The sequence below is a fragment of the Ensifer sp. EB106-03-01-XG145 genome, from assembly GCF_058792075.1.
The window spans coordinates 225957-282612 of sequence record NZ_JBYTEC010000008.1; the positions used below are offsets into that span (position 1 = coordinate 225957).

Here is a 56656-nt window from a genome sequence, read left to right on the forward strand (position 1 = left end):
CTTCTACCAGGAGAACTTCGCCGCCAGCCCGGTGGAGATGACCGTTATTTTCGCGGTCTATGCCTTCGCACTTCTCGTGGCATTGCTGATCGCCGGTTCGATCTCAGATCATCTCGGGCGCAAGCCGGTGATTTTCGCAGCGCTGCTCGTCGAGATGGCAGCGATGGCCCTGTTCGTCCTTGCCGACGGAACCGGCTGGCTGATCGCCGCACGCATCGTGCAGGGTCTTGCGACTGGCGTTGCCGGCGCTTCGCTCGGCGCGGCGCTCGTCGATGTCGATCACGTCAGGGGACAGCTGGTCAACTCGCTCGCACCTTTGATCGGCCTGGCGGTCGGGGCGCTCGGCACCAGCGCGCTGATACAGTACGGCCCCCTTCCGCTGCATCTCATCTATGTGCTGCTGTTCGTCGGCTTCATAGTCCAGGCAGCGGCGATCTGGCTGATCCCTGAAACCGGCGCGCGTCGTCCCGGAGCGCTGTCTTCGCTGATGCCGCGGATCGCCATTCCGCAGCGCGCCAAGCGGCCGCTGGCGCTCGTCACCCCCGTAAATATCGCGAACTGGGCGCTTGGGGGTTTTTACCTCTCGCTCGTCCCCTCGCTTGTCGCCGCCACCACGGGAAGCAAGAACCCGCTCACCGGAGGCGCCGTGGTCGCGGCGCTGATGGCCGCCGGTGCGTTGGGCGTCTTCCTTCGCCGTGCGCGCAACCCTCAGGCAAACCTGACCTTCGGCGTCTTGAGCACGACCTTCGGCATGCTGACCGTGGTCGCCGGAACGCATCTCGCCTATGTGCCCGTCCTGATCGTCGGCACGCTTCTCACCGGCATGGGTTTCGGCACGAGCTTCCTCGCCACGCTCGGCTCGGTCATGCCGCTGGCAAAAGCCGAAGAGCGCGCCGGGCTGCTGTCCGCCATCTACATCCAGAGCTATCTGGCGTTCAGTCTGCCGGCGATTCTGGCCGGCTTTCTGGCGAAGGCGGTGGGCTACCAGCTCACGACCGACATCTATGCGGCAGCGATCATCGGTGTCGGGCTCATGGGGCTGATGGCCAGCCGGGCATCGCCGGAGAGGGAACCAAGCATGGCTTGAAGGGCGGCGAACAGGGTGGCGCGCAAAGGTTCCCGAATGGGCCGCGGCTAAGCCCGCGCCTGCGCTAGCCACTCATCGGTCGTCGCGATCTCCAGCTGAACCGAAAAGCGATTGCCGAGAAGGTCGAGCGCAGCATTGTGCGTCTGATCGACCGAGCTGCAGACCGCATCCTTCAACAGGATCACCCTGTAGCCAAGATCGATCGCTCCGAGCGCGGTCGCAAGAACGCAGACATCCGTTTCGCCGCCGGTCACAACGACCGTTCCGATATCCTGATGAGCGAGCAGGCTTTCCAGCTTGCCGCTTAACCAGGGCGAATAGGTGCGCTTGTCGAGAACACGGGCGGGCGGCACCAGACGCTGCAAGGGAGGAAGGAGATTGATCAGGCCCGGATCGAGCCGCGTCGCGGTCATCATCGGCCATTTTTCGTAGTAGGGCCGCCACATGCCCGGCATTTCCGCCGGCGAATGTGGCGGGACGAACCGAGTGAAGATGGTGCGATCCGGAAAGCGGCTAGCGACCTCCACCACCTGGTCGGAGATCGTCGCCATCCAATCCACCTGCCACGGCGTCTCCTCGTTGAACATTCGCTGCATGTCGACGCAAATATGAATCCAGCGTTCCGCGTTCATGATCACAATCCACCCGACACATGGGCCACTCGATGCATTTGGGTCAAACGAACAAACTCTGCGAGATGAAATGCGGTTCCTTATCCCGGCTGTACGCAATCGGTGCAGGTGTCACCAACCGGGCACGACCCGGGCCGGTCACGCGCGGTTGCCTTCGAAAAGCGTCTTGAGCGTCTCCACCAGCACCGCACTCGCGAAGGGCTTGGAAAGGATCGGGGCCGCATGGTGCGTGCCGTTCAGGGCCGTGTCGCCATAGCCGCTCAATATGAGAAACGGGATCGATCTTTCATCGCATGCGTCCGCGACCGGGAGCCCGCTGTGCCCCTGCAGGTTCATGTCCAGCACGACGGCGTCGATTTTCGTCTCCTCCTGCAGCAACCCCAATGCCCGCCCGACGGTTGGCGCAGGACCAATTACTTCGCCGCCGGCATCGACCAAGGTGTCCTCGATCGACATGGCCACCAGCATCTCGTCTTCGACGATAAGGATCCGGCGTCCCGTCAATATCCCAGACATGGTCATTCCCCCTTGTCGTCCATGCCGGCACGCTCACCGTCGACGAAGTCCATCCCGATCGTGCAGGTGACACCTTCCGGCTCGAACCGGAGATCGACGGGGTGTCCCAGTTCGTTGGCGAGGCCGCGGTTGAGAACGCGCAGCCCGAAACCCTGCCGCTGAGGGGGCTTTGCCAGTGGTCCTCCGCGCTCTTCCCACCGGACCGTGCACACGTCTCTACATTGCCATGACAGCGTAACACGGCCACCGGGGCTCGATAGAGAACCGTATTTGATCGCATTGGTCAGCAATTCGTTGAACGCCATCGAAAGCGGCAGGGCCTGTTTCGGGCTGATGCGGATCGCAGGCCCGTGGAGAGCCACGCGCCCGTCTTCGATCCAGGTTGCGAGAACCGCTTGGGCGATGTCGTTCAGGTACACCGCCTGCCATGCCTCGCGGGTCAAGAGGTCGTGCGCCCCGGCAAGAGCAAGCAGTCGGCCGTTGAACGCTTCGGCAAAGGCTTCCGGCTTTTCGGCACTCTTCAACGTCTGTTCGGCAAGGGACTGCACGGTCGCCAGCGTGTTCTTCACACGATGGTTGAGCTCACCGATCAGCAGCTTCTGGCGCTTTTGTGCTCTGCGCTCCTCGGTTCGATCCCTGAAGATCTTGAGATAGCGGTCCGGTCCGCTCTCCTCGACGGGAAGCATGACGCCGGAGCCCCAGAAGCGCGATCCATCCTTGCGATAGTGCCAGCGTTCGTTGGTCGCGCGACCCTCCTCGCGCGCCGTTCGCATCTCCTGCTCGGGGACAGCCGATGCACGGTCCTGCGGGCTGAAGAAAATGCCGCCCGGCTGACCGAGGATCTCGGTGTCGCGATAGCCGAGCAGCCGTTCGGCGCCGCTGTTCCAGCTTGCGATCCGTCCGGCACCGTCGAGCGTGATGATCGCATACTCGCTGGCGCTGTCGAGGATGATCCGCAGCCGCTCGTTGCTGCGGCGAAGTCCCTCCTCGGCACGCTGGTGCGCCTCCTCGGTCCGTCTGCGCTCGATGCTGAAGCCCAGTTGCCGAGCGATCGTCAGGGAAAGGACGGCCTCCTCCTCCGTGAAGACGTGCACCACTTCGCGATAGGTCATGAACTTTCCAATGACCACGCCGTTGGCGGTCAAGGGAATGAAGGCGAGCGCGCGGATCCCCTCGCCCCTTATGGTGTCCTTGAGCGCCTGGGACTCTTCGGCAAGCTCTATATCGCTGACGAAGATCGGGGTGGCTTCGCGGTCACCGGGCCTCCACGGCGAGTGACCGTCGACGGCCCGGCGATAGCTTTCCGAGAGCCCGCGTGACGCGACGAAACGCATCACCCCTGCGGGGTCGAAAAGCAGGATGGAGGCGCGACTGCAGCGCAACGCCCGCTCAATCGCATCGAATGTGGCATCGAAAATGTCGGCGAGCGAATTGGCACGATAGAGCGCATCCGTGAACTGAAACAGAGCCGCCAGTTCATCCGCCTTCTTGATCCAGGAGCTATCGACGCCGGACGAACTCTGCCTCATGTCTGCACTCCGGGTCCCGGCCAGCGATCTACCGGGACCACCGCTAAAGACTGCGATCATGAATCCGCTTGTAAAATTGGTCCCACGCCCGGTGACCAAAAGGAAACAACTGTAGCGGGGCGTTTCGATTTCAAGCCTGCTGGAGCGGTCGATTGGACCGATCACGGCAACTGCGAAGAGCGACCCGAGTGGGGCTCTCGACCTTGATAGGCGCGATATAGGCTTCGCGCACCGAGGCAAGGCGCTCGCCGCGCGTGTCGGCAGGCGGTCCGTCCGCGAAAAAGTATCCACGGCTAAGGCCGTCGGCAACCATCGAACCGCAGGCGCAGTGCTGTTTCTTCTCAGCGACGCGTCCGATTGGATCACCGGCCAGGTCATCCAGGTTGCCGGCGGGCACGCACTTTGATCCGAGCGGCTCAGCGCGGTTGGGTGTCTCGCGTCACGGCGCCTCGACAAGCGACTTGAGCCGGCCAAGCGCCTTGTCCCAGCCCTCTGCGATCGCCGTCAGGAACGCGCGCGCCTCCTCGAGGCGGCGCGGATCGACCGCGTAGAGGACCTCCTTGCCGTGGCGCTCATGCACCACCAGCCTTGCCGATACCAACACCTGCAGGTGCTTCACGATCGCCTGCCGGGTGATTGCCTGCCCCTCGGATAGCGCGGTTGCCGTCAGGGCACCGGCCGCCAAAAGCCGCGTGATCAGCGCAAGACGGGTCGTATCGCCCAGGGCGGCGAAGACGCCCGCCAGTTCCCGCTCAGGCGTGTTCGACATGGCGCTTGATGTTTTCAATCTGGGCGCTCCAGCCACCGTCATTCATGAGAAATGCACGCTTGCGCCGATGCGCCGGCACGCCTTCGAAACCGGATTCCGTGACGGTCAGCCGTGTGTCCCCGGCAACCGCTTCCAGCCGGAATTCCACGAGCGTCGTCGGTTCCCGCGCGGGATCGCATTCGGCATCGAGGCCATAGGGTATCCAGCGAAAGCTGAAAAGCCGCGGCGCATCCATTTCCTCGACGGTGCAAAAAACGGCATTCGGCTCGGGTTGGCGGATCGGTGCCGGCTCGATCCCGATCGAAGCCTGATATTTCGCAATGTCCTCCGCGTTGAACTCTCCCTTAAAAGAGCCGGTTATCGCCCGCCCCGGAGCAAAAGGCTCGTTCAGCTTTACGCCGAACCACTGCCCGAATTCCGAGACATCGGTTATCGCCCGCCAGACGCGCTCAATGGGCGCGCGCAGCAGGATTGCCTTCTCGATACGATCGAATGAGCTCATGACGCTTTCCTTTCGTGCAACGACTTGGTTGCAAGTATAGGGATCGCAGACAGATGCGCAACCAAATAGTTGCACATTATGCCCACTGGCCCAGCGCCGCTAGATCGCTCACGGTGCGGGCACGACCCGCCACACCTTGTTGCCGACATCGTCGGCAACAAGCAGCGCGCCGTCACGAGCGATGGCGACGCCGACCGGACGGCCGAGCGCCTTGCCGTCGTCGGTCAGGAAACCCGTCAGGATATCCCGCGGCGGGCCGGACGGCTTGCCGTTGCTGAAAGGCACGAAGATGACCTTGTAGCCACTGCGCGGGATCCGGTTCCACGAGCCATGCTGGCCTACGAATGCGCCATTCTTCATCTCCGGGCCGAACAGGTCGCCGGTGTTGAAGGTCAGGCCCAGCGAGGCGGTGTGGGCGCCGAGCGCATAGTCCGGCTTGATCGCGCGCGCCACCAGTTCGGGTTTCTGCGGCCTCACCCGCTCGTCGACATGCTGCCCGTACCAGCTATAGGGCCAGCCGTAGAAAGCGCCGTCCCTGACCGAGGTCATGTAATCGGGAACGAGATCGGGCCCGAGTTCGTCGCGCTCGTTGACGGCAACCCATAGCTCACCGCTATCCGGCTGCCATGAGAGGCCGTTGGGATTGCGAAGTCCGGATGCGAACGGCCGCATCTGCCGGGTGGAAAGGTCGATCTCGTGCACGGCGGCGCGTCCCCTCTCCTCCTCCAGGCCGTTTTCGCCGACGTTGGAATTGGAGCCGACCGTGACGTAAAGCTTGGCCCCGTCCGGGCTGGCGATGACGTCCTTCGTCCAGTGGTGGTTGCGGCCTGCCGGCAGGTCGACGATCTTGTCCGCGGGCGCCGTAATCTCGGTCGCGCCCTGCTGATAGGGAAAGGCCACGATCGCATCGGCATTGGCAACGTAGAGCTTGCCGTCGAGCAATGTCATGCCGAACGGCGAATTGAGCCCGGTGATGAAGGGCGTTTTCGTTTCCGCCACGCCGTCACCGTCCGCGTCGCGCAACAACGATATGCGATTGGCGCTCTCACTTCGGGCGCCGGCCCTGCCCTGGATGAGTTGAGCAGCAAAGGCCCGCACCGAAAAGCCGGGGTCGGGTTGGGGTGGCGCATTGCTTTCTGCGACCAGCACATCGCCATTCGGCAGCACGTGAAGCCAGCGGGGATGATCGAAGCCGCCCGCAAATTCCTTAGCGGCAAGGCCTGGCGCGGCCGATGGCATCATGCCTGCAGGCCAGGGCGTGGCTTCCGCGACACTGACGGATGGCACGAGCTCCACCTTTGGTTCGACCAGAAGAGGATCGGGACCGTAGGTCTTTTCAATCGGCACCGTTGCCTCCCGTCGCGACAGATAGCCGAGGCTCAGGCCGCCCGCGGCCGCGAGCGCGCCGAAGACCAGAAGGGCAATCAGGAGCTTTTTCATGGCGGATTCCTTTAATGTCCAACCTAACGGCAGCCGCCTTCAGGCGTTCCAATCGCCTGGCGAAAAGTGCTGGACGAATGCCGCTCGCTCAAGCTTTAACGAAGGCCGAGGAGAGCTCCTTCGGGGCCGCAGTCTACCGATCGGAATATCATGCCAATTCATGAACTCGCTGCGCTGGGGGCCGCGACCTGCTGGGCCCTGACGGGGTTGATCTCGGCCGGACCGGCCGGCCATCTCGGCGCACCCGCCTTCAACCGCCTTCGGCAGATCTTCGTCACGGGACTTCTGGCAATCTATGTGCTCGCCACCGGGGCGTGGCGGGAGCTGGATGCGACAAGCGTCACGCCGCTGCTTTTGTCCGGCTTGATCGGCATTTTCATCGGCGACACGCTGCTCTTTGCCGCGCTCAACCGGCTCGGTCCGCGCCGCTCCGGCATCCTCTTCGCCCTCAACGCGCCGATCGCCGCCTTGCTCGGCTGGCTGGTGCTTGGCGAAGCGCTGTCACCAACCGCGGTCGGAGGCATCGCGCTGACGGCCACCGGCGTGTTCCTCGCCATTCTCTTCGGCAAGCGCCGAGCGCAGATGCACGAATGGGAAAAGGTCAAGGGGCCGCTTTGGATCGGCGTCCTGCTCGGTCTTGGCGCCGCCACCGGCCAGGCGATCGGCTCGATCATCGTGCGCCCGGTCATGGCCGCCGGCATCGATCCTTTTGTCGCCTCCATGCTGCGCGTCGGCATTGCGGCCTTCTGCCTGAGCATCCTGATCCAGCTGCCCATTCCATCGGTCAAGCCGAGGGCGCCGCTGACCCTGAAGGTTGCCGCGATGACCGCGTTGACCGGGGTCCTCGCTCTTGGCATGGGGATGACGCTGCTGCTCTACGCGCTCTCGGGCGGCAAGGTGGGCATCGTATCGACATTGTCCGCGACCTCGCCGGTCATGATCCTGCCGATGCTGTGGCTGAGGACGGGCGAACGGCCTGCCGCCGGCGCCTGGGCCGGTGCTGCCCTCGTCGTCCTCGGCATGGCGCTGATCTTCATTCGCTGACACCAAGTCATGGTGTGGCTCACTAGCCGGTCAGTGCGAGGTCACCGCCCCTCGCGCGATCGGCGGACTCTTCGATACCGAGCTTCGCATTCGTGGAGTACGCCGGCGTAACAACAATCAAACGATTGATTTTATTTGACTATTTCCAGTTCGGCGCCCGATGAGACATTGCCGAAAAGCAAGCCGTGGAAGTCGTTTCGGTGCTGAAGAAGCTCCTGCTGCTTTGAGGGGCGGAGCTTGCCGATCGTAGGCGCCGCCCGCGTTACCAGCGCCACCGCTTCGCCCGGCCGACCGCAAAACCCGAAGCCTGCAACACGCTCTCGATGGCGCCGCCAAGTGACAGCACCTCTTCATCGGCATAACGGCGGCCGACGATCTGCAGGCCGACTGGCAAGCCATCATTGGCGAGACCGACAGGCACCGACAGGGCTGGACACTGCGGCAGCAGGTTGAACGGGCAGGTCATGTCCAGCCCGCGAAAGCGCCCGTCCGGCGTATCGGCAATGTAGTCGTTGTCGTCCGCGTCAGCCGAGGGGGCCGTGACCGCGCAAGTCGGGCAGAGCAGCGCATCGTAGCGGGCGAGGATCGTGGCGAGATCACGCCACATCGCAGTCCGGAGCACTTCCACCCGTTTGTAGACTGTAGCATTCATACCAAGCCCGCGTTCGATGAGCTCGACCACGATCGGGTCCATGCGCTCGCGATAGCTATCGATCGCGTTGCCGAAAAATGCCGCCATGAACACGCACCAGAGATCGTACCATTGGTCGTTGACGGCGCGGGACCAGCCGATGTCCACGGGTTCCACCGTGGCGCCAGCCGCACGAAGCTGCTCGACTGCCGCAAGGATCGCGGCTTGCACGGAGGCATCGACGCTGTAGTAGCCAAGATCCAGCGAAAGGGCGAAGCGTCGGCCCACAAGTGAGCCTGCTCTTGCCCGGTCGGCCGCGAAGGAGAGCGGCAACGAGGCGATATCCGCATCATCCGGGCCGGCAGTTGCGGCCATGAAGGCGATGGCGTCGCCAACGGTCCGCGCCAGCGGGCCGAAATGGGATATGTTGTCGAAGACGCTCGGCAGGATGGTCATGGGAATTCGCCCAAGGCTGGGTTTGAGGCCGACGACGCCCGAAAGTGCTGCGGGAATGCGCACCGACCCGCCCATGTCCGTGCCTTCGGCGAAGGGAACCACGCCGGTCGCGACGGCGACCGCCGATCCGCCGGAGGAGCCGCCGGAAGTTCGCTCCGGGTTCCAGGGGTTGCGGGTCACCCCCCAGCGTGGGCTCGACGTGAAACTGGAATGGGCGAATTCCGGCGTCGTCGTCTTGCCGATCAGGATCGCGCCGGCAGCCTCCAGCCGCTCGATGCACAGCGCCGTCTCCGTTGGAATCCAATTTCCACGCGTCCACGAGCCGAGCGTGGTGAGATCGCCCTTGGTAGGTGTCAGGTCCTTGGCGGCGAAGGGGACGCCGAGAAGAGCGGGCGTGTCGCCACCGGTTGCGATGCGTTCGTCAGCCGCCCGCGCCGATGAGATTGCGGCCTCCTCCCGCAGCAGCGTGAATGCGTTCAGCGTCTGATTGACGACTTTCGCGCGGCGGAGCGATTCGGCAACGACCGCTTCAGCCAAAAAATGGCGGGCGCGGATCCCGGCAGCGATCTCCGTTGCGGGCAGGTCGAGCGGATGCGTGGGCGCAAAGGCGCGAGAAATCGTCTGCATGACTGCGGACTCCATGCTAGGTCTTTTCTTCGACAGGTGGGGAATGGACGTGGCAGCAAGATCCGGTGGGGCGAGCGCCTATATCGATGCTTGGAACGCCGGGCTCGCAGAGGCCGTGGAAAACCTCGGCGAGCCCGGTTTCCCGGAAACCCTGGAGCGCGCGCTTCGGCAACTCGTCGCCTTCGAGATGATGAACGGCTTTGCCTATTCGCCAGGCGGCAAGGCCTTCGATCTCCATAACGAGCGCATCATCGGCGACCGCGTCACCATCGTCGATCACTACCTTGACGGCGCCTATATCCTCGACCCGTTCTACGATGCCGTCCGCAACGCAAAACTCGACGGCGGCGTCCTGGTGATGCGACGGTTGGCGCCGGACCGTTTCACCGAGACGGAATACTTCCGCCGCCACTACCAGGCGACCGGCATCGTCGACGAGATCGGCTTCATTCTGAAGCTTCCGCATGTCGATGCGGTGCTGTCGCTCTCGCGCATCGGCGACGTGCCCGGCTTCTCCCGCCGTGACATCGTCCGGCTGGAAAGTGCTGCGCCGATCGTGCGGGCGCTGGCCGAACGGCACTGGCGCGCGCGGTTCGACCCGCCCCGCGAGGAGGATGATGCCGCAGCGACGATCAGCCACCCGTTGCTCTCGAAACGGGAGCTGGAGATCGTGACCCTGATCCTCAAGGGTCACTCGACCTACTCCATCGCCGCGACGCTCGGCCTCTCGCCGAATACGGTCAAGGTCCATCGTCGCCAGGCCTATGCAAAGCTCTCCATTTCCAGCCAGGCGGAGCTCTTCCATCTCTTCCTCAGCCGCCGCTGATCATTCGACGAACTCCACTTCCGGCGGCGCTGACTGGAAGAACCGGGTGAGGTAGGCGAGATAGCACACCCCGATGGCCAGCCAGATGATACCCAGAAGCTTGGCGTGGCCATCGAGATTCCATAGCAGGAACAGGTCACAGACCGCACCGACGGCCGGCACGACAAGCCCGAGCAGCGCGCCGAGCGGCCGCACGATTGCATTGCCCTGCAGATAGAGCGCGATCACCGAGACATTGACGGCGGTGAAGGCGAGGAATGCGCCGAAATTGATGAAGGACGTCGAGGTCGTCACGTCGAGTGTGAGCGCAAGCAGGCCGACGATGCCGACGAGCACGAGGTTGAACACCGGCGTGCGCCATTTCTCATGCAGCTTGCCGAAGATCCCCATCGGCAACACGCCGTCGCGGCCCATGGCGAAAAGCAGCCGACCGACGCTCGCCTGTGCCGCAAGCCCCGAGGTGAACTGGGCAACCACGAGCGTTGCGAGGAACAGGGTCACGAAGATATCGCCGCCGATCATCAGAGCGATTTCCGTAGCGGCGGAATCGACGGAGGTGAACGCGCCGCCGGGATGGGCGAGCTGCGTCACATAGGCCGAACCCGTGAAGATGATCCCGCCGATCACCGCGATGATCATGATCGCCTTCGGCATCGTGCGGGTTGGGTCACGCGTCTCCTCCGTCAGTGTCGAGACGGCATCGAAGCCCAGGAAAGAATAGGCCGCGATTGCCGCACCGGCGACCGAAGCACTGAACGGTACATTCGCTTCAAAGAATGGCCGTACCGACGCAAGCCCACCGACGCCATTGATGGCAACGACATAGCGCCCTGCCAGTACGACGAACGCGATCAGCACGGTGAGCTGCACCAGCATCAGCACGACGTTCACCCGGTTGGCGAAAGCGATGCCGATGACGTTTACGGCCGTCGTCAGCACAATGAAGCCGACAATCCACAGCCAGGCCGGAACGGCCGGGAAGGCGGAGCCCAGATAGGCGGCACCGATCAGCCAGATAACCATCGGCAGGAAGAAATAGTCGAGCAGGACGGCCCAGCCGACGAGGAAGCCCGCACCGGAATTCAGCGACTTGCGGGCGTAGGTGTAGGCGGATCCGGCGACCGGATAGACCTTCGCCATGATCCCGTAGCTCGCGGCCGTCAGGAAAATCGCAAGCGCCGCGATGAAATAGGCCATCGCCGTTGTGCCCTGGCTTGCCGAGGCCAGCGCCCCGAACGTGCCGAACACGATCATCGGCGTCATATAGGCAAGCCCGAACAGCACCACGGACCACAGACCAAGGGTTCGATCGAGTTTAATGTTTTGTGTCATGTTCCCCTCCTCCAACAAACAGACTGGAAGCGTCGGGGAAACCGAGGGCTATGCCAATAACCCTAGGGTGTTATGGCGCTCCCCGGTGACATGGCGAGGGAGAGCGAGCAGGGTGACCCGGATTTCGCAACCACCCGCCCTTGGTCTGGCACAGCGCTTCACATCGAAAGCAGGGTTCGCGTCAACGGATGCCCGGCGTCGGCAAGGCCGTCGATGACATTGAAGTGGTGCCTGTCCGGTTCGACGATGGCGGTCGTGGTTGCACCCAGTCCCGTCCAGATATTGGCAAGCAGGGCATTCTGGCGCAGGAATTCGGCGCGCTCGCCGCCACCGACCCAGCAGGTGATGCGGGCATCCCGCATCGGCCGCAGCAGCGCCGGGCTTTGCGAAAGAGCCTCCGCCTCATCGATCGCAAGCTTCTCGTTCATCCCGGTCGACATAATCGGTCGCAGATCGTGCACGCCCGAGATCGAGACGACGTTGCGGACGCGTTCCTGGACATCCGGCGAGAGCGGCGCGGTCGCCGTGATCATCCGGCTGACGAGATGGCCGCCAGCCGAATGGCCCGTCAGCATCAGCGGCCCTTCGACCAGCTTTGCCGCCTCACCGATTGCCGCGGCGACTTCCTCGACGATCCCGGTGATGCGGATCTCCGGGCAGAGCGTGTAGGACGGCATGGCGACGGCATAACCGCTGGCGACAGCGCCTGCGGCGAGATGCGACCAGAAGCTCTTGTCGAGCTGCAGCCAGAATCCACCGTGCACGAAGACGACCAGGCCTTTCGCCGCGCCATCGGGGAAGAAAAGGTCCATGCGATTTCTGGATCGCTCGCCATAGGCAAGGTCGAGTTTCGCCAGCCCTGATGCCGAAAGCGCATTGCGGAATGCCTCCGCCGGCCCAACCCATGCCTGCGGCCACCGGTCGCCCCGCGCAATGTTCACGCCATTGGCATAGGCGTCGTTCCAATCGCAAACACGGTGTTCCAGCATCGATGCATTCCTCCCTTCGATGTCTCCCCACGCATAGAAATCGCCTGCCCCATCAAGAAACGCAATGCGTCATTCAAAAAAACTTTAGGCTTGAAATAATTTTGGACTGGTGCGATGCTGCCGCATGTTCAGCCGAGAAGTGGAGGTCTCGCTGTGCCCATCACGAACACTGGAGCCGCCCTAGCGACGGCATGCCCCCATCGACGACGATGCGGCGAGGCTTGGCGTCTGTTCGCACGGCAGGGCTCCGCGCGACGACCAGAACTTTAGCCGGCTTTGAAAATGCCTGGGCAACGGGCAGAAACTGAACAAGGGAACAGCCGCCATATGCTTGGACCGACTTCGCACGTCGATACGTTCACACGCGACCATCTGCCGCCACCGGAAGAATGGCCGGAATTCCGTCTCGAAGGCTTCGACTACCCGGACCATCTCAACGCCGCCGTCGAATTGACGGATGCCATGGTCGCAAAGGGTTTTGGCGACCATACCGCGCTGATCGGCAACGGGCGCCGGCGAACCTACAAGGAGCTGTCCGACTGGACGAACAGGCTCGCCCATGCCCTCGTCGAAAACTACGGCGTGAAGCCTGGCAGCCGTGTGCTCATCCGCTCGGCCAACAATCCGGCCATGGTCGCCTGTTGGCTGGCGGCCACCAAGGCCGGCGCCGTGGTCGTCAACACCATGCCGATGCTCAGAGCCGGCGAACTGACCAAGATCGTCGACAAGGCAGAGGTCAGCCTGACGCTTTGCGATACCCGCCTGATGGACGAGATGATCGCCTGCGCCAAGGACAGTCGCTACCTGAAGCAGGTCGTCGGCTTCGACGGGACAGCAAACCACGACGCCGAACTCGACCGCATTGCGCTCGACAAGTCTGTGGTCTTCGAAGCGGTACACACCGGTCGTGACGACGTCGCCCTTCTCGGTTTCACCTCGGGCACGACAGGGGTCCCGAAGGCAACCATGCACTTCCATCGCGATCTCCTTGTTATTGCCGACGGCTATGCCAGGGAGGTGCTCGGGGTGACACCCGACGATGTCTTCGTCGGCTCACCGCCGCTCGCCTTCACCTTCGGTCTCGGCGGCCTTGCCATCTTCCCCTTGCGTTTCGGCGCGGCGGCAACGCTGCTCGAGCACGCGACGCCCGCCAACATGGTGGAGATCATCGAGAAGTACAAAGCAACGATCTCGTTTACCGCTCCGACCGCCTATCGGGCGATGATGAAGGCGATGGACAACGGTGCCGACCTTTCGTCGCTCCGGGTAGCGATCTCGGCGGGCGAAACGCTGCCGGGGCCCGTCTTCGAGGAGTGGACGGAAAAAACCGGCAAGCCGATCCTCGACGGGATCGGCGCGACAGAGATGCTGCATATCTTCATTTCCAACCGCTTCGAAGACCGCAAGGCCGCCTCGACCGGCAAGCCGGTCGGTGGCTACGAAGCCCGGATCGTCGATGACGAGATGCGGGAGGTCCCTCGCGGTACTGTCGGCAAGCTCGCGGTGCGCGGCCCGACCGGCTGCCGCTATATGGCGGACGCCCGCCAGCGCGATTATGTCCGCGACGGCTGGAACCTGACCGGCGACGCTTTCTATCAGGACGAAGACGGCTTCTTCCATTTCGCCGCCCGCTCGGACGACATGATCGTTACGGCCGGCTACAACATCGCCGGCCCCGAGGTCGAGGCGGCGTTGATCTCGCACCCGGAAGTCGCGGAATGCGCCGTCGTCGGAGCGCCCGATGCGGAGCGCGGCCAGATCGTCGAAGCCTATGTCGTGCTGATTTCAGGCGTCTCGGCCGACGACGCGACGATCAAGCGCCTGCAGGATCATGTGAAGGCAACGATCGCGCCTTACAAATATCCGCGCTCGGTCAAATTCCTGGAGAGCCTGCCGAAGACAGCCACGGGCAAGATCCAGCGGTTCCGATTGCGGTCGGAGAATTAAGAACATGAGCAAATCATACGATCCTTCGAAAGAAGGCGCCCAGATGTCGTTCAAGGGACGCATGTCCTACAGCGACTATCTCATGCTGGAGAAGGTACTCGACGCGCAGAAGCCGCTCTCGAAGGCCCATGACGAGATGTTGTTCATCATCCAGCATCAGACGTCGGAGCTCTGGATGAAGCTCGCGCTGCACGAGATCAACGCCGCAGTCCGCTCGATCCGCGACGACCGGCTGGAGCCCGCCTTCAAGATGCTGACGCGCGTGGCGCGCATCTTCGAGCAGCTGAACAGCGCCTGGGACGTGCTGCGCACGATGACGCCCAGCGAATACACCACGTTCCGCGAATCGCTTGGCCAATCCTCCGGTTTCCAGTCGTGGCAATACCGGGCGATCGAATTTCTCGCCGGCAACCGCAACGTCGCGATGCTCGGCCCGCATGCGCACCGTCCCGACATCATGGAGAAGCTCGAGGCGATCCTGGCCGCGCCGTCGCTCTACGACGAAGCAATCCGGCTGCTTTCGCGCAACGGCTTCGATGTCGGGGACGAAGCGAGCAAGACCGAATGGCACGAAACGCGCGTGGAAAGCGACAAGGTCTTTGCGGCGTGGCAGACCGTCTACCGCGACCCGGAGCGCTACTGGATGCTCTATGAACTCGCCGAGAAGCTGGTCGATTTCGAGGACTATTTCCGCCGATGGCGCTTTAATCACGTCACGACGGTCGAGCGCATCATCGGCCTGAAGCGCGGAACCGGGGGCACATCCGGCGCGTCCTATCTGAAGAAGATGCTCGAAGTGGAACTCTTCCCAGAGCTCTGGCACGTGCGCACGGGTCTCTGATAGAACACAACTCATAAGGGAACCTATTAGGAGGAGAACAGCATGAACCGCATTCTGGCAGCGAGCCTTCTTGGCCTCTCGCTTGCGACGTCGAGCCTTGCCCATGCCGAGCCGGTGAAGATCGGCGTCATCACCACGCTTTCGGGCGGCGGCGCCGGCCTCGGCATCGACATGCGCGACGCCTTCACGCTGGCAATCAAACAGTCGGGCAACAAGGACGTGGAGCTGGTGATCGAGGACGATGCCCAGAAGCCGGAACTTGCGGTGCAGATCGCCGAAAAGATGATCCAGGGCGACAAGGTCGACCTGATGACGGGCATCATCTGGTCGAACCTCGCCATGGCGGTCGTGCCGAACGCGGTCGCGCAGGAGGTGATCTATCTCTCACCGAATGCCGGTCCTTCGGCGCTGGCCGGTGCGAACTGCAACCCGAACTATTTCAACGTCGCCTACCAGAACGACAATTTCCATGAGGCGATGGGGCAATACGCCAACAAGGACTACAAGAACGCCTTCATCCTGGCGCCGAACTATCCGGCCGGCAAGGACGCACTGACCGGCTTCAAGCGCTACTACAAGGGCGCTCTTGCCGGCGAGATCTACACGCAGGTCGGCCAGACGGACTATGCCGCCGAAATCGCCCAGATCCGCGCCTCCGGCGCCGACACAGTCTATTTCTTCCTGCCCGGTGGCATGGGCATCGCTTTCATGAAGCAATATGCGCAGTCGGGCGTGAACATCCCGGTCATGGGCCCGGGCTTCTCCTTCAGCCAGGACGTCCTGCCGGCGATCGGCGACGCTGCCCTTGGCGTCAAGAACTCCGCGACCTGGTCCAAGGACCTGGACAACGGAGCCAACAAGAAGTTCGTCGAAGCCTTCAAGGCCGAGTACAAGCGCCTGCCCTCGATCTACGCCGCACAAAGCTGGGATACGGCAAACCTGATCCTCGCCGCGCTGTCGAAGGCGAGCGTCAAGGACAAGGACGCCTTCCGCGCCGCGCTCAAGGCGGCCGATTTCAAGTCGGTGCGCGGCAAGTTCACCTTCAACAACAACAACCACCCGATCCAGAACATCTACGTTCGTGAGGTGGTGAAGGAAGACGATGGCGTCCTGACCAACAAGATCATCGCCACCGCCTTCGAAGACCACAAGGACGCCTACGCCGATAAGTGCGGCATGTAGTGCCTCGCACCTGTTATCGCCCGGGTGCCCGGCCCTGATGCCGGCATCCGGTCGATGATCCATGTCCTCCTGATATGAAGCTTGGACCGGTCTCTTGTTCACCGCACTCCTGATCGAACAACTCCTCAACGGGCTCCAGCTCGGTGTGATGCTGTTTCTGATGGCCGCCGGCCTGACCCTGATTTTCGGGGTCATGGGCCTGATCAACCTTGCCCACGGCTCGCTCTACATGATCGGCGCCTTCGCCTGCGCGACCGTCGCTGCCGCGACCGGCTCCTTCTGGATCGGATTGATCGCCAGTCTTGCGGCTGCGGCGGGCGTCGGTGCAATCATCGAGGTTGCCGTCATCCGCAGGCTCTATGATCGTGACCATCTCGACCAGGTGCTCGCCACCTTCGCGCTGATCCTGATCCTGTCGGAAGGCGCACGCTGGCTCTTTGGCTCCTTTCCGCTTTACCTCGACATACCGCCCTTGCTGCAGGGCGCGGTGCCCCTCCCCGGCGGCGGCCAATACCAGCTCTATCGCCTGGCGATCATCGGCGTCGGCATCGCCGTGGCCATTGGTCTCTATCTGCTGATCGCCAGGACGCGGCTCGGCATGCGCATCCGCGCCGGCGAATCCGACCGCGAGATGATCGGCGCGCTCGGTGTCGACATCGGCACGCTCTACACGGTCGTCTTCGCGCTCGGCGCAGCACTCGCCGGGCTTGCCGGCGCCCTCGTCGGTGCGCTGCAGTCGGTGCAGGTCGGCATGGGCGAACCGGTCCTCATCCTCGCTTTCGTCGTCATCGTCATCGGCGGCATCGGCTCCATCAAGGGCGCGCTCGTCGGCGCGGTGATTGTCGGCGTTGTCGACACGATGGGCCGCTTCCTGCTCCCCTCGGTTCTGGCGCTCACCATGCCCGCATCGCAGGCGACTACGATTGGCGCGGCGCTCGCCTCGATGCTGATCTATGTGGTCATGGCCCTCATCCTCGCCTTCAGGCCGAGCGGCCTGTTTGCGGCACAGTCGTGAGGTCAAGATGAGCCGCGAAACCACCGTCAACCTGCTGCTTGCCCTTCTGCTTCTCGGCGCACCGGTTCTGGCCGCCGGCATGGGCGAACCCTTCTATGTGACGCTCGCGACCCGCGTCGTCGTCCTGGCGCTTGCCGCCGTCGGCCTCAATCTGGCGCTCGGGCTCGGCGGGTTGCTGTCCTTCGGCCACGCAGCCTTCTTCGGGCTCGGCGGCTATGTCGCCGGCATCCTTGCCACCCACGCCCTCAATGGCGAGCCGCTGTTTGCCGGAATTCCGGCAACGACGTCGATGCCGCTCGTCTGGATAGCGGCCGTGGCGGTTGCCGGCCTCATCGCGCTGCCGATCGGCGCGATCAGCCTGCGCACATCAGGCGTCTATTTCATCATGATCACGCTCGCCTTCGCGCAGATGATCTACTATTTCGCAGTCTCCTGGCCAGCCTATGGTGGCGAAGACGGCCTGTCGATGTCGATGCGCAACGCCTTTCCCGGCGTGAATACCGCCAAGCCCCTGCCCTATTTCCTCATCTGCTATGCGGCACTCATGGCCGCACTTCTCCTGTTCCGCGTGATCGAGGGTTCGCGCTTCGGCAGCGCCCTGCAGGCGGCAAGACAGAATGGAATCCGCCTTGCCGCCGTCGGCATCGCACCCTTCAATATCCGGCTCGTCGCCTTTGCCGCCTCGGCGATGATCACCGGATTTGCCGGCGCGCTCTATGCCGATCTCAATCGCTTCGTCGGGCCCTCCATGCTGTCGTGGCACATGTCGGGCGAACTGATCGTGCTGATCATCCTCGGCGGCAAGGGTCGGCTGTTCGGCCCCGTCGCCGGCGCGATGATCTTCGTCTTCTTCGAATATGTGCTCGGCGGTATCACCGAGCGCTGGCAGTTCTTCCTCGGCCTCATCCTGCTCGGCATCGTGCTCTTTGCCCGCGGCGGATTGCTGGGCCTGCTCTCCGGAAAGCCGCGCCATGTCTGAGCCTGTTCTCGAAATCCGCGATCTCCGCAAATCCTTCGGCGCGCTCAAGGCGACCGACGGGGTCAGCCTTGAGCTTCGCCCAGGGCAAATCCATGCGCTGATCGGCCCGAACGGTGCCGGAAAAAGCACGCTGATCCACCAGATCGCCGGTTCGCTCAAGGCCGACAGCGGCAGCATCCGCTTTCTCGGCGAGGATATCGGCGGGCTCGACATGGCAGCCCGCGCGAGGCTCGGCCTTGCGCGCAGCTTCCAGATTTCGTCGCTGGCGCAGGAGTTTTCAGCGCTTCGCAACGTCATGCTGGCGGTGCAGGCGCGACAGGGCAGCAGCTTCCGCTTCTTCCGCCAGGTTACGAGCGATAGGGACCTGACCGAGCCGGCAATGGCGATGCTCGAGCGTGTGGACCTCGCCGCGCGCGCCCATGTGCCGGCGGCGGAACTTTCGCATGGCGAACGCCGGCAGCTCGAAATCGCCATCGCGCTGGCGCTGTCGCCGAGGGCGTTTCTCTTCGATGAACCGATGGCCGGCATGGGGCCGGAAGGCTCGAAGCGGCTGACGACGTTCCTCGACGGCTTGCGCCATGAAGCGCCGATGCTGCTGGTGGAACACGACATGGACGCGGTCTTTGCGCTTGCGGATCGCATTTCCGTGCTCGTTTATGGCCGCATCATCGCAACAGGCACGGTCGATGAAATCCGCAGCGATCCGGACGTTCGCCGCGCCTATTTGGGAGAAGCCGCGTGAGCCTGCTCGAACTGAAAGGTCTCGAAACCTTCTACGGCGCATCGCAGGCGCTCTTCGGCGTCACTCTCGATGTGCGGGAGGGCGAGGTCGTCGCGCTCATGGGTCGCAACGGCATGGGCAAGACGACGACGATCAACTCGATCCTCGGCCTCGTGCGCCCGCGCTCCGGCGCGATCAGCTTCGCCGGCAAGGCGATCTTCGGCATGCGACCGCACCGGATAGCGAGACTCGGCCTCGGCCTCGTGCCCGAAGGGCGACGCTGCTTCCCCAATCTCACCGTCATGGAGAACCTCGTCGCCACGGCCCGCGGCAGCGAGTGGACCTTCGAGAAGGTGGTCTCCCTCTTTCCCCGCCTCGGTGAACGGCGCGACCAATATGCCAACACGCTCTCGGGCGGCGAGCAGCAGATGCTTGCCATCGGCCGGGCGCTGATGACCAATCCCAGCCTGATCATTCTCGACGAGGCAACCGAGGGCCTTGCGCCGGTCATTCGGCAGGACATCTGGTCGGCGATCCGCACGCTGAAGGCCGCCGGCCAATCGATCCTCGTCGTCGACAAGACGCTTTCGGAATTGCTGCCCGTGGCCGATCGCTGCTTCGTCCTGGAAAAGGGTGCGACGGTGTTCGAAGGGTCGCCGGCAGCGCTGACACCGGCGCTTCAGGACCGCTATCTCGGCGTCTGAGCTTGCCAATCAGGTCGAGGGGATACCGCCACCGAGCACAACGGAATAGGCGGATGCGTCGATGTTGCCGCCCGAGATGACGCAGACGACGTTTCCTTTGAGATCCGGCCGCGAGATCGCGGCGGCGAGCGAGGCGGCCCCTGCCCCCTCGGCGACGACCTTGCCCTTTTTGAAGAGGAGCCGCATGGCTTCGGTCACCTGGGCCGAGCTGACGGTAATCGCCCCGTCGATGAGTTCCCGTGCCACTGGCCAAAGCTGCGGCACAAGCGATGGCGCGCCGATGCTCTTGATGAACGACGGGCGGGTCTCGATCGTCACGATCTGTCCCGCCGCAAGTGCCGCCGAAACCGGAGCGGCGCTGTCATCCTCGACCGCGAAGACACGGCAACGGTCGGAAGTGGCCTTGACAGCGCTGGCGACCCCGGTCGTCATGCTGCCGCCGCCATAGGGGGTGAGCACCACGTCGACATCGGGCAGATCCTCGCTGATCTCCATGCCGATCGAGCCGTTGCCCGCGAGCACCGCCTGGTCGGTCACCGGATTGATCAGCAGTTCCGGCGCATCCGGACGGGCCGCATCGGTAATGTAGTCCCACCAGGTCTCAACGCTGACGAAGCGCACTTCGCCACCGAGCGCGCGTACGCCGTCGATCTTCGTCTGCGCCGCGCCGCGATACATATAGGCAACCATCGGCACGCCGATGAGGCGCGCGGCCCAGGCCATGCCGTAAGCCATGTTACCGGAACTGGTGACGGCCACGCCGTTCTGCAGATCGGCCGGATCGCGTGACAATAGGGCGTTCAAGGCGGGACGGAGCTTGAAGGCGCCGATCGGTGAAAGGGTCTCCAGCTTCAGGAAGATCTGCCGGTCGGGAAAGCCGTGGTCGAGCCGCACCAACGGGGTTCGCGCGAAGTGGGGAGCGATGCGGCCGCGAGCCTCGGCGATTTCATCCCGTGTCGGACGGCGTGGTGCGGTCATTGCTTAAGTCCCCCGTTAGCCGTCTTCCCACCTTCGGGCACAGTGGTTCGGAACGAATCCGTTGCGGGCGGCGACTTCAGTCTGCGTCTGAACAAGACGCTGCGGGCGAAATGCCGCCCGCAGTTCTTCGCTGCCATCAATCAGGTCACGGCCGCACGGACGGCGAAGCGCGCATCCTGCCACGCACCTGTGCCGAGGATTTCTTCCAGAATCTCGACCGCCCGCCACACATCGGCATAGCTCACGTAGAGCGGCGTGAAGCCGAAGCGCATCGTGGTGGGCGCGCGGAAGTCGCCGATGACGCCGCGGGCAATGAGGGCCTGCATGATCTCGTAGCTGTTTGGATGGCTGAACGAAACCTGGCTGCCGCGTTTTGTCCCGTCGCGCGGGCTCTCGAGTTCCAGGCCGTAGGCAGCGCATTTCGCCTCGACGAGCGTGATGAAGAGATCGGTGAGCCGGATGCTCTTCTCGCGCAATTGCGCCATGTCGACATCGTCCCAGATGTCGAGCGCACCCTTCAGCGCCCGCAGCGACAGGATCGGTTGCGTGCCGCAGAGGAAACGACGGATGCCCTCGCCGGCCGCATAGCTCTTCTCGAAGGCGAAGGGGCGTGCATGGCCCCACCAGCCGGTGAGCGGTTGGCGGATATCGCCGTGATGACGGGTCGCGGCATAGATGAAGGCAGGCGCGCCAGGACCGCCGTTCAGGTACTTGTAGGTGCAGCCGACGGCAAAATCGACATTGGCGCCATCGAGATCGACAGGCAGGGCGCCGGCGGTATGGCAGAGGTCCCAGATGACCAGCGCGCCATGCTCATGCGCCTTGCGTGTCAGCGCCGCCATGTCGCGCAGTTCACCGGACTTGTAGTTCACGTGGTTCACGAGAACCACGGCAACGTCACCGTTGATCAGGTCCTCGATATCGGGCGCATCGACCCCTTCGAGCCGCAACGAAGCGCCCGAGCGCGTCGAAACCACGCCCTCGGCCATGTAGAGGTCCGTCGGGAAACTGCCGCCTTCGCTGACGATGACAGAACGATCGGGCCGGAGCGCCATGGCGGCATGCAGGGCCTTGTAGATGTTGATCGACGTCGTATCGCAAACGACAGTCTGGCCGGCGGCCGCCCCGATCAGCCGCCCGACCCGGTCGCCGAGCGCAAGCGGCATCTCGAACCACCCGGCCGTGTTCCAGCTGCGGATGAGATCCTGCCCCCATTCCTCGGTCGCGGCCTTGCGAAGTTCGTCGAAAGCGGCGGTCGAGGCGACGCCAAGCGAGTTGCCGTCCAGGTAGATCAGGTTCGGCGGCAAGATGAAACGCTCGCGCATCGGACGCAGCACATCGGCCGCATCCATCGCCTCGATCGCAGCAAAATCAGGAACTGCATTCATGAAGGTGGTCCTCATTTATTCGCGAACGGTTTCGCGGGCAGGTGCCGGTCCGCGGCTTCGCTTGAGGCTCGGAAGAGCCAGCATGGCGAGAACGAACAGGCCGGTCGCAAGTTTCAGGTCCGGCGGGGGCATACCGGCCGCCAGGCAGAAGGAAACGAGTTGGTAGTAGACGATCGCACCGACAAAGGGGGCAGCGAGCTGGCGCAGCACGCTTTGCTTGCCGACGATCGCCTCGCCGATCATGAGCGCCGCAAGGCCGTTGATCAGGATGCCGAGGCCCATGTTGACGTCGGCAAAGCCCTGCGACTGCACCATCAGCGCGCCGCTGCCTGCGGAAAACGCGCCCGCAAGGCCGACACCGCCGATGGTCGCCAGCCAGACGTTGATGCCTTGCGCTTCGGCCATATCGGGGTTGGCGCCGACGGCACGGACGGCGGTGCCCTTCTCGGTGCGGAAGAAATGATAGAGCAGGAAGAAGACAACGAGCGCGATCAGCCCCGCGACCACAATCTTGCTTGCCGGGAAGCCCGGCTGCAGTCCCGGCGCCCAGTCGAACACGGTCGTTGCGCCGAAGACCGAGAGGTTCGAACGCCCCATGATCCTGAGGTTGATCGAATAGAGCATCGTCATCATCAGGATACCGGCAAGCAGGGTGTGGATCCGGAACCTGAGATGAATGAACGCCGTGCAGCAGCCGGCGACGAAGCCGGCGACGAGCGCGATGGCGATCGCGGCCAGCGGTGACATGCCCGCCGCCATCAGCACGCCGCAGACGCAGCCGCCGAGCGGAAACGCGCCTTCGCTGGTCAGATCCGGGAAGCTCAGCATGCGGAACGGGATCATGATCCCGAGCACCACGAAGGCGAGGATCAGGCTCTGCGCCAGCGTGACGGGAACGAGCGAGACGAAGCTCGCGATGGTGTTTTGAAGAATATCCATGATCGTCAGCTCGCCAGGAACATGCGGTCGGTTTTGACGGAGAAATGGCCGATCAGATCAGGCACGGTCGTCTGAGCCTTTTCCTTGCCGTCGATCTCGAGGCGGACGCGCCCGGCATCGAGCATGATCACCTTATGACCAAAGTCTACCGCATGCTGCATGTTGTGTGTCACCATCAGCGTCGTCAGCTTCAGCGCCTCGACCGCGCGGATCGTCGCCTTCATCACGATATCGGCGGTGCGGGGATCAAGTGCTGCGGTATGCTCATCGAGCAGCAGCAGTTCCGGCTCACCGCCGACCGCCATGATCAGCGACAGCGACTGCCGCTGTCCGCCGGACAGAAGCTCCACCCGTGTGTCGAGACGGTTTTCGAGACCAAGGCCCAGCAGCGACAGCCGTTCCTTGTAGGTGGCAAGCCGCGCCGCATTGAGGCCGCGGCGCAAGGTGCGCTTGTTGCTGCGCAGTTCGGCGAGCAACATGTTTTCCGCCACCGTCATGCTGGCGGCGGTGCCGCGCATCGGGTCCTGGAAAACGCGGGCAAGCCGCATGGCACGCTTGTGCACGGGCATGGCCGTCACGTCGTCGCCATTGATGACGACCTGGCCGCTATCGAGCACGAGCGCGCCGGAGATGGCGTTGAGCATGCTGCTCTTGCCGGCGCCGTTCGAGCCGATGACGACACCGAATTCGCCTGTGGCGAGGCTGAGTTTGAGGCCGTCGAGCGCGACCTTCTCGTCTGCCTGCCCCTTGTAGAAAACCTTGCGGGCCGATCTGATTTCCAGCATTGGCTCCCCCTATCCGTGGAGTGACGGCGCTCCCGGCGCCGTCACTGTTGAGACCAATTGGAGATCAGTCGACGACGCAGCCGCAGTCGGTGGCGAGCGATGCCGGCACTTCGATGCCGAAGGCGGCCGTCGCCTTTTTCGAGATCAGCGGCGCGTGGTCTTCATAGCTCGGGCGCGACGCCGCGATCGTCTTCGGGTCCTTGCCCTTGAGGATCTCCGCAGCGATCTTGCCGGCATTGACGCCGACCTGCTCGTAGTTGACGGCAAAGCTTGCCGGCACGACGCCATCGCGGACGGCACCGTCGTCGGAATTGACGATCGGGATCTCTGCCTGGCGTGCCGCCGCAGAAACTGCGCCGATGGCCGGCTGCAGCAGGTTGGATGCGGGCGTGTAGATCACGTCGGCCTTGCCGGCGAAGGAGGCGATGCGCTGCTGAATGTCGTTGACGTTGTCGACGCCGACGGCGACGACTTCGAAGCCGGCGGCAGGTGCGGCTTCCTTGATCTTGTCGAGCAGCGCCGTGTCGTTCGCCTCGCCCGGATTGTAGGGCACGCCGAAGCGCTTGGCTTCCGGCAGCAGCTTGCGGGTAAAGGCCATCACGGCGGCCACATCCTGAAGGTCCGTCGCACCGGTCATTCCCTCGTCACCGGCCTCCCAGGACGGAACCAGCTTCGCGGCCACCGGATCGGTGACGGCAGAAAAGACAACCGGGATGCCGGAGCCGGCGAGCGCTTTCTTGGCGATCTGCGAGACCGGCGTGGTGATCGTGTAGATCAGTTTCGGCTGCTCGGCCTGCAGCTTGGCAATCATCTGCGGAACGAGCGAGGCGTCGAAATTGGTGTGGCTCTCGGTGTAGACGACGTCGGTGCCTTCGACGAAGCCGTTTTCAGCCAGCGCCTTCTTGAAGCCGGCGATCGACGCGCTCAATTGCGGATGTTCGCCGAAGTTGGCGATGCCGATGCGGATCGGATCAGCGGCAGCCGTTCCCAGTCCCCACGCCATTGCGCCGGCGACGACCAATCCCGAAAGCCAAGTGCTCTTAAGCCTGCTCATACATCCCTCCCAGAATTTGACGAGCGTTACCGCCCTCCTCGGCGGCGTGCGTGGATGATGGCGACGGTCGGAGGTCTTGTCAAACAAATATATATATTTTCATCTGAACCGCATAACTATATATAATTGTGTTGATCCGATGCGGGCGTTAAGGGAACTTGATGCAAGACCACGAACAGTCGACCAAAACCGAATCGGCCTACCGGTTGCTCCGCCGCGACATTCTGGCGACGCGGCTGCAGCCCGGCGCGCCGATGAAGCTAAGCGCGCTGCGCGAAAGCTACGGGCTCGGCTGGACGCCTCTGCGGGAAGCACTGTCGCGGCTGGAAGCGGAGGGCCTGGTCACGGCGATCAGCAATCGCGGCTTTGCCGTCGCGCCGGTCTCGCGGGAGGCGCTCGACGACCTCACCCGAGCGCGGCAGGTCGTCGAAATTCCGCTGCTCGTCGAGTCGATCGAAAATGGCGACAGCGCATGGGAGTCCGCCGTCGTCACCGCCCATTATCGCTTGTCGCGCTGCAAGATTGCCGTCGAAAACGTCTCCGAAAGCGAAATCGACGAGTGGGACGAGAAGCACGCCGCCTTTCACACCGCCCTGATCGGTGCGGCGAGATCGAGCTGGCTTTCCCGCTTCCAGGCGACGATCTCCGACCAGCTCCGCCGCCACCACCGTTTCCTGAGCCTGGCCCCCACACTGCGCGCTGCCGCAGGGATGAGCGTGGGCTACGAGGAAGCGGTTGCCGCCTTGCAGGACGCGATGGCAATAGAGCATCATACGGAACTGATGGAGGCCGCACTCGACCGCGACGTCGACCGCGCCCGAAAGCTGATGACCGACCACATCGGCTTTACGGTCAATGTCTACGACCAGTCCGAAGATAGCGGCCGTTCACCGCCGTTGCCGCGGCATGCGTCCAAATGACGGCACGTGACAGCCTGTCCAAGAGCCGGAAACGTCTCTAAAAGCAAAGAGACAGGGAAGTGCCTGCCAAGGCGCGGGAAAAGAAGCGGGCGTTTGCAATGATGGGTGAAGACAAGTTCGATACTTCGCCGGAATGGGTGGATGGCGAGACCAAGGCGCTCGAAGCTCCAGGCGATCACCGCGCCGAGCTCAGGCTCTGGCTGCGCCTGCTGACCTGCTCGACGCTGGTCGAGAGCGAGATCCGTCGCCGGCTTCGGGAAGAATTCGATTCGACCTTGCCGCGCTTCGACCTGATGGCCCAACTCGAACGCGCCCCTGACGGCATGGTGCTTGGCGAAGTTTCGAAGCGCATGATGGTTTCGCCCGGCAACATTACGGTGCTGGTGGAGCGCTTGACCGAGAGCGGCCACATCAGCCGTACGACGCTCCCGACGGATCGCCGCGTGCAGGTCATCGCGTTGACTCCCTACGGCCGCGCCGAATTCGAGAAGATGGCAGCAACCCATGCCGATTGGATCTCCGACCTGTTCGCGGATGTTTCACCGCAGGACGGTGGTGTGCTGATGGACGAGCTTGCCAAGCTCAAGCGGTCCGTTATCGCTTCCCTGGCCCGCAACTCCTGAGGGCAACACCTCTTCCCTTTTCCCAAGAGCGTAGAGCGGCGTGATGACCACCGCGCCGTCGTCTGAACGCGCGCACACGCATCACGTCCACCCAAAACAATTTTAAGCTTGAAATTTCTCCCGAACGAGTCCACCTTGTTCCCAGCAGTCCGGGATGACGGCCAACGGCATCTCGACGGCGACACACGCAGCCGGAACTCGGGAGGAGAACGACATGCGGATCGTCTGTATCGGTGGCGGGCCAGCCGGGCTCTATTTCGCGCTGCTGATGAAGCGCCAGCACCCGGAACACCACGTAACCGTGGTCGAGCGGAACCGCGCCTTCGACACCTTCGGCTGGGGCGTCGTCTTCTCGGATGCCACCATGCAATCGATGCGCCAATGGGATCCGGAGACGGCCGAGGCGATCGAGATCTCTTTCAACCATTGGGACGATATCGAGCTGGTCTTCAAGGGTCGCAAGATCAGGACGACCGGCCACGGCTTCGTCGGCATCGGCCGCAAGAAGATGCTCAACATCCTTCAGGAGCGCTGCCTCGAACTCGACGTCGAACTGGTGTTCGAGCAGGATGTCGAGAGCGACGAGCAGTTCGCCGACGCGGATCTGATCATCGCGTCCGACGGCGTCAATTCGCGCATCCGCAACAGATACGCCGACGTCTTCCGGCCCGATATGGTCGTTCGGCCGAACCGCTATGTCTGGCTCGGCACGAACAAGCAGTTCGACGCCTTCACCTTCGATTTCCAGCGCACCGAACATGGCTGGTTCCAGGCGCACATCTACCGCTTCGACGAAAACACCTCGACCTTCATTGTCGAGACCACCGATGACGTCTTCCGGGCCCATGGTCTCGACCAGATGGACCAGCAGCAATCGATCGAATTCTGCGAAAAGCTCTTTGCCGAGACCCTCGACGGCCACAAGCTGATGACCAATGCGCGCCATTTGCGTGGCTCGGCCTGGCTGAATTTCGGTCGGCTGATCTGCGAGAAATGGAGCCATTTCAACGGCCGCAGCCACGTCGTGCTGATGGGCGATAGCGCCCATACGGCCCATTTCGCCATCGGCTCAGGCACCAAGCTTGCCATCGACGACGCCATCGAGCTTACCCGTCAGTTCGACATTCTCGGCCACGACAAGGCCAATATCCCCGCCGTTCTCGCTGCTTACGAGGAGGTACGCCGGGTCGATGTCGCCCGCATCCAGAATGCGGCCCGTAATGCCATGGAGTGGTTCGAAGTGGTCGGCACGCGCTACGCCGATACGCTGGAGCCCGAGCAGTTCATGTATTCGATGCTGACCCGCTCGCAGCGCATCAGCCACGAGAACCTTCGCCTGCGCGACAAGGACTGGCTCGAAGGCTTCGAGCGCTGGTTTGCCGAACGCGCCGGCGTCGAGCCGGCCGCAAACGGCACGGTCCCGCCGCCGATGTTCACGCCGTTCAAGCTCCGCGGCCTGACGCTGAAGAACCGCATCGTCGTTTCGCCGATGGCGATGTATTCGGCAACCGATGGCGTGCCGAACGATTTTCACTTGGTGCATCTCGGCGCACGCGCCATGGGGGGCGCCGCTCTCGTTTTCCCGGAAATGACCTGCGTATCGGCCGATGCTCGCATCACGCCCGGATGCCTTGGTCTCTGGAACGACGAGCAGGCGCATGCCTTCAAGCGGATCGTCGATTTCGTGCACCATCAGACGCCGGCCAAGATCGGCATCCAGCTTGGGCACGCCGGGCGCAAGGGCGCGACCAAGCTCGCCTGGGAGGGGATCGACCAACCCCTCAAGGAAGGCGGATGGCCACTCATTTCCGCCTCGGCCCTGCCCTATCTGAAGCATTCGGACACGCCGCGCGAAATGACGCGGGCGGATATGGACCGCGTCGTCGCCGACTTCGTGCAGGCCACAGAGCGCGCCCGCGATCTTGGCTTCGACATCCTCGAACTGCACGTGGCGCACGGCTACCTGCTGTCGAGTTTCCTGTCGCCGCTCACCAATCGTCGCACGGACGAGTATGGCGGCGACCATGCGGCCCGCGCCCGTTTCCCCCTCGAAGTGTTCCATGCCGTTCGCAATGCGTGGCCCGCGGACAGACCGATGTCGGTGCGCCTTTCGACCCATGACTGGCACGAGGGTGGCAACACCCCCGAGGACGCGGCGATCTTCGCCCGCCTGTTCAAGGAGGCCGGTGCCGACATGATCGACTGCTCCTCCGGTCAGGTGGTGAAGGAGGAAAAGCCGGTCTACGGCCGCCTGTTCCAGACACCGTTTTCCGACAAGATCCGCAACGAGATCCAGGTCGCGACGATCGCCGTTGGGGCGATATCCGAGGCCGACCACGCCAATTCCATCATCGCTGCCGGTCGCGCCGACCTCTGCGCGATTGCCCGCCCGCACCTGGCCGACCCATCCTTCGTCCTGCATGAGGCGGCAAAGATCGGCTATGACGATCAGCCCTGGCCCAAGCAGTACCACTCCGCCCGCGCGCAATATGTGAACAATCTGGCGCGTGCGGCAACGACGGCGGGCAAGCCATGAGCAAGAGGCACGCCCTTGTCACAGGCGCGGGCAGCGGGATCGGCAAGGCGATCGCGCTTGCGCTCGCCGCCAACGGCCATATCGTCAGCCTGGCCGGGCGACGCGCAGCACCGCTCGAAGCCGTGCGAGCAGAGATCCTCTCATCGGGCGGCGAAGCCCGCGTCCACCATGGGTTTGACGTGACCGACCCGGCCGCCATCGAGCAAGGCATTGCGGCTGCGATTGCGAAGAGCGGAGAAATCGCCGTTCTCGTCAACTGCGCCGGCGAAGCGCCCTCGGCGCCGTTCGAGAAGACCGATCTAGCGCTCTGGCAGCGGGTAATCTCGATCAACCTCACCGGCGTCTTTCTCGTAACGCAGGCAGCCCTTGCCTCCGTGCGCCGGGCCGGCAACGGCCGCATCGTCAATGTCGCAAGCACAGCGGGCCTCACCGGCTATGCCTATGTATCTGCCTATTGCGCATCGAAGCACGGCGTCGTCGGCCTGACACGCGCTCTGGCGCTCGAGCTTGCGCGAACCGACGTGACCGTCAATGCCGTCTGCCCGGGTTTCACCGACACGCCGCTGATCGATGGCGCGCTCGACACGATCAGCGAGAAGACCGGTCGCTCGCGCGAGGAGGCACGTGCCAGCCTTGCCCGTTCCAATCCGCAAGGGCGCCTGGTGACGCCGGATGAGGTGGCAGACACCGTCTCCTGGCTGGTGTCGGAGAAGGCGACCGCGATCACCGGCCAGGCGATCGCCGTTGCCGGTGGCGAAGTTCTCGGAGGATAGAGATGACAAACCCGATGCAGGCCAAGAAGCGCGCCTTTAGGGACCACAAGGCCAAGCACTTCCTGTTCGAAACGGACGCGGACGGCCGGGTCGCGACGATCACGCTCAACCGTCCGGAAAAGAAGAACCCGCTGACCTTCGAGAGCTACGAGGAGCTTTGCGATCTCTTCCGGTTGCTTGCCCGCGCCAGCGACGTGCGCGCCGTGGTGCTGACCGGCGCCAGCGACAACTTCTCCTCCGGCGGCGACGTCTTCGAAATCATCGAACCGCTGACGCGCATGTCGATGCCCGACCTCTTGGATTTCACCCGCATGACCGGCGAACTGGTGCGCCAGATCCGTGCCTGCCCCCAACCCGTGATCGCGGCCGTGGACGGAATCTGCGCCGGCGCCGGGGCTATCTTGGCGATGGCTTCAGATTTCCGCGTCGCGACGCCGGAAGCGAAGACGGCCTTTCTCTTCACGCGCGTTGGGCTCGCGGGTGCCGACATGGGCGCCTGCGGTATCCTTCCCCGCATCATCGGCCAGGGCCGCGCCGCCGAACTGCTCTTCACCGGCCGGGTCATGACCGCGACCGAGGGTCATGCCTGGGGCTTCTACAACGCCCTGCACGAGCGTCCATCGTTGCTTGGAGAAGCGCAGAAGTTCGCACGCACCATCGCTGATGGCCCCTGGTTCGCCCATGCGATGACCAAGAAGATGCTCGACCAGGAATGGGCGATGGGCATCGACCAGCTGATCGAATCGGAAGCCCAGGCCCAGGCGATCTGCATGGCGACCGGCGATTTCCGCCGCGCCTTCGAGGCCTTTGCCGCCAAGGCGAAGCCGGAATTCAAAGGGAATTGAGCATGAGTTCCCGTGACACGACTTTGCGCCCACCAACCCGCGACCATCTCGACTGGCCGTTCTTCGACGATGGCCATCGTGCGCTTGCTGCGGAGCTGGATGACTTCGTATCCCGTGGCGGCCTCGGCGAGATTGATCACGCAAATGCCGATGCCGCGTGCAAACACCTCGTCAGCGCTCTCGGCGCCGCAGGCGTGCTTCGCCATTGCGTGCCGAAAGCATTTGGCGGCGCAAGCGAGGAGATCGATAGCCGGTCGCTCTGCCTCATCCGCGAAACGCTTGCCTATACCGACGGTCTTGCCGATTTCGCCTTCGCCATGCAGGGGCTTGGCACCGGCGCGATCAGCCTTTCTGGCTCCGAGGCACTGAAGCAGGCCGTCCTGCCCAAGGTCAGCCGCGGCGAGTGGATTTCCGCCTTTGCGCTTTCCGAACCCGAGGCTGGCTCGGATGTCGCAGCGATGGCCTGTAGTGCGCGACACGAGGGCGATCATTTCGTGCTCGATGGCGAGAAAACCTGGATTTCCAACGGCGGCATCGCCGACGTCTACACCGTCTTTGCCCGCACCGGCGAAGCGCCCGGCACGCGCGGCATTTCCGCCTTTGTGGTCTTCGCCGACACGCCGGGTTTCACGATCGCCGAGCGCATCGAGACGATTGCGCCGCATCCGCTTGCCCGGCTTCGCTTCGACAATTGCCGCATCCCGGCGTCGCAGCTTCTCGGAAGCCCCGGCGAAGGCTTCAAGATCGCCATGCGCACGCTCGACATCTTCCGCTCGTCCGTCGCGGCCGCCGCAACAGGCTTTGCCCGCCGGGCGCTCGACGAGGCAGTGGCGCATGCAAAAAACCGCAAGATGTTCGGCGCAACCCTTGCCGATTTGCCGACGGCGCAAAGCACGCTCGGCGAGATGGCGACTGCGATCGACGCCGCCGCCCTTCTGACCTGCCGCACGGCATGGCAGCGCGACGTGCAGAAGCGGCCGACCACGCGGGAAGCGGCCATGGCCAAGATGACGGCGACCGAGAATGCACAATGGGTCATCGACCAGGCGCTGCAGCTCTTCGGCGGCCGCGGCGTGCGCGTCGGCGAAATCACCGAACGGCTCTATCGCGAGATCCGGGCACTGCGGATCTACGAGGGCGCGACCGAGGTTCAAAAGCTCATCATCGGCCGCGAGCTGATGAAAGGTACGGGACGATAACGAGGGGGATGTCGAACATGCATGGTTCGAAGGCGTCATTCGACTGGCAGGATCCATTCAACCTGGATGCGCAGTTGACCGAAGAAGAACGCATGGTGCGGCACACCGCCGAGGGCTATGCCGAAGACCGGCTTGCGCCCCGTGTGCAGGAGGCCTTCCGCCATGAAAAGACCGACCCGTCGATCTTTGCCGAGATGGGCGAGCTCGGTCTGCTTGGCCCGATGGTCTCCGAGGAATATGGCGGGGCCGGACTGAATTACGTCTCCTACGGCCTGATCGCCCGCGAGATCGAGCGGGTCGACAGCGGCTACCGTTCGATGATGAGCGTACAGTCGTCGCTGGTGATCGTGCCGATCTATACCTTCGGCAGCGAGGACCAGAAACGCAAATACCTGCCGGGACTGATTGCCGGCACGAAAATCGGCTGCTTCGGCCTCACCGAGCCCGATCATGGTTCCGATCCCGGCTCGATGATCACCCGCGCCGCCAAGGTCGATGGCGGTTATCTGCTTTCCGGCTCCAAGACCTGGATCTCCAATGCGCCGATCGCCGACGTCTTCGTCGTCTGGGCGAAGACCGCCGATGGTCTGATCCGCGGCTTCATTCTCGAAAAGGGATGGAAGGGGCTCAGCGCACCGGCGATCCACGGCAAGGTGGGCTTGAGGGCATCGATTACCGGCCAGATCGTCATGGACGAGGTCTTCGTGCCGGAAGAAAACATGCTGCCCGATGTGACCGGGCTGAAAGGTCCCTTCACCTGCCTCAACTCCGCGCGCTTCGGCATCGCCTGGGGCGCCCTTGGTGCGGCTGAGTCCTGCTACGCGACGGCGCGGCAATACGTGATCGACCGCAAGCAGTTCGGCCGACCGCTTGCCGCCAACCAGTTGATCCAGAAGAAGCTCGCGGACATGGCGACGGAAATTGCCCTTGGCCTGCAGGGCTGCCTGCGCCTCGGCCGCATGAAGGACGAAGGCAACCCGCCGGTCGAGCTGACCTCGATCCTCAAGCGCAATTCCTGCGGCAAGGCGCTGGAGATCGCCAGAACCGCCCGCGACATGCTCGGCGGCAACGGCATTTCGGACGAATTTCCGGTGGCACGTCACCTCGTCAACCTCGAAGTGGTCAACACCTATGAGGGCACGCATGACATCCACGCGCTGATCCTCGGTCGTGCCATCACCGGCATCGCCGCCTTCGCCAACTGAGGTCCGGCATCGATGTTCAGGACCAAGAGACCGCTGCGCTTCGGAGACTGCGACCCCTCAGGGATCGCCTACTTTCCGTCCTACCTCAACATCCTTGTCGGGGTGACGGAGGACTTCTTCGCGTCGCTCGGCTTTCCCTGGAAGACGATGAACGACGAGCGGCGGATCGGCGTGCCGACAGTGCGCCTCGATCTCACCTTCATTCGCCCGGGCTTTCAGGGCGACGAACTTGATTTCGCGCTGGCTGTCCACGGCATTGGCCGGTCGTCGCTCGACATGGAGCACACGGTCTCGGCAAGGGACACGGTGCTCTGGACCGCGAAACAGCGGGTCGTTGCCACCGCGCTCGACAATCACGCTTCACTGGCATGGCCGGACGACATCCGCGCTGCGCTGACCAAACATCTGGAGACGACCGATGCACACCATCCTGCAACCTGAAGGCTGGGCAAAGCCCATCGGCTACGCCAACGGCGTGGCTGCAACGGGCCGCACTGTTTTTGTCGGCGGCCAGATCGGCTGGAACGCGCAATCCGAGTTCGAGACCGACGATTTCGTCGAGCAGGTGCGCCAGACGCTGAAGAACGTCGTCGCTGTGCTCGCCGCCGGCGGTGCGGAGCCGCAGCACATCACCACGATGACCTGGTACTTCACCGACAAGCAGGAATATATCGGCAATCTGCGCGGCATCGGTCAGGCCTATCGCGACATCATCGGCCGGCATTTCCCGGCGATGGCGGCGATGCAGGTCGTGGCGCTCGTCGAGGACCGCGCCAAGATCGAGATCCAGGCCACGGCCGTCATCCCCGACTGAGGCTGCAACCATGTCCGAGGTCCGGTTTTCGGAGAGCGTTTCCGCCCGTGTTGAAGACGACGTACTCGTCGTCACCATCGACAATGCGCCCGTCAATGCGCTCTCGTCGCATGTGCGCTCCGGCCTGGTGGCGGCGCTCGACCATGCGGCCAGTCTCCCCACGATTAGGGGCGTGGTCATCACGGGCGCCGGCAGCACCTTCATTGGTGGCGCCGACATCCGGGAGTTCTGCAAGCCGGCGGTCGAACCGACGCTTCCGGACGTGATCGAGCGCATCGAGGCGTTTGAGAAGCCGGTCGTCGCTGCCGTCAACGGCGCGGCGCTTGGCGGCGGCTGCGAAGTGGCGCTCGCCTGCCACGGCCGTATCGCCGGCGAGAAGGCATCATTCGGCCTCCCCGAAGTCAAACTCGGCCTCGTCCCGGGCGCGGGTGGGACGCAGCGCCTTCCGCGTCTGATCGGTATCGTCGCGGCGATCGACCTCATCGGAACCGGGCGTGCCGTCAAGGCCGCCGAAGCCGTGACGCTTGGCCTTGCCGACAGCGTTGCCGCCGATCCCGTAGGTGCCGCACTGGCTTTCGTGCAGGAACACGCCGCCAAACCGCTCCACCTGACGGGCATGATCGCCGTTCCGCCGGCGGACGCCGCAGCCATCAGCGCCACAGAGGCAAAGGTTCTGGCGAAAGCCCGCGGCCAAGCTGCCCCCGCCGAGGCCGTTCGCCTCGTCAAGGCAGCCGGCGAACTCGATCTGAAACAAGGACTGACCGAGGAACGCGCGACCTTCCTGCGTTTGCGGGATTCCACCGAGTCCGCTGCCCTCAGGAACGTGTTCTTCGCCGAGCGTGCCGTCGGCAAGGTCGAGGGGCTCGATAAGGTATCGCCGCGCAGGATCGAGACCGTCGGTGTCGTCGGCACCGGCTTGATGGGATCCGGCATCGCGGTCTCCGCCCTGACCTCCGGCTACCGCGTGGTCGCGCTGGAGCAGACGGAAGAAGCCGCCGCCAGCGGGCGGGCACGGATCGCCGAGACGCTCGACAAGACCCTGCGCTCCGGACGGCTGACTGCGGCCGGCCGCGATCACTGCCTGGCGCGGCTGCAGACGACCGCCGAAGCCGGAGATCTCGCGAATGCCGACCTCGTCATCGAAGCGGTCTTCGACGATCTCCAGGTTAAGACAGAGCTGTTTCAGAGGCTCGACGGCATCGTCGCACCCGGCGCCATCCTCGCGACCAACACGAGCTACCTCGATCCCGATGCGATTGCCGCCGGGACAGCCGATCCGTCGCGGGTCGTAGGCTTGCACTTCTTCTCGCCCGCCAACGTCATGCGGCTTGTCGAAGTCGTCAACTGCGCCAAGACCACACCGGACGTGCTGGCAAGTGCGCTTGCCTTCGTCAAACGTCTCGGCAAGCTGCCCGTCGTTTCAGGCGTCACCGAAGGCTTCATCGGCAACCGCATTTTCTCCGCCTATCGCCGCGAGGCAGAGTTCATGCTGGAGGATGGAGCACTGCCGGAGCAGATCGACGCCGCGCTCGAGGCCTATGGCTTTCCGATGGGGATCTTCGCCGTCAACGACATGGCCGGGCTCGAGATCGCCTGGGCGCGCCGTAAGCGACAGGCTGCGACGCGGGATCCCGCTGCCCGCTATGTCGAAATCGCCGACAGGCTTTGCGAAGCGGGGCGTCTCGGTCGCAAGAGCGGCCGCGGCTGGTACGCCTATCCCGATGGCAAGCGGGCCGTCGACCCCGAGGTCACTGCGGTCATCGAAGCCGCAAGAGCGGTGAAGAACATCACGCCGCGCGATTTCACCGCGGACGAGATCGTGAGCCGGCTTCTGAAAGCGATGGCCGACGAGGGAACGGCCCTGCTGGCCGAAGGGATCGCGGCACGTCCAAGCGACATCGATCTGGTGCTGATCAACGGCTACGGCTTTCCCGCGCACAAGGGCGGGCCGATGTTCACGGCCGAGCAAAACAAGGACAAATCCCATGGGTGAAGCCTATATCGTCGGCGGCGTCCGCACGCCCATCGGTCGCTATGGCGGCGCGCTGTCGAGCGCGCGCCCGGACGATCTTGCCGCCCACGTAATCCGCGAGGCACTGGCGCGCGTTTCGTCCGTTCCGACTGAGGCGATCGATGAGGTTGTTCTTGGCTGCGCCAACCAGGCGGGCGAGGACAACCGCAATGTCGCGCGCATGGCCGCCTTGCTCGCGGGGTTGCCCGAAACGGTAGCCGGAACGACGATCAACCGGCTTTGCGGTTCCGGGCTGGACGCCGTCGGCTACGCCGCCCGCGCGATCCGTCTGGGCGAAGCCGAGATCATCGTCGCCGGCGGCGTCGAAAGCATGTCGCGCGCGCCCTTCGTCATGCCGAAGGCCGAAAGCCCGTTCCAGCGCGGCACCGAAATCCATGACACGACGATCGGCTGGCGCTTCGTCAATCCTGTCATGAAAGCCCAATACGGCATCGACTCCATGCCGGAGACCGCAGAAAACGTCGCCACTGAGTTTTCGATCTCGCGCGAAGACCAGGACGGCTTTGCACTGCGCAGCCAGGCCCGGGCGGCCACTGCGCAAAAGAGCGGGCGTTTCGCCCGCGAAATCGCCCCTTATGCGATCAAGGCACGCAAGGGCGAGACGACATGGGTTGAGCAAGACGAGCACCCGCGCGAGACGACCATCGAAAAGCTTGCCAGCCTGTCGACGCCATTCCGCGCCATCGGCACGGTGACGGCCGGTAATGCCTCCGGCGTCAACGACGGCGCGGCTGCTCTCGTCCTTGCCTCCGGCCAAGCGGTCGAACGCTACGGGCTCCAACCGCTCGCTCGGGTCGACGGGATGACGACGGCGGGTGTTCCGCCACGCATCATGGGCATCGGCCCGGTGTTTTCGACCCGCAAGCTCCTGGAGCGTCTGAACCTCCGTCTCGGCGACATCGATATCGTCGAACTGAACGAGGCCTTCGCGGCACAAGCGCTCGCCTGCATGCGGCAGCTCGGGTTGGCCGACGATGCGTCCCACGTCAATCCGAATGGCGGCGCCATCGCGCTTGGCCATCCGCTTGGCATGTCAGGGGCACGCCTGGCGCTGACGGCAGCTTTGGAGCTTGAGCAGCAACGTGCGAAGCGGGCGCTCGCCACTATGTGCATCGGCGTCGGACAGGGCATCTCGATGCTGCTGACGCGGCCGTGATGTCCGCCTCTTAGAAGGATCGATGCAAGGTCTGGCGCGATCGCCAGATCACGTCATCGCGGGTAGCCCCCATCCCCTTTCGACACCGGCTTCGGAACCGACACGCCTATTCCTGACAAATCGCGTCTTGATATTGCCGGCGGAAGCGCCCAACTGATCGGCATCGCGCTCCTTCGCACTTCCCCACCGGCGCGTCCTGCACTCGAAGCGATAGACGTCAATCTTCAAAGGTTCCCCCATGACCCAGTATCCCGATATCCTCCTTCATATCGACGGCGCCTGGCGGCCGGCTCGAGCGGGCAAGACCATTCCCGTCATCGACCCGGCCACCGAGGAAACGATTGGCCAGGTGGCCTGGGCAGAAGTGGCGGATCTGGATGAAGCGCTGAACGCCGCCCAAAAAGGCTTCCGGGTCTGGCGGGCGACCTCGGCTTTCGACCGGGCAAAGGTCATGCGAACGGCAGCGGCGCTGCTGCGCGAGCGTGCCGGCGACATCGCCTGGCTGATGACGCGGGAACAGGGCAAGCCGCTGGCCCAGTCCAAGGGCGAAATCCTCAGCGCCGCCGAAATCATCGAGTGGTTTGCCGAGGAAGGAAAGCGCGCCTATGGCCAGATCATTCCGCCGCGCACGCCCGATGTCACCCAGATGACCGTCAAGCTGCCCGTCGGCCCGGTCGCCGCTTTCACGCCCTGGAATTTCCCGATCAACCAGGTCGTACGCAAGCTGTCCGCCGCGCTGACCACCGGGTGCTCGATCATCGTGAAGGCACCCGAGGAAACACCGGCATCGCCGGCCGAACTGATCCGGTGCTTCGTCGATGCTGGCATTCCCGCAGGCGTCGTCAACCTCGTCTATGGCGTGCCGGCGGTCATCTCGGAGTATCTGATCTCGCATCCGGTAATCCGCAAGATGTCCTTCACCGGCTCCACCCCGGTCGGCAAGATGCTGGCGGCGCTCGCCGGCCAGCACATGAAGCGCGCGACGATGGAACTCGGCGGCCACGCCCCGGTCATCGTCACCGAGGACGCCGACATCGAGCAGGCCGTCGCGATCATGTCCGGCAGCAAGTATCGCAATGCCGGTCAGGTCTGCGTGTCGCCGACCCGCTTCCTGGTGCAGGAGCGGGTGGCCGATCAGTTCCTTGAAGGTTTTGTCGCCGCATCGCGGAAGATCAAGGTCGGCAACGGCCTTGAGACCGGCATCGACATGGGGCCGCTGGCCAACGAGCGGCGCATCCCGGCGATCGAAAGCCTGGTCGCCGACGCCGTGGAGCATGGCGGCCGGCTGGCAACCGGCGGCCATCGCATCGGCAACCGAGGCTATTTCTTCGAGCCGACGGTGCTTGCCGACGTTCCGGTCAGCGCCCGTATCATGAATGACGAACCCTTCGGTCCCGTCTCCATCATCAACCGCTTCAGCGCGTTGGACGAAGCGATCAATGAGGCCAACCGCCTGCCGTTTGGGCTTGCGGCTTACGCCTTCACCGGTTCCGAGCGAAGCGCCCACCGCCTCGCAAGCGAAGTCGAGAGCGGAATGATCTCGATCAACCATCTCGGCCTGGCGCTGCCGGAGGTGCCCTTCGGCGGTATCAAGGATTCCGGCTACGGAACGGAAGGCGGCTCCGAGGCGATCGAAGCCTATCTGGAAACCCGCTTCGTCACGCGCAAGAGCGTGTAACCGCGCTCGATCATCTCCCGCGCGCGCCCGGCGCGCGGGAGATGCTGCGTGTCACCCATCAAGGGCACGAGATCCGCCCGCAGAAGTAGCAGTCTTAAATTTACTCCCCTGTTACGAAGTTTGCTCACCATCGGACGCATGGCATGATGCCTATGGGAGAGCACGATGGGTTATGATTGGAATGGCGCACGCGGGCGCCGCTTGAAGATCGCACGATTTGGTACGGCCCTCGCTCTGGCAACCTTGTTGGTGTCGGTCGCTGCGCAGGTCGTGGCCCGGGCAATCTAAACACCAACGGGTTGGCTTGTTCGGCGCACCGAAAGCCAGGTCGAAGGTTTCCGAAACACGGTGACCAAATCCCGCATCTCCTTCTTGAGATCGAAATTCCCACCGTCCACGGCTCTGCTCACAATCTGTCGAACACTCCTCGGTATCGCAGCCTGGTGAAAGCCCGGCTTGCCGGGTTTCCAGCGGCAATCGAAGCTGATACGTTCCATTTTTGTTCCGAGTCATCTGCTTCGCGCGAAGAGTTTGACGCCGTGAAGCGGAATCCGTGAATTCTTTCAAGGAGATGAAACGGAACGAAGAATTTGGCAATCTTGCTGACAACGCCTGGATACGTATGAGCGCCGCTTATCTCGAAAAACTGAATGACCGCCAGCGCGAGGCGGTGGTGCATGGTGTGGGACTGCCGCAAGGCCAGGTTGGCGGCCCTCTGCTGATCATTGCGGGTGCCGGTTCGGGCAAGACGAATACGCTCGCTCACCGGGTGGGACATTTGATCGTCAACGGCGCCGATCCGCGTCGCATCCTGCTTATGACCTTTTCACGACGGGCGGCTTCGGAAATGAAGCGTCGGGTCGAGCGGATCTGTCGCCAGGTCATCGGCGACAATGCTGCGGTCATGACAGACGCGCTCTCCTGGGCGGGCACTTTCCATGGCATCGGCGCGCGTATCCTCAGGATTTATGCCGAACAGATCGGCCTCGGCCAGGATTTCACGATCCATGATCGCGAAGACAGCGCCGACCTGATGAACCTCGTTCGCCACGAGCTCGGTTTTTCGAAGATGGAAAGCCGCTTTCCGACCAAGGGGACCTGCCTGGCGATCTATTCGCGCGTCGTGAATTCGGAAAGCTCGATCATCGACGTGTTGAAGACGGCGTATCCTTGGGCTGCGAACTGGGAAGAGCAACTCAAGGAACTGTTTGCAGGCTACGTCGAGGCCAAGCAGGCGCAAAACGTCCTCGACTACGATGATCTGCTGCTTTACTGGGCGCAGATGGCTTCCGACGCGGAACTGGCGCAGGATATCAGCAGCCGTTTCGATCATATCCTGGTCGACGAATATCAGGACACGAACCGCCTTCAGGCCTCGATCCTGCTGTCGCTGAAGCCAGAGGGCCATGGCCTGACCGTCGTCGGAGACGACGCCCAGTCGATCTATTCCTTCCGGGCGGCGACGGTCCGCAACATCCTCGACTTCCCGAATGCGTTTTCGCCGGAACCCGCCGACGTCATCACGCTCGATCAAAACTATCGCTCGACCCAGCCGATCCTGGCTGCCGCCAACGGCGTCATCGGGCTTGCGCGGGAACGGTTCACCAAGAACCTCTGGACGGACAGGCAGTCGGAGCAGCGCCCGCAGCTTGTCACCGTCAAGGACGAGACGGACCAGGCCGCCTATATCGTGGAGCAGGTTCTCGCCAACCGCGAGGTCGGCATAGCGCTGAAGCAGCAGGCGGTGCTGTTTCGTTCCGCCAACCATAGCGGCACGCTCGAAGTCGAGCTCACCCGTCGCAACATTCCCTTCGTGAAATTCGGCGGTCTCAAGTTCCTCGACAGCGCCCATGTCAAGGATCTGCTGGCAACCTTGCGTTTCGCGCAGAACCCGCGTGACCGTGTCGCCGGTTTCCGGCTGTTGCAGATGCTGCCCGGGATCGGCCCGCAGACGGCAGGCAAGATCCTCGACGCGATCGCCGCAGATCCGGAGCCGCTCGCAGCACTCGCGGAAATCCCAGCGCCGCCGAAGACCGGAGAGGATTGGGCCAACTTCGTCGATCTCGTTTCCGCTCTGCGGAAGGTCGACGCAGGATGGCCGGGGGAAATCGCGACGGCGCGTGCCTGGTACGAACCACACCTCGACCGCATCCACGAAGACGCCGAAACGCGCAAGGCCGACCTCGTGCAGCTCGAGCAGATTGCCGGCGGCTACCAGAACCGCGAGCGTTTCCTGACCGAACTGACGCTCGATCCGCCCGATGCCACCAGCGACCAGGCGGGCGTGCCTCTGCTCGATGAGGACTACCTGATCCTGTCAACCATTCATTCTGCCAAGGGACAGGAATGGCGCTCGGTCTTCATGCTCAATGTCGTCGACGGTTGCATCCCGTCCGATCTTGGTGCCGGCACGACCGCCGAACTCGAAGAGGAGCGGCGGCTGCTCTATGTCGGCATCACGCGGGCGCGCGACCATCTCGCGCTGGTGACGCCGCAAAGGTTCTTCACCTACGGCCAGAACAGCCAGGGCGACCGGCATGTCTACGCATCGCGGACCCGCTTCATTCCGGCGACGCTGCTGCAGTTCTTCGAGACGACGAACTGGCCGAAGATTTCGGCGGCCGTCGGCGAACGCAGCGCCAAGCAGATCCGCATCGATGTTGGCGCCCGGATGCGTTCCATGTGGAAGTGAGGATGGGTCGCGGCCGTGATGCTTCGGTCTCCGAACCGCCTGCTGCCCAGCGCCGTTCCGATGAAAAAGGATGCTCTACCCGTCTGCTGTAGCAGAGATCGCCATTCAGGCGCGCGCATCAGCCGACGGTTTAGGGATGATGCAGCACGCTCACCCCGCCATCGACCGTCAGGCAGATGGCGTTCATGAAGGGGCATTCGTCCGAAATCATGAAGAGGGCGGCCTTGGCGATTTCCTCCGGCGTCGCGATGCGACCGCCGGGATGAAGCTTCATCGTTTCGGCTTCCGCCGCGGCCGGGTCGGGAAATGAGTTCCAGTATTCCTCGGCCTTCTGCGTGCGCACGTAGCCTGGCGCCAGCGCATTCACACGCACGCCCTGCCCCGCATATTCCAGCCCCAGCGCCTTGGTCATGCCGAGAAGCGCATGTTTGGCGACGGGATAGGGGAAGGTGTGCGGGATGATGGTGAAGGCGTGGGTCGAGGCGATGTTGAGGATGACGCCGCCACCCGCGGCGATCATGCCCGGCAGCACGGCCTTGCTGCAGTTCCACGCGCCCTTGAGGTTGATGTCGAAGCAGCGCTGCCAGTCGGCATCCGAGAGTTTCAGCGGCTCGAAGAACACGTTGACGCCGGCATTGTTGACCAGCGCATTCGGCTGGCCGATCTCGCGGTTCGCCGTGGCAACCGCTTGTTCGACGGCATCCGAATCCGTGATGTCGGCCGTGGTGTAACCGATCTTTCCGCCCGTCGCACGGAGCCGCTCAGCCTCTCTCGCCAGCAGATCCCCATCACGATCGATGAGGTAGAGGCTCGCGCCTTCCGCAAGGAAGGTCTCGGCAATAGCAAGGCCGATGCCTTGAGCCGCCCCAGTGATGACGACGCGCTTTCCTTCGAGACGACCCGCCATGTCCGCGCTCCTCACCACTCGGCGACGCTGCCGTCGGCATGGCGCCAGATCGGGTTGCGCCAGCGATGGCCTTCTTTCGCCCGTTCGATGACATATTGCTCGTCCACCTCGATGCCGAGGCCCGGTCCCTGCGGGATCGACACGAAACCGTCTGCGTAATGGAAGACTTCCTTGTTGGAGATGTAGTCGAGGATGTCGTTGCCCGTATTGTAATGGATGCCCAGGCTCTGCTCCTGGATGAAGGCGTTGTAGCTGACGGCGTCGACCTGAAGGCAGGCGGCGAGCGCGATCGGTCCGAGCGGGCAATGCGGCGCCAGTGCCACGTCGTAGGCTTCCGCCATCGACGCGATCTTGCGGCACTCGGTGATGCCGCCGGCATGCGACAGATCCGGCTGCAGGATGTCGACATAGCCGTCTGAAAGCACCGACTTGAAATCCCAGCGCGAATAGAGCCTTTCGCCGAGCGCGATCGGCGTCGAGCAATGGTTGGCGATTTCCTTCAGTGCCTCGCGGTTTTCCGAAAGCACCGGTTCTTCGATGAACATCAGGTTGAAGGGCTGCAGTTCCTTCGCCAGCACCTTGGCCATCGGCCGATGCACGCGACCGTGGAAATCGACGCCGATGCCGATATGCGGGCCGATCGCCTCGCGGATCGTTGCGATGGTCTCGACCGCCTTCTCCACCTTCTCCCAGGTGTCGACGATCTGCATCTCCTCGCAACCATTGAGCTTGATCGCCTTGAAGCCGCGGGCAACGACATCGCGCGCATTGTTGGCGACGTCGGACGGACGGTCGCCGCCGATCCAGGAATAGACCTTGATGCGGTCACGCACCTGTCCGCCGAGCAGCGCATGAATCGGCTGGCCATAGGCCTTGCCCTTGATGTCCCAGAGCGCCTGGTCGATGCCGGCAAGTGCCGACATATGGACCGCCCCGCCGCGATAGAAGCCGCCGCGATACATGACCTGCCAATGGTCTTCGATCAGCAGCGGATCCTTGCCGATCAGGTAGTCCGAGAGCTCGTTAACCGCGGCTTCCACCGTCAGGGCTCGACCTTCGACGACCGGCTCGCCCCAGCCGACGATGCCCTCGTCCGTCTCGATCTTCAGAAACAGCCAGCGTGGCGGAACGATATAGGTGGTGAGCTTGGTGATTTTCATGGTGCGATATCCGCTGGGTGCAACGAGGCGGCGATGGCCGCTTCAGAGAGGATTTCAGCCCGCCGTATGGGCGGGTCGGTGACGTTCGACGGCAAGCTTGAGGTCGCGCGCCGCAAGGTCGAGCATGCGCATCGAACAGTCGCGCGCCCGCGCCTTGTCGCGCAGGCGCAGCGCCTCGACCAGTTCGCCGTGAATGTCGACGGCTTCGTCACGGCGATCGGCGACTTCGTTGGAGGCGTGCAGCGAGAACTTCAGCGCCGCCTGGATAATGCCGACGAGTTGCAAGAAGACCTGGTTGTGGCTGGCCTTGAGCAGGCATGTGTGAAAGGCGACGTCGGCATCGGTGAAGCCAACGAGATCGCGCTCGCCGTCACGCATCGCCTGCCAGGCGCGTTCGAGATCGGCGATTTCCTGAACGGTGGCGCGTTCGGCGGCAAACTCCGCCGCCGCTGGCTCGATCGCCCGGCGGGCTTCCAGAATGCAGTTCAACAGGTCGAACTCGAAGATGCGCTCGCCGATCCATTCAAGCACCTGCGAATCAAGAATGTTCCATTCGTCCTTGTTGCAGACGATCGTACCCACCCGGGAACGTCCACGGACCATTCCCTTTGATTCAAGCACCTTCAGCGTTTCGCGAATGACGGTTCGGCTGACGCCATAGCGTTCGCAAAGATCGTTCTCACGCGGCAGATAGGAGCCGACCGGAAAAACGTCGGCGCAGATGTCCGAAGCGATTGCGCGCGTCACGTTCTTCTGGACGCGTGGGCGGCGCTGGCCGCGTTCCTCAATGGCACTCTGGTGCTGCTGTTCTTCCACCGCCACTTTTCCTCTCCCCTCGCATCTCCTCGTCGCTGCTTAGCGCAGACGCCCGAACGCGACAACGCACCGAAGCGCGCTGCTATCGTTATACACCACTAGATCATTCATCATACAAAGGCAATTGACGAATATGATGATTCATCATACACAAATATCCACTGCAGGAGGCAGTTCACCAGGGAGAGACATCATGCGCTTTATCAAGGCAGCCATTCTGGCTGGTACCGTCGCCGTGCTCACGGCAACCTCGGCGTTCGCTGCCGACGTCAAGATAGGCTTCATCGTCAAGCAGCCGGAAGAGCCGTGGTTCCAGGACGAGTGGAAGTTCGCCGACGTCGCCGCCAAAGAAAAGGGCTTCACCCTCGTCAAGATCGGCGCCGAAGACGGCGAGAAGGTTCAGTCGGCGATCGACAACCTCGGCGCTCAGGGCGCGCAGGGCTTCATCGTCTGCACGCCTGACGTCAAGCTCGGCCCCGGCATCGTCGCCAAGGCTGCCGCCAACGAGCTCAAGCTGATGACCGTCGACGATCGCCTGGTCAACGCCGATGGCAGCCCGATCGAGGACGTTCCGCATATGGGCATCTCGGCAACGAAAATCGGCGAGGCCGTCGGCCAGGCGATTGTCGACGAGGTCAAGAAGCGTGGCTGGGACATGAAGGATGTCGGCGCCATCCGAGTCTCCTACGACCAGCTCCCGACGGCGGTCGATCGTGTCGAGGGCGCGCTTTCCGTCCTCAAGGCCAACGGCTTCCCGGAAGCCAACATCTTCGACGCGCCGCAGGCCAAGACCGATACGGAGGCTGCGCTCAACGCCTCGACGATCGTTCTCAACAAGAACGCCGGCATCAAGAAGTGGGTCGCGATCGGCCTCAACGACGAAGCGGTGCTTGGTGCTGTACGCGCGACCGAGACGGTCGGCATTGCCGCCGACAGCATGATCGGCGTTGGCATCGGCGGCGCGGACTCGGCGATCAACGAGTTCAAGAAGCCCTCGGCCACCGGCTTCTACGGTACGGTCATCATCTCGCCGAAGCGTCACGGCTATGAAACCGCGCTCAACATGTTTGAGTGGATCGCCAACGGCAAGGAGCCGGAAAAGCTGACCCTGACCGCCGGCCAGCTTGCACTGCGCGACAATTACGAAGCCGTGCGCAAGGACCTCGGCATCGAGTAATCGCTGCTTGCGACACCATCGGCCCGGCGGCTGATCCCGCCGGGCGTTCCGTATCGGAGCCGCACATGCAAGACTTTCTTCAATTCCAGTCGATCTCCAAGGGCTATCCCGGCGTCCAGGCGCTGTCGGACGTTTCGTTTTCCGTGCGCAAGGGTGCCGTCCATGGGCTCATGGGCGAGAACGGCGCTGGCAAGTCGACGCTCATCCGCCTGCTGTCCGGCGACCAGGCGGCCGACGAGGGAGAGATCCGCATAGACGGCACGGCGCAGAGCTATCGTTCCGTGCGCGACGCCTTTCGTGCCGGTGTGATCGTCATCCACCAGGAACTGCAGCTCGTTCCTGAGCTGACGGTTGCGGAAAACCTCTGGCTCGGCCACTTCCCCGGCAAGGGTGGGGTGATCGATCGCCGCCAGCTGATCCGCGTTGTCGGCGAGAAACTCTCCGAAATCGGCATCGACGTCGATCCGTCGGCCAAGATCGCCTCGCTTTCGATCGGCGAACGTCAGATGGTCGAGATCGCCAAGGCGGTCATGCTCGACGCGCGCGTCATCGCGCTCGACGAGCCGACATCGTCGCTCTCGTCGCGCGAAAGCGAAATCCTGTTTTCGCTCATCGAGCGTCTGCGTTCGAACGGCACCGTAATCCTCTATGTATCCCACCGCCTCGACGAGATCTTTAGGCTTTGCGACAGCCTGACGGTGCTGCGTGACGGCAAACTTGCCGCCCATCATCCAGATATTTCCAGGGTGACACGCGACCAGATCATCGCCGAAATGGTCGGGCGCGAGATATCCAACATCTGGGGCTGGCGGGCCCGTGATCTCGGCGCCGAACGGCTTCGCGTCGACAACATCTCCGGGCCGAAACTGAAGGCGCCCTTAAGCTTTTCCGTCCGGCGCGGCGAGATCCTCGGCTTCTTCGGCCTGATCGGCGCCGGTCGCAGCGAGATGGCAAGGCTCGTCTACGGTGCGGACACGCGCTTCCAGGGAACGGTCACCATCGACGGCGCAATCGTGCCGGCCGACAGCCCGCCGCAATCGATCCGCGCCGGCATGGTGCTGTGTCCGGAGGACCGCAAGTTCGACGGCATCGTCCAGGGGCGCAGCATCGAAGAGAACATGGCGATTTCGTCGCGCCGGCACTTCTCGCCGTTCGGCATCCTCGACCTGAAAAAGGAAGGTGAGCTCGCCGACCGCTTCATCGCCAAGCTTCGGGTGCGCACACCATCGCGCAAGCAGGACATTATCAATTTGTCGGGCGGCAACCAGCAGAAGGTCATCCTTGGCCGCTGGCTTTCCGAACAGGGGGTGAGAGTGCTTGTCATCGACGAGCCGACGCGCGGCATCGACGTCGGGGCGAAATCGGAAATCTACGAGATCCTCTACGAACTCGCGGCTCAGGGCATGGCGATCGTCGTCATCTCCAGCGAGCTGCCGGAAGTAATGGGCATCACCGACCGCATCCTCGTCATGTGCCAGGGCCGGATCGCCGCCGACATTGCGCGCGAAGATTTCGACGAACGCCGCATTCTCGCCGCCGCCCTTCCCGATGTTCCAACCGCGCAGGTTCAGCCGTCATGACTTCTCTGAAAAAACTTCTTCTCGGCGAACAGGGTCTCGTCGTCATTTTTGCGGTTGCGTTCGCCATCGTGGCGCTGACGGTTCCGAACTTCCTGACCGAGCGCAACATGCTGGGCCTGCTGCAATCGGTCGTCACCATCGGCATCGTCGCCTGCACGATGATGTTCTGCCTCGCCTCGCGCGACTTCGATCTCTCGGTCGGCTCCACCGTCGCCTTTTCCGGCATGGCCGCCGTCATGGCGTCGAACGCTTCGGGCTCGATCCTGATCGGCCTCGTTGCCGCGCTCCTGTGCGGCGGTTTCGTCGGCCTCGTCAACGGCGTTGTCATCGCTCACTTCCGCATCAACGCACTGATCACGACGCTTGCCACCATGCAGATCGTGCGCGGTTTTGCGCTGATCGCGTCCGACGGCCGCGCCGTCGGCATCAACGATCCGAGCTTCTATCAGCTGGCGCTGTCGAAGTTCCTGGGTATCCCGACGCCGATCTGGGTGATGGGCGCGTTCTTCGTCGTCTTCGGCTTCGTGCTCAACCGCACGGTCTTCGGCAAGAACACGCTGGCGATCGGCGGCAACCCCGAGGCTTCGCGCCTTGCCGGCGTCAATGTCTCCAACATGCGCATCTGGATCTTCGCGCTGCAGGGCCTTGTCTGCGCCGTCGCCGGCGTGCTGCTCGCCTCGCGCATCACCTCCGGCCAGCCGAACGCAGCGACCGGTCTCGAACTCTCGGTCATCTCGGCCTGCGTGCTCGGCGGCGTCTCGCTTGCCGGCGGCCGTGCGGCGATGACCGGCGTTATCGTCGGCGTGCTGATTATGGGCATTGCCGAAAACGTCATGAACCTGCTCAACATCCAGGCCTTCTACCAGTATGTCGTGCGCGGCCTGATCCTTCTGCTCGCCGTGCTGCTCGACAATCTGCGCTCGGCCGCCGCCGGCCGCCGCAGCTAGCGAATGGCGGAAGACATCCTCGTCCTCGAAAATGACGAAGGGCTCACCGTCGAGGTGAGCCCGCTCGGCGGCGCCATCCTTTCGACCCGCTGGCACGGTATTCCCGTGCTCGCGCCGACGCCGGCGCCAGGTCTCGCCTCTCAGGTGCTCTGCGCCGAAGCGTGTTTTCCGTTGGTGCCCTTCGGCAACCGCATCGAGGACAATGGCTTCCACTTCGAAGGTCGCGATTACACGCTCGCATCCAATACGTCCGACCCGCTGGTGCTCCACGGCGACGGCTGGCTTCGGCGCTGGTCGATCCTTCACCAGGACCGTCATTCGCTTGCGTTGCACTACCTGCACGAGGCAAACGCATCCACGCCCTTCGCCTATGAGGCGGTGCAGACCATGACGATCGATGGTGCGAACCTGACCCTTTCGCTCACCGTCACCAACCGGGCCGCGCAGGCGCTCCCCTACGGACTGGGCTTTCATCCCCATTTTCCGCGCACGCCGGGAACCCGCCTTTTTGCCCACGCCGATCACTACTGGACGGAACGGGAGAACCACCTGCCGGGTGCGGCGCAGTCAATTCCGCAGGATTTGGACTTCACCTCCGGCGCGCCACTGCCGCCCGGCTGGCTGAACAATGCCTTCGACGGCTGGGATGGAAAGATGCGCATCGAGTGGCCGGAAACCGGCCTTGCGCTTTCGCTCGACGCCGACGGGAGCTTTCGTTTCTTCGTCCTCTATTCTCCTTCCACCGCCGCCGACTTCGTCTGCTTCGAGCCGATGAGCCACCGGCCGAACGCACACCGCCAGTCCGAAAGCGGCGGTCTCGTCAGACTGGCGCCCGGCGAAACTCTGGAAGGCTCCGTCACACTGCGGATCCGTGCACTCGGGCAGTGACCGCCGGGTGCGGCTGTCGTTCTTCCCAAAAGACGAAGGCGGCGCCCCTCTCGGAGCGCCGCCTTTGCTATCCTTGGACCCACCGAAGCGGTGTTATGCGGGCTGTTGTTCTTCGCGCGTTTTCACAAGGCTCCAGACCACGCCAGCGGCAATGATCGCGAAGGTGACGCCGAGCGAGAGAGCCGCCGGGAATTTCTCAAGCCCCAGGAGATCGGCGACGAAGATCTTCGAGCCGATGAAGATCAGGACGACGGCGAGCGCAGGCTTCAGGTAGCGGAAGCGATGGATCATCGCGGCAAGGGCAAAATAGAGGGCGCGCAGGCCGAGGATAGCGAAGATGTTCGAGGTATAGACGATGAAGGGGTCCGCGGTGATCGCGAAGATCGCGGGAACTGAGTCGACTGCGAAGATCACATCGGCCACCTCGACCATGACCAGCGCCATGAAGAGGGGCGTGATGAACCAGGTCATCTTGCCCGTCTTCGGGTTGACGAGCTTCACGAAGAAGCGCTCGCGATGATGCTCTTCGGTGACGTTGAAGCGGCTGCGCATGAAGCGAACCAGCATATTGTTCGAGACGTCGGGCTCGACCTCCTTCATGACCAGCATCTTGATACCGGTGACGATGAGGAACGCCGCGAAGATATAGAGAATCCAGGCGAACTCAGCGACCAGCGTCGCGCCGACGCCGATCATCATCGCGCGCAGCACGATGACGCCGAGGATACCCCAGAAGAGGACCCGGTGCTGATAGATGCGGGGCACGGCGAAGAAGGAGAAGATGAGCGCGATGACGAAGACGTTATCGAGCGCCAGCGTCTTTTCGACCACGAAGCCCGTCATATAGGCGAGGCCGGACTCGGAACCGAGGTACCACCACACCCAGCCGCCGAAGGTCAGGCCGAGCGCGATATAAAAGGCGGAAAGCTTGACGCTTTCGCGAACGCCGATCTCCTTGTTCTCCTTATGGAGAATACCGAGGTCGAACGAAAGGATGGCGATGACGAGGGCGAAAAAACTCGCCCACATCCAGAGCGGCGTTCCCAGCCACTCCACAGACATGAAGGAAAAGTCCACAGACGGGTCCCCAATCGGCACATGTTGTCGGAATAAGGTCCGACATCGCAAGAGTGCCGAAGCTCTCGCCAGAGGGGCCCGGACCAGCGGGTTGGCGGAGAGATGGGATCTCGATTTTCGCGGTTCAAGCGCGGGACTGCAAATTTTTCAAGAATTTCTGGAAGTCCTGTGGCCCCCACTGCCCGGCTAATAACCACGTTTGGCCGACGTTCCTCCTTTGCAGTCAACGAGACTGTCCCCGCAAAGGAGAAACATCATGAAAAAGGTTCTCGCAGTTCTGAGTGCATTCCTGGTGGTTGGCGCGGCAGCACCTGCACCTGCCATCGCCGACGACCCGGTCACCCGCTTCCTGCAGAAGGCGACCGGCAACGGCAAATCAAGCCACGCGCGCTACAGTCGGAACGACGATGGACGCGGAAGCTGGAGTTCCAACCGCTGTTCCAATAGCTCGTCGAACGCCTCGCGGAACTCCAGCTCGAACAGCAGTTCCAATTCGTCGAGCAACTCCAGTTCGAACAGCTCCAGCAACTCCTCCTCGAACTCTTCCTCGAATTCGTCGTCGAACTCCTCGTCCGACGACGATTGAGACGCCCTCTCGAGAGGTAGATCAACGGGTCGATCCCACAGAGAATTGTCCTCCACGCCGAGCGGCGTGGGGGACAATTCGCGTCCTCGACCAGACCGCGATCGGCGCTCTTCGATAGCCAAGGTGCAAGCCCAGAGCCGCTGCGCGGACGGCCTAATCGGCGCCCGGCCGCCTCGCGCGACCTCGCTTGACAGCCGGTTCAAAATAAACTTAACATGTTAATGGATTGAATATTCCCGATGAGGAGCGAGAGGAAGATTCAAGCCGCCGAGGAGGGCCTGCATCACAGTCGGATCGCCGTCATTTGAATTGACGTGGAGCGGCACAGGCATGCCCTGTTTCCGGGTGGAGCGACACGGATCAATGGGAGGGATCTATGATACTGAACCGACGGAGCCTTATTAAAGCCGGTGGTGCCATGCTTGCGGCGCCTCTCATCTTGCGAACGGGTGCCGCGCGCGCCCAGAGCGCAGTTACGCTGAAGCTGCACCACTTCCTGCCGCCGGCGTCCAACGTCCACCAGCGGCTGTTGACTCCATGGGCAAAAACCCTGGAGGAGCAGAGCAAGGGCGCGCTCAAGGTCGACATCTTTCCGGCCATGCAGCTCGGCGGAAAGCCGCCGCAGCTTTACGATCAGGCGGCCAACGGCGTCGTCGATATCGTCTGGACCCTGCCCGGCAACACGCCTGGGCGCTTCCCCTCCACCGAGGTGTTCGAGCTTCCTTTCGTCGCCGCGAAAGAGGCCACCGTCAACGCACAGGCGTGCCAGGAATACGGACAGACGCATGTCCTGAAAGAGACCGGTGACACGCAATTGCTGTGCTTCTGGGCCCACGACCACGGACTGATCCACACCAACAAGGAAGTGAAGTCCGGTGCCGATCTAGTCGGCCTGAAACTGCGGAATCCGACCCGCCTTGCCGGTGAGGCATTGGCAGCGCTGGGCGCGACCCCAGTCGGAATGCCCATCCCGCAGGTGCCGGAAGCGCTGGCCCAGCGCGCGATCGACGGCTGCGTCATCCCCTGGGAAGTGGTGCCGTCCATCAAGGTGAACGAGCTTACCAAGTTCCATACGGAAATTCCGGGCTCGCCGACGCTCTACACCGCCACCTTCTTCCTGGCGATGAACAAGGGCAAGTATGAGGCGCTGCCGGCCGATCTGAAGGCGGTGCTGGACGCCAACAGCGGCATGACCTTCGCCAAGAGGGCCGGCGAAATGTGGGACAGCGTCGGCGCCGAAGTGCGGACCGCGATCGAAGCATCCGGAAGCGGATCGATCAGCGCGATTTCCGAGGACGAGAAGGCGAAATGGGTCGCGGCAACCAAGCCTGTCCACGACAAGTGGATCGAGGCCATGAAGGCCAAGGATCTCGACGGCAAGGCACTGATCGAAGCGGCGCACGGGCTCGTTCAAAAATACTCGAACGCCTGAGTGCGACTGCGAGCCCAGCGCGCCTGAATTTGGCTCCATCCAACAATTCGAGAGCTTGGAACCGGGATGACGGAAGAAGCAACACACGAGGCTGCCGTGACGGTGCCGCGACGCCGCGAGGTTGAGCGGCTTGCGGCAGGATTGGCACTCATAGGCGGAACGTTGATCTGCCTCGCAGCCGCATTGGTGACGATCAGCGTCCTCGGCCGCTGGCTTTTCAACCGGCCCGTACCGGCCGACTACGAACTCGTCGAGGTCGCGATCGGTGTCGCGATCTTCTCATTCCTCGGCTACACCCAGGCGCGCAACGGCCATATTGCCGTCGATACCTTTACGCTCGCCCTTCCGTCACGCGTCACGCGGGTCATCGATGGTGCCTGGGACCTCGTGCTGGCGGCCTGCCTGGCATTCTTCGCCTGGGGTCTTCTCACTGGCGGACTGGAGGCGCGTCTGTACGGAACGACGCTGATCCAGCTGCCCTGGCCGATCTGGCCGGTCTATCTGACCTGCGCCGCGCTGGCAGCGCTCGCATCCGTCATCGGCTTGTCCGTCGCCATTCTCAAGATCGGAGGCCCTCGATGAGCGGCTTTGCCATTGCTTGCCTGGGCTTCGCTGCGATGCTGGTCCTGATCGCCATCAGAATGCCGATCGCGCTCGCCATGCTGGCAGTCGGCGCCGCCGGCTATGCCTATCTCTCCGGCCCGCACGCGCTGGTCTATTACCTGCAGACCAACACCTACAGCCAGTTTGCCAGCTATACGCTATCCGTCATTCCCCTCTTCATCCTGATGGGCGCGCTTGCCGAACAATCGGGCATCGCCGCGACCATGTTCCGGGTGGCCGAGCGGAGGCTCGGACGGTTCAGGGGCGGAATGCCGATGGCGGTGATTGCGGCTTGCACCGGCTTCGGCGCGATCTGCGGATCGTCGGTCGCAACCACTGCAACCTTCGGACGCGCGGCACTGCCGGAACTGCGCCGCGCGCGGGTCGATGCCGGGCTTGGAACCGGCACCATCGCCGCCGGCGGTACGCTCGGCATCCTCATTCCGCCGTCGGTCATCCTGGTGATCTATGCAATCACCGCCGAGCAGAACATCGCCAAGCTATTCCAGGCCGCCCTGGTGCCGGGATTGCTGGCAGCGGCGTTCTATCTGATCGCGATTGCCGTGGTCGTGCGGCGCAAGCCCCATCTCGCGCCACCAGTGACGGTCGTCGAAGTCGCAAAGACGCAGCGTCCGTTCTGGGCGCGGCCGGCGGGGCTGGTCTTGCTTGTCGGCGGCACCGTCGGCTGGTTGTTGGGTTCGCTCGGCACCGTCGGTGCGATATTGCTGGCAATCTTCGGCCTGCTTCTGCTCGCCGCGGATTTCGCCGTCGTACCCGCCGCCGCCGTTGCGGTCACGGTCGTCGGAGGAATCTATGGCGAGGTGTTCACGCCGACGGAAGGTGCTGCGGTCGGTGCCGCGGTGACGCTCGCGATCGGCCTGCTGCAACGGACGCTGAACCCGGCAGCCTTGAAGAACGCGCTGCTGCAGACAGCCGAAACCAGCGGGATGATTTTCCTGATCCTTCTCGGGGCGGAAGTCTTCGGCGCGTTCCTGGCGCTGACCCAGATGCCGATGATGCTCGCTTCGATGATCGGGGAGTCCGGGCTGCCGCCCTACGCCGTCGTGTGCGGCATGCTGCTGATCTACATCGTGCTCGGCGCCGTCATGGACGAGCTGGCGATGATCCTGCTGACCCTTCCCGTCTTCATCCCGATCGTCATGACGCTCGACCTCGGCATGCCGCCGGACGACGTCGCCATCTGGTTCGGCATTCTCGTCCTGATCGTCGTCGGCATTGGCCTCTCCGCCCCGCCGATCGGCCTCAATGTCTTCATCATCAACAAGTTGGCGACCGACGTGCCGATAGCGCAGACTTACCGAGGCGTGATGCCGTTCGTGATCGCCGACCTCATCAGGCTGGTCATCGTCACGGTTTCCCCGGGGGTTGCGCTGGCGCTGGTCCGATTGTTCAATTGACGGGGCCGTCCTGGGCGGCGCTCTCAAGTTTTAATGCGCGACAAGCGGCCTTTGTGTGAAAACGTCCGGCGCCCACGAGACGCAAGTCGGTACCCTTCTATCCTGAGCGCACGCTCTGCCTGAGCTCGGCAAGCAGCGCATCTGCCTCCCATGCCTTGCGCCTGGAGGCGGCCGCGTCTTTGACCAGCGTACAAAGCCGTTCATTGACCGGCGCCCGACGGCCGAGCTTGGTGGCGAGTGCGACGACGGCGCCGTTGATCCAATCCACTTCGGGGAAGCGGCCGGCGGCAAGGTCGTCGGCCATCGAGGAGCGCGCGGTGGCGTCGATCTTCAGCATGCGACCGGCAATGGCACGGAACAGGGCATCCGGCAGGCTGAGAACGGACGGCAACCAACCCGGTGGCAGCGGTGTCAGGCGCGCCGGCCGGAGGCGTCCCTCTGCGGCGAGCAGCGCCAATGCCTCCCGCTGGGCGAGCGCCAGGCAAAGACGAAAGCCCCGTGTCTGGAGCTGCTCGCGCAAGGGCAAGCCGGAGAGTGCATTGATTGCGTTGTTGAGGTTCATCAGCAGCTTCGCCCATTGCACCGCCTCCATGTCGCCGCGCAGGTCGAGAGCCAGTCCCGCAGCCGTGAAGAACGGTGCGGCTGCAGCCGTCAGCGGGTCGTGCTCGACGGCCATATTGCCTTCCGTCGCACGATGCAGATGGGCGGGGCCGGGGGTCGTCACGTTGAAGGGAACCATGCCGCGCAGGATTTTGGCAGACAGCAGCAACTGCTGTAAGGTCGCTGCGTTGTTCACACCGTTCTGCAGACTGAGGACCGGGATGCCGGAGCGCAGCACCGAAGAGAGCTCGGTCGCGGCACCGCCCGTCTGCCCGGATTTGACCGTCAGGAGGACGAGATCGCAATCCGCCAGGGAGGAAGCCGTGTCGGAGTAAACGATCCGCTCGGGCGCGACGAAATCGTCACGCCCATCCAGGTCGGTCAGGCGCAACCCGTCCTTTCGCCAAGCGGCACCGCGCGCCGCCCGGCCGACAAAGATCACCTCTGCGCCACCGGCCAAAAGGCAGCCGCCGACAAAACCGCCGACCGCGCCGGCACCGAACACTCCGATTTTCACGAAACCGCCCCTCCGCACGCCAGGGAGTATAGGCCGGGATCGTCGCATTCCAACGCGCCGTTTACGTTCGGGCGGAAACGCGTTGGCTGAGCCAGATGCTGCCGATGACCAAAAGGACGCCGACAATCTGGAGCACACTCAAAGACTGCCCCAGGAACACCCACCCGAGCAGGACAGCCGTCAGCGGGCTCAGGAAGAGAAGTGCTGACACTGCCGCCGATTCCAGCCGTGCGATGCCGCGAAACCAAAGAACATAGGTCAGCGCCGCGCCGATCAGGCTCAGCCAGGCGAGTGCAAGCAGGTTGGGAACGGTCGGGAAGGGCACCGCCGGTTCGAATGCAAGGGCCACGGGAACGAGGAGCAAGCCACCGGCCGTCAGCTGCCATGCCGTGGATGTGAGCAGCGATTCCGGCGACTTCCACTTTCGCGCCAGGACGTTGCCGAAGGCCATGGAAACGGCGCCGGCGAGGCCTGCGGCAATGCCGATCTCGTCCAGCGCGGCTTGCGGCGTCAACACCAGCAGCGCGACGCCGATAATGCCGACAATGGCCGCGACGAGGGACACCGGACGGATCGGCGCCTTCAGGAGGAGCGCTGCGATGAAAACAACGATCAAAGGCTGGACCGCCGCGACGGTTGCCGCGACGCCGCCCGGAAGGCGGTAGGCCGCGACGAACAGCATGCTCAGAAAGATCGAGATGTTGAGAGCTCCGAGCGCAAAGGCGCGAAACCACCAGATGCCGCGCGGCAGTCGCCGCACGATCAGGAGGAGCAGCAACCCGGCCGGCAATGCTCGCAACAGGGCGACCGTCAGCGGCGAGAAGCCATGCAGGAACTCGGTGGCAACGATATAGGTGCTGCCCCAGACGACGGGGGCAATCGCCGTCAAGGCGATATCGGAAACGTCTGTTTTCATGAGAAGTGAAGAACCTCGCCAAGCCGCCTGCGGGGCCTTTGCGGCCAGTTTCCGGGAACGGCACGGCCAACCGCGAGAAGCATTGCCGGCAATTCGCCCGGCCCAAGGTTGAACTCCCGGGCGACGCCCTCGGCATCGAACCCGCCCATAGGGCCCGTCGCCAATCCCAAAGCCTCGGCGGCATAGATCAAGGTCGCGGCGCCGAGACTGGCCGAACGCATGGCCTCATCGCGGGCAACCTTGGCGTCGGCATATTGGGCGCGCACAGCCTCCTGCCAACCGGAGACCATTTCGGTTTGCATGTAACCGGTGTCGACGAACGGGCGCAGCCTTGCAGGCAGCGTCTGGTGATCGGGCAGGATGCCGCAGACAATGAAAGTCACGGCAGCTTCCGAGACCTTGGCTTGCCCGTGCGCCACATTGCGCAGCCGGGCTTTTCCTTCCAGCGTGCGCACGGCGATGAACCGCCAATTCTGAAGATTGTAGGCCGTCGGTGCGCGGGTCGCGAGACGCACCAGTTGCTCGATTTCTGCATCTTCCAGTTCATGGGTCGCATCGAAACGATTGGCGGACACGCGCTGTTCGATGAGGGCGATCATGGGATGTGTCATTCTTCCGATCCGATCATATGTCTGTCGGACCAACC

General features: G+C 63.4%; 52 protein-coding genes (1 of these 52 running past the window's edge). 30 read left to right on the forward strand and 22 right to left on the reverse strand.

Annotation, left to right across the window (positions count from 1 at the left end; translation table 11 throughout):
- Positions 1 to 1087, forward strand: the 3' portion of a protein-coding gene (locus AC3WWH_RS20345) for an MFS transporter (protein WP_058322327.1). It extends 116 nt beyond the left edge of the window; 1087 of the gene's 1203 nt are visible here — the last part of the coding sequence; its start codon lies beyond the left edge, outside the window; its stop codon occupies positions 1085 to 1087.
- Positions 1088 to 1134: 47 nt separating this feature from the next.
- Here AC3WWH_RS20345 and AC3WWH_RS20350 read toward each other — a convergent pair whose 3' ends face one another.
- From AC3WWH_RS20350 to AC3WWH_RS20375, 6 genes are all read right to left on the reverse strand, one after another.
- On the reverse strand, positions 1135 to 1719 hold the full coding sequence (locus tag AC3WWH_RS20350; RefSeq protein ID WP_058322353.1) for a cysteine hydrolase family protein: 585 nt from the start codon (positions 1717 to 1719) through the stop codon (positions 1135 to 1137).
- Between the two features lie 138 nt (positions 1720 to 1857).
- Positions 1858 to 2235 carry a response regulator gene (locus tag AC3WWH_RS20355; protein ID WP_063891478.1) on the reverse strand — a complete coding sequence of 126 codons (378 nt, stop codon included), beginning with the start codon at positions 2233 to 2235 and terminating at the stop codon, positions 1858 to 1860.
- A 2-nt stretch (positions 2236 to 2237) separates the two neighbouring features.
- Complete coding sequence (locus AC3WWH_RS20360; RefSeq protein ID WP_058322325.1) at positions 2238 to 3764, reverse strand: sensor histidine kinase; 1527 nt, start codon at positions 3762 to 3764, stop codon at positions 2238 to 2240.
- A gap of 439 nt (positions 3765 to 4203) precedes the next feature.
- Entirely contained in the window at positions 4204 to 4551 is a 348-nt protein-coding gene (locus tag AC3WWH_RS20365; RefSeq protein ID WP_492377192.1) for an ArsR/SmtB family transcription factor, read from the reverse strand.
- Positions 4517 to 5035 carry an SRPBCC family protein gene (locus tag AC3WWH_RS20370; RefSeq protein ID WP_058322322.1) on the reverse strand — a complete coding sequence of 173 codons (519 nt, stop codon included), beginning with the start codon at positions 5033 to 5035 and terminating at the stop codon, positions 4517 to 4519. Before AC3WWH_RS20370 ends, AC3WWH_RS20365 begins: the two co-directional genes overlap by 35 nt.
- Before the next feature lie 108 nt (positions 5036 to 5143).
- Entirely contained in the window at positions 5144 to 6475 is a 1332-nt protein-coding gene (locus AC3WWH_RS20375; RefSeq protein ID WP_058322321.1) for a PQQ-dependent sugar dehydrogenase, read from the reverse strand.
- 150 nt (positions 6476 to 6625) lie between these two features.
- Between AC3WWH_RS20375 and AC3WWH_RS20380 the strand changes: the two genes are divergently transcribed.
- On the forward strand, positions 6626 to 7519 hold the full coding sequence (locus AC3WWH_RS20380) for a DMT family transporter (RefSeq protein ID WP_058330082.1): 894 nt from the start codon (positions 6626 to 6628) through the stop codon (positions 7517 to 7519).
- Between the two features lie 262 nt (positions 7520 to 7781).
- On the opposite strand, the gene AC3WWH_RS20385 is transcribed toward AC3WWH_RS20380, so the two are convergent.
- Positions 7782 to 9233: an amidase gene (locus AC3WWH_RS20385; protein ID WP_492377193.1), complete on the reverse strand. Its 1452-nt coding sequence runs from the start codon at positions 9231 to 9233 to the stop codon at positions 7782 to 7784.
- A gap of 49 nt (positions 9234 to 9282) precedes the next feature.
- On the opposite strand from AC3WWH_RS20385, the gene AC3WWH_RS20390 reads away from it, so the two are divergent.
- Complete coding sequence (locus tag AC3WWH_RS20390) at positions 9283 to 10059, forward strand: helix-turn-helix transcriptional regulator (protein WP_162752524.1); 777 nt, start codon at positions 9283 to 9285, stop codon at positions 10057 to 10059.
- Here AC3WWH_RS20390 and AC3WWH_RS20395 read toward each other — a convergent pair whose 3' ends face one another.
- Entirely contained in the window at positions 10060 to 11391 is a 1332-nt protein-coding gene (locus AC3WWH_RS20395) for an APC family permease (RefSeq protein ID WP_058322319.1), read from the reverse strand.
- 158 nt (positions 11392 to 11549) lie between these two features.
- Positions 11550 to 12380 carry a hormone-sensitive lipase gene (locus AC3WWH_RS20400; RefSeq protein WP_113399354.1) on the reverse strand — a complete coding sequence of 277 codons (831 nt, stop codon included), beginning with the start codon at positions 12378 to 12380 and terminating at the stop codon, positions 11550 to 11552.
- A 327-nt stretch (positions 12381 to 12707) separates the two neighbouring features.
- Here AC3WWH_RS20400 and AC3WWH_RS20405 point away from each other — a divergent pair, with 327 nt between their 5' ends.
- From AC3WWH_RS20405 to AC3WWH_RS20435, 7 genes are all read left to right on the forward strand, one after another.
- Complete coding sequence (locus AC3WWH_RS20405) at positions 12708 to 14327, forward strand: benzoate-CoA ligase family protein (RefSeq protein WP_058322317.1); 1620 nt, start codon at positions 12708 to 12710, stop codon at positions 14325 to 14327.
- Positions 14328 to 14331: 4 nt separating this feature from the next.
- Positions 14332 to 15168, forward strand: coding sequence for a tryptophan 2,3-dioxygenase (gene kynA / locus AC3WWH_RS20410; RefSeq protein WP_058322316.1), 837 nt, complete (start codon positions 14332 to 14334; stop codon positions 15166 to 15168).
- Between the two features lie 42 nt (positions 15169 to 15210).
- A complete protein-coding gene (locus AC3WWH_RS20415) occupies positions 15211 to 16350 on the forward strand; it encodes an ABC transporter substrate-binding protein (RefSeq protein ID WP_058322315.1) in 1140 nt (379 codons plus the stop codon).
- A gap of 94 nt (positions 16351 to 16444) precedes the next feature.
- Entirely contained in the window at positions 16445 to 17365 is a 921-nt protein-coding gene (locus tag AC3WWH_RS20420; RefSeq protein ID WP_058322314.1) for a branched-chain amino acid ABC transporter permease, read from the forward strand.
- Between the two features lie 7 nt (positions 17366 to 17372).
- The gene (locus tag AC3WWH_RS20425; protein ID WP_492377194.1) at positions 17373 to 18344 is read left to right on the forward strand and encodes a branched-chain amino acid ABC transporter permease; all 972 of its coding nucleotides are present in this window, start codon (positions 17373 to 17375) and stop codon (positions 18342 to 18344) included.
- Positions 18337 to 19086 carry an ABC transporter ATP-binding protein gene (locus tag AC3WWH_RS20430; protein ID WP_492377195.1) on the forward strand — a complete coding sequence of 250 codons (750 nt, stop codon included), beginning with the start codon at positions 18337 to 18339 and terminating at the stop codon, positions 19084 to 19086. The genes AC3WWH_RS20425 and AC3WWH_RS20430 overlap by 8 nt, the downstream gene beginning before the upstream one ends.
- Positions 19083 to 19769 carry an ABC transporter ATP-binding protein gene (locus AC3WWH_RS20435; protein ID WP_492377196.1) on the forward strand — a complete coding sequence of 229 codons (687 nt, stop codon included), beginning with the start codon at positions 19083 to 19085 and terminating at the stop codon, positions 19767 to 19769. The genes AC3WWH_RS20430 and AC3WWH_RS20435 overlap by 4 nt, the downstream gene beginning before the upstream one ends.
- Before the next feature lie 9 nt (positions 19770 to 19778).
- Here AC3WWH_RS20435 and AC3WWH_RS20440 read toward each other — a convergent pair whose 3' ends face one another.
- From AC3WWH_RS20440 to AC3WWH_RS20460, 5 genes are all read right to left on the reverse strand, one after another.
- Positions 19779 to 20747, reverse strand: a complete 969-nt coding sequence (locus tag AC3WWH_RS20440) for a threonine ammonia-lyase (RefSeq protein WP_492377197.1) — start codon at positions 20745 to 20747, stop codon at positions 19779 to 19781.
- Positions 20748 to 20887: 140 nt separating this feature from the next.
- Entirely contained in the window at positions 20888 to 22135 is a 1248-nt protein-coding gene (kynU, locus tag AC3WWH_RS20445) for a kynureninase (protein WP_492377198.1), read from the reverse strand.
- Between the two features lie 15 nt (positions 22136 to 22150).
- The gene (locus AC3WWH_RS20450; RefSeq protein ID WP_058322309.1) at positions 22151 to 23074 is read right to left on the reverse strand and encodes an ABC transporter permease; all 924 of its coding nucleotides are present in this window, start codon (positions 23072 to 23074) and stop codon (positions 22151 to 22153) included.
- 5 nt (positions 23075 to 23079) lie between these two features.
- Complete coding sequence (locus tag AC3WWH_RS20455; RefSeq protein ID WP_113399355.1) at positions 23080 to 23859, reverse strand: ABC transporter ATP-binding protein; 780 nt, start codon at positions 23857 to 23859, stop codon at positions 23080 to 23082.
- 64 nt (positions 23860 to 23923) lie between these two features.
- Positions 23924 to 24913, reverse strand: coding sequence for an ABC transporter substrate-binding protein (locus AC3WWH_RS20460; protein WP_492377199.1), 990 nt, complete (start codon positions 24911 to 24913; stop codon positions 23924 to 23926).
- Between the two features lie 161 nt (positions 24914 to 25074).
- Between AC3WWH_RS20460 and AC3WWH_RS20465 the strand changes: the two genes are divergently transcribed.
- The 13 genes from AC3WWH_RS20465 (at position 25075) to AC3WWH_RS20525 (ending at position 41386) form a co-directional block, all read left to right on the forward strand.
- Entirely contained in the window at positions 25075 to 25833 is a 759-nt protein-coding gene (locus tag AC3WWH_RS20465) for a GntR family transcriptional regulator (protein ID WP_058322306.1), read from the forward strand.
- Positions 25834 to 25934: 101 nt separating this feature from the next.
- Positions 25935 to 26456, forward strand: a complete 522-nt coding sequence (locus AC3WWH_RS20470; RefSeq protein ID WP_492377221.1) for a MarR family winged helix-turn-helix transcriptional regulator — start codon at positions 25935 to 25937, stop codon at positions 26454 to 26456.
- Positions 26457 to 26670: 214 nt separating this feature from the next.
- Complete coding sequence (locus AC3WWH_RS20475; protein WP_058322304.1) at positions 26671 to 28992, forward strand: bifunctional salicylyl-CoA 5-hydroxylase/oxidoreductase; 2322 nt, start codon at positions 26671 to 26673, stop codon at positions 28990 to 28992.
- The gene (locus AC3WWH_RS20480) at positions 28989 to 29765 is read left to right on the forward strand and encodes an SDR family NAD(P)-dependent oxidoreductase (protein WP_492377200.1); all 777 of its coding nucleotides are present in this window, start codon (positions 28989 to 28991) and stop codon (positions 29763 to 29765) included. The genes AC3WWH_RS20475 and AC3WWH_RS20480 overlap by 4 nt, the downstream gene beginning before the upstream one ends.
- 2 nt (positions 29766 to 29767) lie before the next feature.
- Entirely contained in the window at positions 29768 to 30610 is an 843-nt protein-coding gene (locus AC3WWH_RS20485) for an enoyl-CoA hydratase family protein (protein WP_492377201.1), read from the forward strand.
- A gap of 2 nt (positions 30611 to 30612) precedes the next feature.
- Complete coding sequence (locus AC3WWH_RS20490) at positions 30613 to 31809, forward strand: acyl-CoA dehydrogenase family protein (protein WP_492377202.1); 1197 nt, start codon at positions 30613 to 30615, stop codon at positions 31807 to 31809.
- Between the two features lie 17 nt (positions 31810 to 31826).
- Positions 31827 to 33014 carry an acyl-CoA dehydrogenase gene (locus tag AC3WWH_RS20495; protein WP_058322350.1) on the forward strand — a complete coding sequence of 396 codons (1188 nt, stop codon included), beginning with the start codon at positions 31827 to 31829 and terminating at the stop codon, positions 33012 to 33014.
- A gap of 12 nt (positions 33015 to 33026) precedes the next feature.
- On the forward strand, positions 33027 to 33455 hold the full coding sequence (locus AC3WWH_RS20500) for an acyl-CoA thioesterase (RefSeq protein ID WP_058322300.1): 429 nt from the start codon (positions 33027 to 33029) through the stop codon (positions 33453 to 33455).
- The gene (locus tag AC3WWH_RS20505) at positions 33433 to 33828 is read left to right on the forward strand and encodes a RidA family protein (RefSeq protein ID WP_058322299.1); all 396 of its coding nucleotides are present in this window, start codon (positions 33433 to 33435) and stop codon (positions 33826 to 33828) included. Before AC3WWH_RS20500 ends, AC3WWH_RS20505 begins: the two co-directional genes overlap by 23 nt.
- A 10-nt stretch (positions 33829 to 33838) precedes the next feature.
- Positions 33839 to 35821 carry a 3-hydroxyacyl-CoA dehydrogenase NAD-binding domain-containing protein gene (locus tag AC3WWH_RS20510; RefSeq protein WP_058322298.1) on the forward strand — a complete coding sequence of 661 codons (1983 nt, stop codon included), beginning with the start codon at positions 33839 to 33841 and terminating at the stop codon, positions 35819 to 35821.
- Positions 35814 to 37016, forward strand: coding sequence for a 3-oxoadipyl-CoA thiolase (gene pcaF, locus AC3WWH_RS20515; RefSeq protein WP_058322297.1), 1203 nt, complete (start codon positions 35814 to 35816; stop codon positions 37014 to 37016). Before AC3WWH_RS20510 ends, pcaF begins: the two co-directional genes overlap by 8 nt.
- Positions 37017 to 37254: 238 nt before the next feature.
- Positions 37255 to 38694, forward strand: a complete 1440-nt coding sequence (locus AC3WWH_RS20520; protein ID WP_492377203.1) for an NAD-dependent succinate-semialdehyde dehydrogenase — start codon at positions 37255 to 37257, stop codon at positions 38692 to 38694.
- Positions 38695 to 39316: 622 nt separating this feature from the next.
- Positions 39317 to 41386: an ATP-dependent helicase gene (locus tag AC3WWH_RS20525; RefSeq protein WP_492377204.1), complete on the forward strand. Its 2070-nt coding sequence runs from the start codon at positions 39317 to 39319 to the stop codon at positions 41384 to 41386.
- 130 nt (positions 41387 to 41516) lie between these two features.
- Here AC3WWH_RS20525 and AC3WWH_RS20530 read toward each other — a convergent pair whose 3' ends face one another.
- From AC3WWH_RS20530 to AC3WWH_RS20540, 3 genes are read right to left on the reverse strand one after another with little or no spacing between them, the layout of a single operon-like run.
- On the reverse strand, positions 41517 to 42293 hold the full coding sequence (locus AC3WWH_RS20530) for an SDR family oxidoreductase (RefSeq protein WP_492377205.1): 777 nt from the start codon (positions 42291 to 42293) through the stop codon (positions 41517 to 41519).
- Between the two features lie 11 nt (positions 42294 to 42304).
- Positions 42305 to 43453 (reverse strand): galactonate dehydratase, encoded by a 1149-nt coding sequence (gene dgoD, locus AC3WWH_RS20535; protein ID WP_057255211.1) that lies wholly within the window; start codon positions 43451 to 43453, stop codon positions 42305 to 42307.
- Positions 43454 to 43507: 54 nt separating this feature from the next.
- On the reverse strand, positions 43508 to 44269 hold the full coding sequence (locus AC3WWH_RS20540) for a FadR/GntR family transcriptional regulator (protein WP_492377222.1): 762 nt from the start codon (positions 44267 to 44269) through the stop codon (positions 43508 to 43510).
- 193 nt (positions 44270 to 44462) lie between these two features.
- Between AC3WWH_RS20540 and AC3WWH_RS20545 the strand changes: the two genes are divergently transcribed.
- The 4 genes from AC3WWH_RS20545 (at position 44463) to AC3WWH_RS20560 (ending at position 48861) form a co-directional block, all read left to right on the forward strand.
- A complete protein-coding gene (locus tag AC3WWH_RS20545; RefSeq protein ID WP_058322291.1) occupies positions 44463 to 45446 on the forward strand; it encodes an arabinose ABC transporter substrate-binding protein in 984 nt (327 codons plus the stop codon).
- Positions 45447 to 45511: 65 nt separating this feature from the next.
- The gene (araG, locus tag AC3WWH_RS20550; RefSeq protein ID WP_492377206.1) at positions 45512 to 47026 is read left to right on the forward strand and encodes an L-arabinose ABC transporter ATP-binding protein AraG; all 1515 of its coding nucleotides are present in this window, start codon (positions 45512 to 45514) and stop codon (positions 47024 to 47026) included.
- Entirely contained in the window at positions 47023 to 47973 is a 951-nt protein-coding gene (gene araH, locus AC3WWH_RS20555) for an L-arabinose ABC transporter permease AraH (RefSeq protein ID WP_057255208.1), read from the forward strand. Before araG ends, araH begins: the two co-directional genes overlap by 4 nt.
- Before the next feature lie 3 nt (positions 47974 to 47976).
- Complete coding sequence (locus AC3WWH_RS20560) at positions 47977 to 48861, forward strand: aldose 1-epimerase (protein WP_492377207.1); 885 nt, start codon at positions 47977 to 47979, stop codon at positions 48859 to 48861.
- A 93-nt stretch (positions 48862 to 48954) separates the two neighbouring features.
- Here AC3WWH_RS20560 and AC3WWH_RS20565 read toward each other — a convergent pair whose 3' ends face one another.
- Together AC3WWH_RS20565 and AC3WWH_RS20570 are read right to left on the reverse strand one after the other, a co-directional pair.
- Entirely contained in the window at positions 48955 to 49923 is a 969-nt protein-coding gene (locus AC3WWH_RS20565) for a TerC family protein (RefSeq protein WP_492377208.1), read from the reverse strand.
- Positions 49924 to 50328: 405 nt separating this feature from the next.
- Complete coding sequence (locus AC3WWH_RS20570) at positions 50329 to 50601, reverse strand: hypothetical protein (RefSeq protein WP_492377209.1); 273 nt, start codon at positions 50599 to 50601, stop codon at positions 50329 to 50331.
- A 299-nt stretch (positions 50602 to 50900) separates the two neighbouring features.
- On the opposite strand from AC3WWH_RS20570, the gene AC3WWH_RS20575 reads away from it, so the two are divergent.
- From AC3WWH_RS20575 to AC3WWH_RS20585, 3 genes are all read left to right on the forward strand, one after another.
- Positions 50901 to 51956, forward strand: a complete 1056-nt coding sequence (locus tag AC3WWH_RS20575) for a TRAP transporter substrate-binding protein (protein ID WP_492377210.1) — start codon at positions 50901 to 50903, stop codon at positions 51954 to 51956.
- Positions 51957 to 52022: 66 nt separating this feature from the next.
- Positions 52023 to 52538, forward strand: a complete 516-nt coding sequence (locus tag AC3WWH_RS20580; protein WP_058330111.1) for a TRAP transporter small permease — start codon at positions 52023 to 52025, stop codon at positions 52536 to 52538.
- On the forward strand, positions 52535 to 53977 hold the full coding sequence (locus tag AC3WWH_RS20585; RefSeq protein ID WP_492377211.1) for a TRAP transporter large permease: 1443 nt from the start codon (positions 52535 to 52537) through the stop codon (positions 53975 to 53977). The genes AC3WWH_RS20580 and AC3WWH_RS20585 overlap by 4 nt, the downstream gene beginning before the upstream one ends.
- 97 nt (positions 53978 to 54074) lie before the next feature.
- Here the strand turns inward: AC3WWH_RS20585 and AC3WWH_RS20590 are convergent, their stop codons facing one another.
- The 3 genes from AC3WWH_RS20590 to AC3WWH_RS20600 form a co-directional block, all read right to left on the reverse strand.
- Positions 54075 to 55094, reverse strand: coding sequence for a 2-dehydropantoate 2-reductase (locus tag AC3WWH_RS20590; protein ID WP_492377212.1), 1020 nt, complete (start codon positions 55092 to 55094; stop codon positions 54075 to 54077).
- A 61-nt stretch (positions 55095 to 55155) separates the two neighbouring features.
- Positions 55156 to 56010: an EamA family transporter gene (locus AC3WWH_RS20595; protein WP_058322281.1), complete on the reverse strand. Its 855-nt coding sequence runs from the start codon at positions 56008 to 56010 to the stop codon at positions 55156 to 55158.
- A complete protein-coding gene (locus tag AC3WWH_RS20600; protein ID WP_058322280.1) occupies positions 56007 to 56621 on the reverse strand; it encodes a nitroreductase family protein in 615 nt (204 codons plus the stop codon). Before AC3WWH_RS20600 ends, AC3WWH_RS20595 begins: the two co-directional genes overlap by 4 nt.
- Positions 56622 to 56656 lie beyond the last annotated feature (35 nt).

What these genes read in the sequence shown, in the direction of transcription:
- AC3WWH_RS20350 (WP_058322353.1), bottom strand. Translation starts at nt 1,719, where the DNA reads ATGAACGCGGAACGCTGGATTCATATTTGCGTCGACATGCAGCGAATG.
- AC3WWH_RS20355 (WP_063891478.1), bottom strand. Translation starts at nt 2,235, where the DNA reads ATGTCTGGGATATTGACGGGACGCCGGATCCTTATCGTCGAAGACGAG.
- AC3WWH_RS20360 (WP_058322325.1), bottom strand. Translation starts at nt 3,764, where the DNA reads ATGAGGCAGAGTTCGTCCGGCGTCGATAGCTCCTGGATCAAGAAGGCG.
- AC3WWH_RS20370 (WP_058322322.1), bottom strand. Translation starts at nt 5,035, where the DNA reads ATGAGCTCATTCGATCGTATCGAGAAGGCAATCCTGCTGCGCGCGCCC.
- AC3WWH_RS20375 (WP_058322321.1), bottom strand. Translation starts at nt 6,475, where the DNA reads ATGAAAAAGCTCCTGATTGCCCTTCTGGTCTTCGGCGCGCTCGCGGCC.
- AC3WWH_RS20380 (WP_058330082.1), top strand. Translation starts at nt 6,626, where the DNA reads ATGCCAATTCATGAACTCGCTGCGCTGGGGGCCGCGACCTGCTGGGCC.
- AC3WWH_RS20385 (WP_492377193.1), bottom strand. Translation starts at nt 9,233, where the DNA reads ATGCAGACGATTTCTCGCGCCTTTGCGCCCACGCATCCGCTCGACCTG.
- AC3WWH_RS20395 (WP_058322319.1), bottom strand. Translation starts at nt 11,391, where the DNA reads ATGACACAAAACATTAAACTCGATCGAACCCTTGGTCTGTGGTCCGTG.
- AC3WWH_RS20400 (WP_113399354.1), bottom strand. Translation starts at nt 12,380, where the DNA reads ATGCTGGAACACCGTGTTTGCGATTGGAACGACGCCTATGCCAATGGC.
- AC3WWH_RS20405 (WP_058322317.1), top strand. Translation starts at nt 12,708, where the DNA reads ATGCTTGGACCGACTTCGCACGTCGATACGTTCACACGCGACCATCTG.
- kynA (WP_058322316.1), top strand. Translation starts at nt 14,332, where the DNA reads ATGAGCAAATCATACGATCCTTCGAAAGAAGGCGCCCAGATGTCGTTC.
- AC3WWH_RS20415 (WP_058322315.1), top strand. Translation starts at nt 15,211, where the DNA reads ATGAACCGCATTCTGGCAGCGAGCCTTCTTGGCCTCTCGCTTGCGACG.
- AC3WWH_RS20425 (WP_492377194.1), top strand. Translation starts at nt 17,373, where the DNA reads ATGAGCCGCGAAACCACCGTCAACCTGCTGCTTGCCCTTCTGCTTCTC.
- AC3WWH_RS20430 (WP_492377195.1), top strand. Translation starts at nt 18,337, where the DNA reads ATGTCTGAGCCTGTTCTCGAAATCCGCGATCTCCGCAAATCCTTCGGC.
- AC3WWH_RS20440 (WP_492377197.1), bottom strand. Translation starts at nt 20,747, where the DNA reads ATGACCGCACCACGCCGTCCGACACGGGATGAAATCGCCGAGGCTCGC.
- kynU (WP_492377198.1), bottom strand. Translation starts at nt 22,135, where the DNA reads ATGAATGCAGTTCCTGATTTTGCTGCGATCGAGGCGATGGATGCGGCC.
- AC3WWH_RS20450 (WP_058322309.1), bottom strand. Translation starts at nt 23,074, where the DNA reads ATGGATATTCTTCAAAACACCATCGCGAGCTTCGTCTCGCTCGTTCCC.
- AC3WWH_RS20455 (WP_113399355.1), bottom strand. Translation starts at nt 23,859, where the DNA reads ATGCTGGAAATCAGATCGGCCCGCAAGGTTTTCTACAAGGGGCAGGCA.
- AC3WWH_RS20460 (WP_492377199.1), bottom strand. Translation starts at nt 24,913, where the DNA reads ATGAGCAGGCTTAAGAGCACTTGGCTTTCGGGATTGGTCGTCGCCGGC.
- AC3WWH_RS20465 (WP_058322306.1), top strand. Translation starts at nt 25,075, where the DNA reads ATGCAAGACCACGAACAGTCGACCAAAACCGAATCGGCCTACCGGTTG.
- AC3WWH_RS20470 (WP_492377221.1), top strand. Translation starts at nt 25,935, where the DNA reads ATGGGTGAAGACAAGTTCGATACTTCGCCGGAATGGGTGGATGGCGAG.
- AC3WWH_RS20475 (WP_058322304.1), top strand. Translation starts at nt 26,671, where the DNA reads ATGCGGATCGTCTGTATCGGTGGCGGGCCAGCCGGGCTCTATTTCGCG.
- AC3WWH_RS20480 (WP_492377200.1), top strand. Translation starts at nt 28,989, where the DNA reads ATGAGCAAGAGGCACGCCCTTGTCACAGGCGCGGGCAGCGGGATCGGC.
- AC3WWH_RS20485 (WP_492377201.1), top strand. Translation starts at nt 29,768, where the DNA reads ATGACAAACCCGATGCAGGCCAAGAAGCGCGCCTTTAGGGACCACAAG.
- AC3WWH_RS20490 (WP_492377202.1), top strand. Translation starts at nt 30,613, where the DNA reads ATGAGTTCCCGTGACACGACTTTGCGCCCACCAACCCGCGACCATCTC.
- AC3WWH_RS20495 (WP_058322350.1), top strand. Translation starts at nt 31,827, where the DNA reads ATGCATGGTTCGAAGGCGTCATTCGACTGGCAGGATCCATTCAACCTG.
- AC3WWH_RS20500 (WP_058322300.1), top strand. Translation starts at nt 33,027, where the DNA reads ATGTTCAGGACCAAGAGACCGCTGCGCTTCGGAGACTGCGACCCCTCA.
- AC3WWH_RS20505 (WP_058322299.1), top strand. Translation starts at nt 33,433, where the DNA reads ATGCACACCATCCTGCAACCTGAAGGCTGGGCAAAGCCCATCGGCTAC.
- AC3WWH_RS20510 (WP_058322298.1), top strand. Translation starts at nt 33,839, where the DNA reads ATGTCCGAGGTCCGGTTTTCGGAGAGCGTTTCCGCCCGTGTTGAAGAC.
- pcaF (WP_058322297.1), top strand. Translation starts at nt 35,814, where the DNA reads ATGGGTGAAGCCTATATCGTCGGCGGCGTCCGCACGCCCATCGGTCGC.
- AC3WWH_RS20520 (WP_492377203.1), top strand. Translation starts at nt 37,255, where the DNA reads ATGACCCAGTATCCCGATATCCTCCTTCATATCGACGGCGCCTGGCGG.
- AC3WWH_RS20525 (WP_492377204.1), top strand. Translation starts at nt 39,317, where the DNA reads ATGAGCGCCGCTTATCTCGAAAAACTGAATGACCGCCAGCGCGAGGCG.
- AC3WWH_RS20530 (WP_492377205.1), bottom strand. Translation starts at nt 42,293, where the DNA reads ATGGCGGGTCGTCTCGAAGGAAAGCGCGTCGTCATCACTGGGGCGGCT.
- dgoD (WP_057255211.1), bottom strand. Translation starts at nt 43,453, where the DNA reads ATGAAAATCACCAAGCTCACCACCTATATCGTTCCGCCACGCTGGCTG.
- AC3WWH_RS20545 (WP_058322291.1), top strand. Translation starts at nt 44,463, where the DNA reads ATGCGCTTTATCAAGGCAGCCATTCTGGCTGGTACCGTCGCCGTGCTC.
- araG (WP_492377206.1), top strand. Translation starts at nt 45,512, where the DNA reads ATGCAAGACTTTCTTCAATTCCAGTCGATCTCCAAGGGCTATCCCGGC.
- araH (WP_057255208.1), top strand. Translation starts at nt 47,023, where the DNA reads ATGACTTCTCTGAAAAAACTTCTTCTCGGCGAACAGGGTCTCGTCGTC.
- AC3WWH_RS20560 (WP_492377207.1), top strand. Translation starts at nt 47,977, where the DNA reads ATGGCGGAAGACATCCTCGTCCTCGAAAATGACGAAGGGCTCACCGTC.
- AC3WWH_RS20565 (WP_492377208.1), bottom strand. Translation starts at nt 49,923, where the DNA reads ATGTCTGTGGAGTGGCTGGGAACGCCGCTCTGGATGTGGGCGAGTTTT.
- AC3WWH_RS20575 (WP_492377210.1), top strand. Translation starts at nt 50,901, where the DNA reads ATGATACTGAACCGACGGAGCCTTATTAAAGCCGGTGGTGCCATGCTT.
- AC3WWH_RS20580 (WP_058330111.1), top strand. Translation starts at nt 52,023, where the DNA reads ATGACGGAAGAAGCAACACACGAGGCTGCCGTGACGGTGCCGCGACGC.
- AC3WWH_RS20585 (WP_492377211.1), top strand. Translation starts at nt 52,535, where the DNA reads ATGAGCGGCTTTGCCATTGCTTGCCTGGGCTTCGCTGCGATGCTGGTC.
- AC3WWH_RS20595 (WP_058322281.1), bottom strand. Translation starts at nt 56,010, where the DNA reads ATGAAAACAGACGTTTCCGATATCGCCTTGACGGCGATTGCCCCCGTC.
- AC3WWH_RS20600 (WP_058322280.1), bottom strand. Translation starts at nt 56,621, where the DNA reads ATGACACATCCCATGATCGCCCTCATCGAACAGCGCGTGTCCGCCAAT.